Here is a 56,540-nt window from a genome sequence, read left to right on the forward strand (position 1 = left end):
TGCCTTGCAGGACGATTAGTCCGAATTCTGCAATTAGGCCGCGGATCTGATTCGCCTGTGCTGTGCATGCCCTGACCATACCCTGTCGAGCTCTGTGTAATGGCAGTACTGCCTGCTGCTCTACATGTTTGATCAGTACGAAACGCATTGTCGGACGGGTTACCGCTTCGCAAGTCGCTTCGGCGTCGGCTGCATCATGCTTGTTGGTCTTGACGTACGGTTTGACGAACTACGGTGCAATGAGCTTTACCGTCTGGCCTTGGCTCTGCAGCTTGCGTGCCCAATAATGGGCGCTGCCTCATGCTTTCATGCCCATGAGGCATGGCGCCAAATTGGTGAAGAAAGCCGTTATCTCGATGCGCTTGACCTGTTCTTGAGCGCAGCTTTACCATGCGCATCAACCCCGTGAACCTGAAACACATTTTTGGCTAGATCGATGCCGTAATTTTCATGGTGGACGCCTCCCTCGCTTCAAGTGGTTTGTTGACACTCCCACTTTGGCACAACTGATGCCGTTACAGGTGGGGGCGTCTATCCCATTGAAAGCGGACCTACACGTTCAGATTCCGGGGCTAATATGGCGGCCGTGTTCGCAGACAGATTGATGCCATCGCCAAAGCACTTCTATCCGAAGATCTGTAGATCAATGTGGATTGCCGCTAGGAGCCCACGTCTCAGACGCAGGCCGCTAATTCGCGCCTCCTCATCCCTTTCGTAGAATCGATCCCAGCTCAGCCGGCGTAGGATCTCGGCACGTATCGCGCGCTATCGCGTGGAGTCACGCGAACAGCGTGCCCGATGTCGTTGGGTCGCTGAGCGGACCTTTGGGAGGCTTGATCGTTTCCGGAGGCGGCACCGGTCATGAACAAAGAGGGCGAGCGGCTTTGCTAAGCGTACCAAGCCGCACAAAAGCAAACGGGCGCCGCAGCGCCCGTCCTCAATCCGTACCAGGCGCCGCTTACAGCACCACGGTCTGCGCCTGTCCTTCTTCGCGCGCGCGGATCTCGCCGATGCGGTACACGGTCTCGCCGGCCGCCTGCAGCTGCGCCATGGCGGCATCCGCGTTTTCCTTCGTCACGATCACGGTCATGCCGATGCCGCAGTTGAACACGCGGTGCATCTCTGCGTCCGCCACGCCGCCGTGCTGCTGCAGCCACCCGAACAGCGGCGGCATCTGCCACGATTTGGCATCCAGCACGGCGGTCAGGTTCTCGGCCAGCACGCGCGGGATGTTCTCGACCAGGCCGCCGCCGGTGATGTGCACCATGCCCTTCACTTCCATCGCCCCCATCAGGGCCAGCAGCGGCTTGACGTAGATGCGGGTCGGCGCCATCAGGACGTCGGCCAGCTTGCGGCCGTGGAAGTCGGCTTCCAGGTCCGGCTTGGCCACCGAGATGATCTTGCGCACCAGCGAGTAGCCGTTCGAGTGGATGCCCGACGAGGCCAGGCCCAGCACCACGTCACCCGGGACGATCTTGCTGCCGTCGATGATCTGCGATTTTTCCACCGCGCCGACGGCGAAGCCGGCCAGGTCGTATTCGCCGTCCGGGTACATGCCCGGCATCTCGGCGGTCTCGCCGCCCAGCAGGGCGCAGCCCGACTCTTCGCAGCCCTGGGCGATGCCCTTGACCACGGCGGTGGCGGTCGGCACGTCCAGCTTGCCGCATGCAAAATAGTCGAGGAAGAACAGCGGCTCGGCGCCCTGCACCAGGATGTCGTTCACGCTCATGGCCACCAGGTCGATGCCGACGGTGTCATGGCGATTCAGTTCGAAGGCGAGCTTGAGCTTGGTGCCGACGCCGTCGGTGCCGGAGACCAGCACCGGCTCCTTGTACTTCTTGCTGATCTCGAACAGACCGCCGAAGCCGCCGATGCCGCCCAGGACGCCTTCGCGCATGGTGCGCTTGGCGAAAGGCTTGATCGCTTCGACCAGGGCGTCGCCCGCGTCGATATCGACACCGGCGTCACGATAAGAGAGAGAAACATTAGATGGTTGGCTCATGGTATTTGGCAGCGAAGGCGGTAAAATAGAAGGCGACAGACCGTAGGCTTGGTCAATCCGCTATTTTAGCAAAACGTCCCTGTCCAAACCCGTTTCCACATTGCTTACTAAAATAACAATAACGGCATGCCCTTTTTCCTGACCCGCGAACAGAAACAATCCACGTTCTGGTTGGCGCTCTGGCTGGCGGCGGCGCTGCTCCTGTATACCCTCGGTCCCATCCTGTCGCCCTTCATCGCGGCCGCCATCCTCGCCTACATGCTCAATGGCGCCGTCGACCGCCTGGCGCGCGCGCGCCTGGGCCGGCGCCGGCTGCCGCGCGTGCTGGCCGTCTCGCTCGTGCTACTCGCCTTCTGCATCGCCGTGGTGGCCCTGTTCCTGACCGTAGTGCCGGTGCTGCGCGCCGAGATTCCCCTGCTGCAGGCCAAGATCCCCGCCTTCTTCACCTGGCTCGACAGCTATGTCGCGCCCTGGCTGGCTGGCCACGGCATCCACGTCAGGCTCGATAGCGCCGGCCTGCGCGACCTGCTGCAGCAGCAGGTCGCCGCCAGCGGCGACGACCTGTGGACCTCGGTACTGGCCAAGGTGCGGGTGGGCGGCAGCGCGGTGCTGGGCTGGATCGCCACCCTGACCCTGGTGCCGGTGGTGCTGTTCTACCTGCTGCTCGACTGGCACCAGCTGGTGGCGCGCATCGGCGGCGCCATCCCGCGCCGCTGGGCGCCGCAGGCAACCGGCATGGCGCTCGAGGCCGACGCCCTGCTGGCCCAGTACCTGCGCGGCCAGCTCCTGGTGATGATCGTGCTGGCCGTGTACTATTCGGCGGCGCTGGCCATCCTCGGGCTGGACGTGGCGCTGCCGGTCGGCGTGCTGACCGGCATACTCGGCTTCGTGCCCTACCTCGGCTTCGGCCTCGGCATGCTGCTGGCCCTGGTGGCGGCGGTGCTGCAGTTCCCCGGCTGGGTGGGCCTGGCCTGGGTGGTGGCGATCTACACCGCCGGCCAGCTGATCGAAAGCTTCATCCTCACGCCGCGCCTGGTGGGCGAGCGCATCGGCCTGCATCCGCTGGCCGTGATCTTCGCCCTGATGGCCTTCGGCGAACTGTTCGGCTTTGCCGGGGTGCTGCTGGCCCTGCCCGTGTCGGCGGTACTGATGGTGGGCTTCCGGCACATGCGTGCCCACTATTTGCGCAGCAGCTTTTATAATGCCTGACGCACATGAGCCTACTATGATGAGTCCGACGCCATGAAACAGCTGGTGCTCGATTTAGGCGCCGAGCCGGCGCACAGCCTCGACACCTTCCAGGTGGGCGAGAATGCCGAACTGGCGCACCTGATGCACCAGTTCGCGCAGCGTGCTTCGCGCGAGCATTTCGCCTACCTGTGGGGCGACAGCGGCGCCGGCAAGACCCACCTGCTGCAGGCGCTGGCGGCCAGCCCGGCCTCGCGCTACATCCCCTTCGACGCCCCGGCCGACCAGTTCGTGCACACCGAGGACGTGACCCTGTATCTGCTGGACGACTGCGACCGCCTCTCGCCCCAGCGCCAGATCGACGCGTTTGCCCTGTTCAACCAGATCCGCGAGCACGGCGCCTACATGGTCAGCACCGGCCCGGTGCCGCCGGCGGTGCTGGGGCTGCGCGAAGACCTGCGCACGCGCATGGGCTGGGGCCTGGTCTACCAGATCAAGGGCCTGTCGGACGACGAGAAGATCGCGGCGCTGACCCAGGCCGCGGAAGCGCGCGGTTTGACGCTGTCGGCCAGCGTGTTACCCTATTTGTTGTCTCACTTCAAACGCGACATGCGATCGCTGGCGACGATGCTGGACGCCCTCGACCAATATTCGCTCGAGACCCAGCGCCCCGTCACCCTGCCGCTGCTGCGTGATTTATTGCTGCAAGAAAACCAGCAGCCGGAAACCAAAGAATGAAAAACCTTGCGCTGTTCGACCTCGACCACACCCTGCTGCCGATCGATTCGGACTACGAATGGGGCGAGTTCCTGGTCCGCATTGGCGCGGTGGACGAAACCGCCTTCCGCCGCCGCAACGACGAATTCTTCGCCCAGTACCAGGCCGGCATCCTCGACCCGGCCGAATACCTCGAGTTCGCCCTCGGCACCCTGGCCAGTTTCCCGCGCACCGAGCTGGACGCCCTGCTCGCGCGCTACATGGCGGAAGTCATCGATCCGGTCATCAAGCCGCAGGCCCTGAAGCTGGTGCGCGAGCACCAGGAAGCCGGCGACCTGGTGGCGATCATCACCGCCACCAACCACTACATCACGGCGCCGATCGCGGCGCGCTTCGGCGTCGAGCACCACATCGGCGCCATGCCGGAATACGACGCCGCCGGGAAGCTGACCGGCAGGCTGGTCGGCACCCCGACCTCGGGCCCTGGCAAGATCACCCACATGCACGCCTGGCTCGAACGGCTCGGCACCCGCTTCGAGGACTTCGGGCGCTGCCACTTCTACAGCGACTCGCACAACGACCTGCCGCTGCTGTCGATCGTCAGCCACCCGGTCGCCACCAACCCGAGCGCCAAGCTCGCCGCCCACGCGCAGGCGCAGGGTTGGCCAACACTCCATCTCTTCAATGATTAAGAAATTCATCCGCAAGATCCTCGGCGTGAAAGACGACGGCCGCGACCCGAGCCAACCCGTCACGCTCGGCCCCGACGAACACAAGATCGACCCGCGCCTGGTGTCGCGCAATGCGATCACGGTCACGCAAACCCTGCAGGACGCCGGCTTCAAGGCCTTTGTCGTCGGCGGCGCCGTGCGCGACCTGCTGCTGGGGGTGAAGCCGAAGGACTTCGACATCGCCACCGACGCCACGCCCGAACAGGTGAAAAAGCTGTTCCGGCGCGCCTTCATCATCGGGCGCCGCTTCCAGATCGTGCACGTGATGTTCGGCCAGGACCTGCTGGAAGTGACCACCTTCCGCGGCAACGGCAGCGACAACGCGCCGAAGGACGAGCATGGCCGCGTCCTGCGCGACAACAATTTCGGCCCCCAGCACGAGGATGCGGCGCGGCGCGACTTCACCATCAACGCCATGTACTACGATCCGGCCACCCAGACCGTGCTGGACTACCACGGCGGCATCGAGGACATCCGCGCCAAGCTGCTGCGCATCATCGGCGTGCCGGAAGCGCGCTACCGCGAAGACCCGGTGCGCATGCTGCGCGTGGTGCGCTTCGCCGCGAAGCTCGGCTTCACCATCGAGCCGACCACGCGCGCCCCGATCCCCGTGATGGCCCCCTTGATCGACAACGTGCCGGCGGCGCGCGTGTTCGACGAGATGCTCAAGCTCCTGCTGTCCGGCCACGCGCTGGCCTGCCTGAAGGAGCTGCGTTCGGCCGGCCTGCACCACGGCCTGCTGCCGCTGCTGGATGTGGTGCTCGAACAGCCGATCGGCATGAAGTTCGTGACCCTGGCGCTGGAATCGACGGATGGCCGCGTGAAGGCCGGCAAGGGCGTCTCGCCCGGCTTCCTGTTCGCGTCCCTGCTGTGGCACCAGGTGCTGGAGAAGTGGAACGCCTACCGCGCCGCGGGCGAGGCGCCGATCCCGGCGCTGCATCTGGCGGCCGACGATGTGCTCGACACCCAGACCGAGAACCTGGCCCTGCAGCGCCGCATCGCCACCGACATGCGCGACATCTGGGCCATGCAGCCGCGCTTCGAGCGCCGCACCGGCAAGGCCCCCTTCAAGCTGCTCGAGCACCCGCGCTTCCGCGCCGGCTACGATTTCCTGCTGCTGCGCTGCGAATCGGGCGAGCTGCCGGTCGAGGTCGGCGAATGGTGGACCGCCTTCTACGCCGCCGAAGGCGGCGAGCGCGAAGCGCTGCTGGCGGCGGCGAACCAGCGTGATCGGGGTGAAGCTGGCCAGAAGCGCAAGCGTCCGCCGCGCCGCGGCCCGCGCCGTGGCAACGCGGGTGGCGGCGGCGATGGCGCGCAGCCACGGGCAGCGGGCGGCGGCGAGGAATGATCGCCTACGTCGGCATCGGCGCCAACCTGGGCGATGCCCAGGCCAACGTGCTCGATGCGCTGCGCCGCCTGGCCCTGCTGGACGGGACGGCGGTCATCGAAACCTCGGGCCTGTACCGCACCGCGCCGGTCGATTCGAGTGGCCCCGACTACATCAACGCGGTGGCCTGCATCGACACCAGCTTCGATCCCTTCGAACTGCTGGCCGCGCTGCAGGACATCGAAGCGGCGCACGGCCGCGAGCGGCCCTACCGCAACGCGCCGCGCACGCTCGACCTCGACCTGCTGCTATACGGCGACCAGCGGATCGCCACCGAGACCCTGACGGTGCCCCATCCGCGCATGCACGAACGCGGCTTCGTGCTGGCCCCGCTGGCCGAGCTGGCGCCGCATCTCGTCATTCCCGGGGTCGGCCCGGTCCACGATTACCTGCCGCTGGTGGCCAGCCAGGCGGTCGACAAGATCGGATAGCCCATGCAGCTTCCTGTCTGGTTCCAGACCGCCGGCCTGCTGGTGCTGTCGAACATCTTCATGAGCTTCGCGTGGTACGGCCACCTGAAGAACCTGAACAACCGCGCCTGGTACGTTGCCGCCCTGGTCAGCTGGGGCATCGCGCTGTTCGAATACCTGTTGCAGGGCCGCGGCATGCCGCGGCGCAGAACCGCATCGGCCATACCCAGTTCAGCCTGGCGCAGCTGAAGATCATGCAGGAAGCGATCACCCTCTCCGTGTTCGTACCCTTCGCCATGCTCTACATGAACGAGCCGTTCAAGCTCGACTACGTGTGGGCGGCGCTGTGCCTGGTGGGCGCGGTGTACTTCATCTTCCGGTCCTGAGCCTGCAGGTTTGCTGCCGGCGCATTACACTACGCGTTTCCGAACGACCGTCTTAAAGGATTTCCATGAGCGCTTACCTGCAGGGCCAGGATCCGGCTGCCAACGATGCCCCGAAACCCGTCCGCAAGGCCGTGACCGCGCCCTCGCTGCTGGCCATGCGCGCCGCCGGCGACAAGATCGCCATGCTGACCGCCTACGACGCCAGCTTCGCCTCGCTGATGGACCGCTGCGGCGTGGACGTGCTCCTGATCGGCGATTCGCTGGGCATGGTCTGCGCCGGCCACGACTCGACGCTGCCGGTGACGGTGCTTGATGTGGCCTACCACACGGCGTCGGTGGCGCGCGGCACCAGGCTGGCCCTGGTGCTGGCCGACATGCCCTTCGGCAGCTACACCACGCCGGTCGAAGCCTACAACAATGCCGTGACCCTGATGCGCGCCGGCGCGGAGATGGTCAAGATCGAAGGCGGCGCCTGGCTGGCCGAGACCGTGCGCTTCCTGGTCGAGCGCGGCATTCCCGTGTGCGCCCATATCGGCCTGACCCCGCAGTTCGTGCATGCCTTCGGCGGCTTCAAGGTGCAGGGCAAGACCGACGCCGCGGCCGAGCAGCTGAAGGCCGACGGCCTGGCGCTGCAGGCGGCCGGGGCCTCGCTGGTGGTGCTGGAAGCGATTCCCGCGGCGCTGGGCAAGGAAGTCACGGAACTGCTGTCGATTCCGACCATCGGCATCGGCGCCGGCCCCGACTGCTCGGGCCAGGTGCTGGTGATGCACGACCTGCTGGGCGTCTTCCCCGGCCGCAAGGCACGCTTCGTGCGCAACTTCATGGATGGCCAGACCAGCATCGACGCGGCCGTGACAAGCTACGTGGCCGCGGTGAAGGACGGCAGCTTCCCGGCGCCGGAACACTGCTTCTGAGACGGACATGGACGGGTCTTCCGCGCATGCCCGTCTGTTCCTGGCCCTGTGGCCGGATCCCGCCGTGCGCCACCTGCTCACCGGGTGGCGGGACGCCTGGACCTGGCCGCGCGGCGCGTCTCCCGTGCATGCCGACAAGCTGCACCTGACCCTGCACTTCCTCGGCAGCCTGCCGCGCGCGCGCCTGCCCGCGCTGCTCGACGCCTTCGGCGTGCCGTTCACGCCCTTCCACCTGGCACTGGAACACGCCACCGTCTGGCACAACGGCATCGCCGTGCTCGAACCGGCGGCCACGCCGCCCGAACTGGCCGCCCTGCATGCGCGCCTGTCGGAAGCACTGCCGACCCTCGGCCTGCAGCCGGAAACGCGCCACTACCGGCCGCACGTGACGATGGCGCGCCGCGCCACCGGCGCCATCCCGCCGCCCGAGCATCCGCAGGTGGCGTGGGACGTGGGCGGCTACGCGCTGGTGGAGTCGCAGGATGGGGTGTATTCCGTGCTGCGCCGCTACGGCTGAGCTGACCGTGATGTGAACGCGTGGGCGGGGAACCCGCCCACCCTACATCTCGGCATGACGAAATTCCCCCCTTGGCACGCACCTTCCCCAGTGCACCGGCTGTGCATACGTTCCTGCTTTCCTTTCCCCCTCGGGAGGGGGCGGTATTCTCCCATCCCCCATGCCAGAATGTTTCTCATCGGGCGACTGCATGAGACAGTCGCTCCTGGATGAATCGAACGAATCTGGAGCACACCATGGCAAATACCGAAACCGCGATCCAACAACTGTACGTCGCCTACTACAACCGTCCCGCCGACCCGGCCGGCCTGGCGTTCTGGAAGGGCATCGTCGACGGCCAGGCCGGCGACCTGTCCGCCGTCTCCGCCGCCTTCGCCTCCTCGGCCGAATACGTCTCGGTCTACGGCGGCAAGGACAACCGCACCGTGGTCAACACCGTGTACCGCAACCTGTTCGGGCGCGACGGCGAACCTGCCGGCCTCGATTACTGGGCGAATGCGCTCGACAAGGGGCTGATCACGGTCGACGGCGTCGTCACCGCGATCGCCAGCGGCGCCCAGAACAACGACCTGGTCGCCTTCAACAACAAGGTCAAGTTCGCGATCAGCTTCACCGGCGCGCTCGACCTGCATCCCGAGCAGGCCGCCTACAACGGCAACGAGGCGCTGGCCTTCGCCAAGGGGCTGACTTCCGCCGTCACCACCGACGCCTCGCTGGCCACCGCCACCGCCAACATCCCGGCTTCCACCGTCGCCTTCGTCGCCGCCAGCAAGGCGCCGATCACCTTCACCCTGAGCGCGGGCGCCGACACCGGCGCCGCGTTCCAGGGCGGCGGCGGCAACGACATCTACAACGCGACCGCCGCCACCTTCTCGGCCGGCGACAAGATCCACGGCGGCGGCGGCGTCAACACCATGTTCGTGATCGACGACGGCAGCGCGCTGGCCACCGGCGCGCCGGCCCAGGCCACGCTGACCAATATCCAGCACCTCACCCTCAGCACCAAGGGCGGCGTGGGCAATGCCGCCGCCTACGACATGTCGGGCTTCGCGGGCCTGGAGCGGGTCGACATCCTCGCCGGCGGCGCCGTGAACGCGAAGGTGGCCGACACGGTGGACTTGAACATCCGCACGGGCGCCGGCGCCGTCACCACCAGCGGCGGCCGTTCGGTTGCGGTGTCGGGCAATACCGGCGCGGCCAACCTGAGCGGCAATGCGCTGGCCTCGGTCAGCCTGGCCAATACCAGCCAGGCCGCCAACATCGTCAATGGCACGGTGGACCACGACCTGGCCCTGCGCCTGCTCGAAGTGGGCAACGGCGCCACCGTCACGGACGCCAACGCCAGGACCATCAACCTGCAGGTACTGGCGGCGCAGAACGGCAGCGGCTCGCACATCAACCTGGCGGCCGCCCGCGCCACCAACCTGAACATCGAGAACATGGCCAGGTTCCAGCTGGACACCAGCACGCTGGCGACGGACGACAAGCTGGCCACCATGACCCTGAAGGGCGCGGGCAGCTTCGGCGCCGACCTCTCCGGCATCGCCTCGCTCAAGACCTTCGACGGTTCGCAGTCGAGCGGCACCAACACCCTGAGCGTGGCCAGCACCGCCAACCTGCTGGTCAAGGGCGGCTCGGGCACGGACCTGCTCACCATGAGCGGCAACCTGGCCGGCAGCGCCGTGGTGGACCTGGGCGCCGGCAACGACCGCTACGAATTCTCGCGCGCCGCGCTGAGCGGGTCGAAGGTGGACGGCGGCGCCGGCATCGATACCATCGTGATCAACGACGCCGCCCTGCTCGCGCCGACCAGCAACCTGGTGTACAACAACTTCGAGGTACTCGACTTCAGCAACGGCAAGGGGGTGTACGACCTCGACCGCGTCGGCAGCGTCACTACCCTGCACAGCAGTGCGCGCCTGCGCGAAACCGTCGAGTTCATCAACGGCCGCGCCGATTCGCGCATCGAGTTCGTCAGCCGCGATACCAATCTCGACCTGTACGGCAACGTCGCCGAGCAGCACGTCATCGGCCAGACCGTGAAGTTCACGATGAAGGATGCGTCGGGCGCCAACGACAAGCTGACCATCAGCATGACCGCCAACGACGCACGGGTCGACAACCGCACCAATGGCCTGGTGGAGGGCAACATCATCGAGACCAGCGGCATCGAGACCATCACCCTGCATTCGACCGCCAACAAGCTCGAACCGGACAACCCGGCCACCGGCACCAACGAGGCGCGCGTCGCGGCCGACTACGTCAACGGCTTTTCCTACCTGTACGCGCAGGGCAGCAAGACCATCGTGGTGACCGGCGACGCGAGCTTGCGCCTGATGACGGCCTACTCGGACACCCTGACCACCTTCGACGCCTCGGCCTCGACCGGCAACGTGGCCTTCAACGGCGCCACCCGCAAGGCCGGCGTCGCCGACACCGCCCTGAACTACCTCGGCAGCAAGGGCACCGACTACTACACGGCCACCAAGGGCGGCGTGGTCTTCCAGGGGAACGATGGCAAGGACACGGCGCTGCTGTACCGCTACGAGCAGGTCAAGGATGTCATCAAGTTCAACAAGGCCAGCGACTCGCAGCTGATCTGGGCCAACGGGAACAACAAGCAGGTCAATGCCTACGACACGATCTATGACTTCCAGACCGGCGTGGACAAGATCGACCTGTCGGCCCTGCACCTGGCGCGCGGCGCCAACCTGGACGGCTTCGCCACCATCAAGCTGGTGTCGAACACCGACCACATCCTGCAATCGACGCTGAAGGATGGCGTCGGCGTGTTCAACGACAACGGCACCATGCGCTCGATCGCCTTCGCGATGTACGGCGTGGACGATGGCTGGATGCTGGTCGACGTGAACGGCGACGGCGACTACACGAGCGACGTCGACATGATCTTCAGCATGTACGGCAACACCAGCATCCCGGTGATGAGCGACTTCATCTTCTGACCGGGCTTTCCCTGGCGGCCCCTCCACCGGCTGGAGGGGCCGTGTTCCTGCCCGCCAGCGCTTATTTCGGTCGGTGCATGGCGCACAGCTTGTTGCCGTCCGGGTCGCGCACATAGGCCAGGTACAGCTTGCCCAGGCTGCCTTCGCGCAGGCCGGGCGGGTCCTCGCAGCTGCTGCCGCCGTGGGCGATGGCGGCGTCGTGGAACTGGTGCACCTGTTCCGGCGAGCTGCACCTGAAGCCGATGGTGCCGCCGTTGGCGCAGCTGGCCGCGGCGCCGTCGATCGGTTCGGAGACGCAGAAATTGCCGCCTTCGTGGCGGTAGAACAGGCGCGCCTGCCCGGTCGGCGCCGTGTTTTCGAAGGGCGCGCCCACGCCCAGCGTTCCCAGCACCGCGTCATAAAAGGCTTTCGACCGTGCGATGTCGTTCGAACCAACCATCACGTGACTGAACATCCCTGGCTCCTTATTCATGGTGGATAGATCCTGCATGGCGTGCCGCCGGCCGGCGCAGATGACACAGCCCGCGCGTCGTCATGAATACAACAAGCGCGGCATCGCCAGCATAGGCGGACTCACCGGAAGTTGCTACACTTGCACAACCAAAGCAAGAGACTACCATGGACAAGTCCGCCTCCATCCTCGTCGTCGACGACTACCTCCTGATCCGCACCCATGTGCGCCAGGTACTGGCCGATCTCGGTTTCCTGAACGTGTACCAGGCCGATAACGGCAAGGCCGCGCAGGAACTCATGCGCAAGCAGCAGATCGACATCGTGATCGGCGACTGGGGCATGCCTGTGATGAGCGGGATCGACCTGCTCAAGTGGATGCGGACCGACCACCGCTACGCGAACACGCCCTTCATGATGCTGACCGCGGAAGCGAACCCGCAGTCGGTGCGCACCGCGCTGCAGGCCGGCGTGAACGCCTACATGATCAAGCCCTTCACGGTGCACAGCTTCGCCTGCAAGTTCATGGGCATGCTGGGGGCGCCGGCGGATGCCGCCCCGGCGCCGTCCGCGCGCGACGGTGCGCCTGCGCCTTCGGTGCCGGCGGCGCCCGCCGTGCTGCCGGAATCGAACGTGATCGGCCTGGATGCGCCGATCGGCGAGCGGGTGAAAAAATCCACGGTGCTGATCGTGGACGACATCCCGACCAACATCGAGGTGCTGGCCGGGGTGCTGAAGGACGAGTATGCGATCAAGGTGGCGACCAGCGGCAGGAAGGCGCTGGAAATCGCGGACGCCTTCCACCTCGACCTGATCCTGCTCGACATCATGATGCCGGTGATGGACGGCTTCGAGACCTGCCGCCTGCTCAAGGCCAACCCGAAGACGGCGCACATCCCGATCATCTTCCTGTCGGCGCGCGACGGCAGCGAGGACGTGGTGGCGGGCCTGCGCCTGGGCGCAGTGGACTACGTGTCCAAGCCCGCCGACCCGACCATCCTGAAGGCGCGCCTGTCGGCGCACCTGCTGCTGGCCACCGCCATGCAGGACATCAAGCGCCAGAACGAACTCCTGATCGAGAACGCGCGCCTGCGCGAAGACGTCGAGCGCATCACGCGCCACGACCTGAAAAGTCCGATCGCGGTCGCGCTGCACGGCAGCCAGGCGCTGCTCGCCAGCCAGCTCACCCCGTCCCAGCGCGAGCAGGCCGGCATGATCGAGACGGCCGCCGAGAATGCGCTCGAGATGGTCAACCGCAGCCTCGATGTCTACCGCATGGAACAGGGCAGCTACCAGCCCACGCTGCAGGTGTTCGACCTGGGCGACCTGCTGGGCAAGGTCTGCCGCCAGGCCCGCCACAGCGTCGACGGCGGCGACGTCACGGTGGCCTTCGACCAGCCGGAAGACCTGATGTGCCTGGGCGAGCCGCTGCTGTGCTATTCGCTGTTCAGCAATGTGCTGAAGAACGCGATCGAAGCCTCGCCCGAGGACGGCAAGGTGAGCGTGTGCATCGCGCCCGGCTATGGCGAACTGCACGTCACGGTCGACAATGCCGGCGAAGTGCCGCAGGCGGCACGCGAGCGCTTCTTCGAGAAATACGCGGCATCGAGCAAGGTCGGCGGCAACGGCCTGGGCACCTATTCGATCCGCCTGATGGCCGAGGTGCAGGGCGGCAGCGTGAACATGGAGACCGGTCACGGACGCACGCGCCTCACCGTCACCCTGCCCTGCCCGTGAGCCACCAGGCCCCATTCCCGCATTTCGGCGCATGAATCCCGCAATTCGCGACATGACCGGGGCGCCGCGCGCCGCCGGCGGCGATACTCGGCACATGCACACATTCTCTTCCAGGCTGATCCGCCCCCGCAGCATGTGGCTCTGCTACATGGCGGGCTGGCTGGTGTACGGGGTCTTCATTTCCTTTGCCGACCAGGTCGACCTGCTTGCGGCCGGCCGCTTCGACGGCCGGCGCTGGCTGCTGACCATCCTCAGCCTGCTGCCCTCCGCCATCCTGCTGGCCCTGGCCTGGCCCCTGACCGGCTTCTTCGAGCGCCGCGGTTACCGCGTCGCGACCATCATCGGCATCCACATCCCGACCGCCTTTGCGTTCTCGGTGCTGTCGCAGACGCCCTTCTGGATGAGCTTCCACAACAGCAAGCCGATGAGCTGGTACGTCTGGCCGCTGCTGTACCACGTGATGACCTACCTGCTCGGCGCCGGCATCTTCCACCTGATCCGCGCCAGCGAACGGGCGCACCGCCAGGCGCTGGCGATGAAGGAGGCGCAGAACCTCCTGGTCAGCTCGGAACTGAGCGCGCTGCGCAACAAGCTCAATCCGCACTTCCTGTTCAACACCCTGCACTCGATCATCGCGCTGACGCAGCGCAATCCGGCCGCCGCCGAAACCGCGCTGTTCCAGTTTTCCGACATGCTGCGCTACGTGCTCGACACCGAGCGCAGCGGCAGCGACCGCGTGACCCTCGATGCGGAACTGGATTTCGTGCGCGACTACCTGGAACTGGAGCAGCTGCGCCTGGGCGAGCGCCTGCACGTGGACTGGGATCTCGACCAGGACGCCGGCGACCATCCGCTACCGGCCCTGTCGCTGCAGCCGCTGGTCGAGAACAGCATCAAGCACGCCTTCAACCCGCACAGCCGTCCGGGCATCCTGCGGATCCGCACATGGCGCGACCCGGCAAACGGCGCGCTGACCATGACGGTGCGCGATACCGGCCCCGGCGCCGATCCGGCCGCGATCGCCGCTTCCTCCGGACTCGGCCTGCGCACCATCGAGCGGCGCCTGCGGCTGGACTATGGCAGCCGCGCCGCGCTGCGGGTCAACAGCGCGCCCGGCGCCGGCTTCAGCGTGTCGGTCACCATTCCCGCGGTCCGCGAAGAGAGCTACGCATAACATGAACATGAGCCTGAAAACCGCTTTCTTTGCCGAAGACGAACCGCTGGCGCGCGACCTGCTGCGTGACGCCATCTACGCCAATCCCGGACTGCGCCTGGTGGGCGAAGCGGCCAACGGCGCCGAAGCGCTGGAGCGGATCACGCGCCTGCGGCCCGAGGTGGTGTTCATGGACATCCAGATGCCCGAGATGAGCGGGCTGGAAGTGCTGCGCCGCCTCGACTACCTGCCGCAAATCGTGTTTACCACCGCCTACGACCAATACGCGGTGAAGGCTTTCGAACTGCATGCGGTGGACTACCTGCTCAAACCCTTCACCCAGGCGCGCTTCGCGGCGGCGGTGGCGCGCCTGCTCGACGGCCCGGTCCATGCCCGCGACACCCTCGACAGCGCGCTGGCGCAGGCGGCCGGCAGGAACGGGGCGCCGGCCCGGCTGGAACGCATCCTGGTGCGCGACCGCGGCCGCATCTTCCCGCTCGCGGCCGGCGAGATCGAATACATGAAGGCCGATTCCAAGTACACGGTGATCGCGGCGCGCGGCCAGACCTTCCTGGTGCGCATCGGCATCTCCGAACTCGAAGTCCAGCTCGACCCGGCGCGCTTCGTGCGCATCCACCGCTCGGCCCTGATCAACCTCGATTTCGTGGACTCGATGCGGGCCGACGAGCAGTCGCAGCTGCAGATCCACATGCGCGACGGGACGGTGCTGGGGGCGAACCGGGATGCGTCAAAGATCCTGCGGGACATGGCGATTTAGGTGATTTTTACTCTGAAGGACGAACAATGACGCTGGGCATGATGGTCGAAGTGATGATGTTGATCGCCGCACTCGGATTCGGCGCGCTTGCGATACGCCATTGGCGTGCGCAGGGAACGCCGGTCTTGCGCGGCCTCGGGCTGGCCTGGAACCGCCAGGCTGGGCGCGACCTCATGGCGGGTATCGCCATCGCCACCCTGGCGATGCTGGGGATTTTTGCGGTCGAAGCCGCCCTGGGGGCGACCACGGCGTCGGGACTCCGGCAGCAATCCCTGGGAGAACTCGGCAGCTGGTTGCTCGGCAAGGCCGCCGCCAGCGTTAAGGAAGAAATCATCATGCGTGGCCTGCTCCTGTCGGGCCTGGTGCTGGCGCTGCGTGGGCGGCGCTGGCTGGCCATCCTGCTCTCGGCCCTCGCTTTCGGCTGCATCCACCTGAGCAATCCGGGCGCAAACCCGCTGTCGGTACTCGGCAATACGCTCGGCGGCGTGGTGTATGGCGTGGCTTTCCTCTACGCCGGTAGCCTGTGGTTGCCGATCGCCCTCCACTTCGCCTGGAATTTCGTGCAGGGCCCCTTACTGGGCTTTCCCGTAAGCGGCATTGACGCGGGCGGCTTGCTACGGATCCATGACCTTGGTCCGGCCTGGCTTAGCGGTGGCGCTTACGGGCCGGAGGCCGGCCTGGTCGGTATCGCCTTCCGCTTTGTCATCATCGCAGTGGTCTTGCTGTGGCTGAAATCGGCATGGCGTCACCGGAGCCGGCCGTGGCGCCCGGCGGAAAACGTCGTCGAGTATGACGGGCCGGTACAGGCACCCCACCGTCCGAGCAATTAGCCGACCTGGATCCAGGTGGTCTTCAGCTCGGTGTACTTGTCGAAAGCGTGCAGTGACTTGTCGCGCCCGTTGCCCGACTGCTTGTAGCCCCCGAAGGGCACGGTGATGTCGTCATTGTCGTACTGGTTGACGTGCACGGTGCCGGCGCGCAGGGCGCGCGCGCTGCGGATCGCCTTGCTCATGTCCGCCGTCCACACCGCTGCCGCCAGGCCATAGGGCGTGGCATTCGCCTGGCGCACCGCTTCCTCGATGTCGGTGAACGACAGTACCGACAGCACCGGCCCGAAGATTTCCTCGCGCGCGATGCGCATGGCGGGCTCGACGCCGTCGAACAGGGTCGGCTCGATGTACAGGCCGCCGCTGTCCTGCCTGGCCGCGCGGCCGCCCGCGCGCAGGCGCGCACCGGCCGCCTTGCCGTCCTCGATATAGCCGAGCACCGTCTTCATCTGCACAGGGTCGACGATGGCGCCCATGACGGTTTCTTCGTCCAGCGGATCGCCCGGCGCGTAGCGCGGGACCAGCGCCAGCGCCTTTTCCAGGAACGCATCCTTGATCGACGCTTCGACGAACAGGCGCGAAGGCGCATTGCAGCTTTCGCCCTGGTTGAAGTAGATGGACCCGATCGCGCTTTCCACCGCCGCGTCCAGGTCAGGACAATCGGCGCAGACGATGTTGGCGGATTTGCCACCCAGCTCGGTCCATGCGCGTTTCAGGTTCGACTGCCCCGCCATCTGCATGATCTGCTTGCCGACCCGGGTCGAGCCGGTGAAGGCGATGCAGTCGACGTCCAGGTGCAGGCCGAGCGCGCTGTCAGCCTCGTTGCCATACCCGGGCAGGACGTTGAACACACCCGGCGGCACGCCCGCCTCCAGCGCCAGCTCGGCCAGGCGCAGGCAGCTCAGGGGCGCCTTCTCGGACGGCTTCAGGACCAGGCTGTTGCCGGCGGCTAATGCCGGGCCGATCTTCCAGGCCGCCATCAGCATCGGGTAGTTCCAGGGGATGACCGCCGCCACCACGCCGACCGGTTCGCGCGTGACCAGGGCCAGGCTATCCGCGCCGGTGGGGGCCACCTGGTCGTAGATCTTGTCGATCGCCTCGCCATACCAGCGGATGCAGTTCTGGGCCAGCTGCACGTCCACGCTCAGGCTGTAGCGGATGGGCTTGCCCATGTCGAGGGTTTCCAGCAGGGCCAGCTCGTCGCGGTGCGCCAGCATCAGGTCGGCGAAGCGGACCAGCACCCGCTTGCGCGCGCCTGGCGCCATGCCGGACCAGCGGCCGTCCTCGAAAGCCCTGCGGGCGCTTGCCACGGCGGCGTCGGCATCCTGGCCGTCGCCGCGCGCGACCTCGGCCAGCCGGCGGCCATCGATGGGAGAAAGACAATCGAAACGGGCGCCGGAACGCGCATCGACCCGGAATCCGTCGATGAACGCCCGGCCGTCGATGGCCAGTTTTGCGGCCCGTTCGTGCCATGATGGAGTCGACATACCGGTTTCCTTCCCTGTTGAGCAACACTCGATGCCAAATACTAGCAAAGTTGATCCTGGCACCGAATTCTGCATTTATAATCGCGGATTTTCCGTCTCACAATTTTCTCCCGCCGGAGCATCCACCGCATGAATACCACCCTGATCGTTTTCGTCGCGCTTTACCTGCTCGGCACGCTGGCTCTGGGGATGTGGGCGGGCACGCGGATCAAGAATACCGCCGACTTCGCCGTGGCCGGCCGCAGCCTGCCGCTCGTCATGGTGATCACCACCACCTTCGCCACCTGGTTCGGCGCCGAGACCGTGATGGGCGTGCCGGCCAAGTTCGTGCAGGGCGGCCTGAACGCCATCATCGAGGATCCGTTCGGGGCCGGCATGTGCCTCATTCTCGTCGGGCTGTTCTTCGCCTCGAAGCTTTATAAGCTCAATCTGCTCACCATCGGCGGCGACTACCGCCAGCGCTACGGCAAGGGCATCGAGATCTTCTGCTCGCTGGCGATCATCCTGAGCTACCTGGGCTGGGTGGCGGCGCAGATCACCGCGCTGGGCCTGGTGTTCACGGTGCTGACGGGCGGCGCGATGTCGCCGGCCATGGGCATGCTGGTCGGCACCCTGGCCGTGCTGATCTACGTGGTGGTGGGCGGCTTCCTGGCGGTGGCGATCACCGACTTCGTCCAGATGATCGTGCTGGTGGTCGGCATGAGCATCATCGCCGTGTTCGCGGCCGACCTGGCCGGCGGCGCCGACAAGGTACTCGCGATGGCCCAGCAGGCCGACCTGTGGCGCGTGCTGCCGGAGCCCAGCTTCACCGACATCGCCTTCTTCGTGGGCGCGGCCGTGACCATGATGTTCGGCTCGATTCCGCAGCAGGACGTGTTCCAGCGCGTGATGTCGGCCAAGGATGCCCCGACCGCGCGCACCGGCGCCGTGATCGGCGGCGCCAGCTACATCCTGTTCGCCTTCGTGCCGATGTTCATCGTCGCCGCGGCCGTGGTCGTGATGGGCAATTCGGCCATGGAGATCGCCCAGAACGACTACCAGCGCCTGCTGCCGACCTTCATCATGACCAAGATGCCGCTGGTGATGCAGATCCTGTTCTTCGGCGCCCTGCTGTCGGCGATCAAGAGCACCTCCTCGGCCACCCTGCTGGCGCCGTCGACCAGCTTCGTCGAGAACATCCTGCAGAACCTGAAGCCCGGCATGAACGACAGGCAGCGCCTGCTCGCGATGCGCATCACCATCGTGATCTTCGCGACCATGGTGCTCCTGTATGCGATCGCCATGGAAGGCACCTCGATCTACGAGCTGGTGTCGAGCGCCTACCAGGTGACGCTGGTGGGCGCCTTCGTGCCGCTGGTGATGGGCCTGTACTGGAAGCGCGCCACCACCCAGGGCGCGATCGTCTCGATCGCGGCGGGCATCGTGGTGTGGCTGCTGTTCTTCGAGGGCGTGACCACCTGGGGCGAGCACTTCCCGGGCCAGCTGGCCGGGCTGGTGGCGGCCTTCGCCGGCATGTTCGCCGGCTCGCTGGCCCCGCAGCTGTTCAGGAACGGCGGCGAGCCGACCAGGCACATCGCCGCGGGCGCCTGACGCGGCGCGCGCTTACGCCCGCGCAAGCCGCCGTCCGGCGGCCTCGGCTACGCTGCATGCCTCCACCCTACGCGAGGACATGCCATGGCACAGCCGGACCGAACCCCCGCCCCAGCGGACCGCATCGCCTTCGACGCTGCGATCCAGTCACTGGAAGCGCAGCTTGCCAACCTGGGCGCGCACCTGGGCATCGATGCCCACGCGCGGGCGGCCTATGCCCGCGAAATCCGGAAGATGGCCGATGGCCTGCGCAGCGAGGCGCTGGCCGGCAGGCTCACCTGGCAGGGGGCGGCTCAGGAAGCGCAGCAGACGCGCAACCTGATCATGGAAGTGGTACGCAGCCGCAGCACGCCAGTGGGGCGCTCGATGGCCCAGCAGCTCAAGTCGCAGGGGTATTCGCTGAATGAACTGGTCGCCAGCCAGACCCGGCGCCTGCACGGCCCGCACGCCACGTTTTCCACGCTGTCCGCGTCGCAGAAGAACACGATCTATGCGAATATCGTGGCGTCCGCCGGCAAGTCGAATCCGGCGGTGACGCGTGCGATGGCGCGCCTGTCATATGCGGGGCGCGGCCTGCTCCTGCTGTCGCTGGCCCTGTCCGCCTACAGCATCGCCACCTCCGCCGACAGGGTGGCCACCGCCACGCGGGAACTGGCCCTGACCGGCGCCGGCATCGGCGGCGGCATCGCGGGCGGGGCGCTGGCCGGACTCGCGTGCGGTCCCGGCGCGCCCGTGTGCGTCAGCGTGGGCGCCTTCGTGGGTGGCGCCCTGAGCGCCTTCGGCATCAGCCTTCTCTGACAACGATCCGCACGCCGTGCACCTGCTCGACGCCACCGATGTGTCCCTGCGCCTGGCCAGTCCGTGGTCGGAGCAGCGGCTCGCGCGCAGCGCCATCCTTGCCGACGGCCGCGACACCGGACAGATCGTGACCGGCGAGGTGCTGGAAGCGGCGCTCCAGTGGAAGGGCTGCTTCCTGCTGTTCGTCACCGATGCGATTCCCTTCGAGGACAGCCTGCGCATCTACCTGTTCGACGCCGGCTGGCGCCTGCTCGACTGCGCCAGGCTGGGCGCCATGTACAGCACCGGCCACTTCGCGGACCTGGTGCTGGCGCCGCCCGACAGCCTGCGCTTTTCCTTCATCGGCGGCATCGCCTGGGAACTGCAGCTGCTCGAGCACGACGCCCTGGCCCTGCCCTTCTGCGATCCGAAAGGGGTCGCGCGGCCCTTCGGGCTGCGCAGGCGTTTCCGGCTGCGCGGGCGCCCGCTGCCGCAAGCGTAGCGCGGGCCCGGCCCGGCTCAGGCCATCCAGCCGCGCGCTGTCACCTCGTCCAGGGTCAGGTCGAGGCAGGCGCGGATCCGCTCCGCCATCTCGTCGATCTGCGCGGTGGTGATCGATAGCGGCGGCGCCACGATCATGCGCTCGCCCACCGCGCGCATGATGATGCCGTTGTCGAACATGTGCTTCCGGCACAGCATGCCCACCGCCTGCTGCGGCGCGAACGGTGCGCCGTCGTGCACGCCGGCGCCCTTGCTGCGCACCAGGGTCAGCGCCGCCGCCAGGCCGCAGGTCTCGGCATGCCCCACCAGCGGATGCGTGGCCAGGGACGCGAAGCAGGCCTTCAGCCAGGGTCCCGTTTCCTGGGCCACCCGTTCCACCAGGCCTTCGGCGCGCAGGATGCGGATGTTCTCCAGCGCCGCCGCGCAGGCGGCCGGATGGCCGGAATAGGTGAAGCCGTGCTGAAACTCGCCGCCCTGCTCGGCCAGCAGCTGCGCCACGCGCGCCCCCACCAGCACCCCGCCCAGCGGGACATAGCCCGAGGTGACACCCTTGGCAAACGCGATCAGGTCCGGCTGGAAGCCCATCAGTTCGCAGCCGAACCAGCGCCCCAGGCGCCCGAAGCCGCAGATCACTTCGTCCGATACCAGCAAGACGCCGTACTTGTCGCAGATGCGCCGGATTTCGGGCCAGTAGGTGGCGGGCGGGATGATCACGCCGCCCGCGCCCTGCACCGGTTCGCCGATGAAGGCGGCCACCCGTTCCGGCCCCAGTTCCAGGATCTTGTCCTCGAGCCAGCCGGCTGCCGCCAGGCCGAAGGCGGCCTCGCTCATGCCGCGCCCGCCCTCGGCATAGCTGGGCTGGCCGATGTGGTGGATGCCGGGAATCGGCAAGCCGCCCTGCGCATGCATGCCGGCCATGCCGCCGAGCGAGGCCGCGGCCACGGTGGAGCCGTGGTAGCCGTTGCGGCGACCGATCAGGATGTCGCGCTGCGGCTGCCCGGCCAGCTGCCAGTAGCGGCGCACCATGCGCAGCACGGTGTCGTTCGCTTCCGAGCCGCTGCCGGTGAAGAACACGTGCTGGAAGGCGGCGCCCGGGGACAGTTCGGCCAGCAGCGCCGCCAGCCGCAAAGCCGGCACGTTGGTGGTGTTGAAGAAGCTGTTATAGAAGGGCAGCTGCAGCAGCTGCGCATGGACGGCATCGGCGATGCTGGCGCGGCCGTAGCCGGCGTTCACGCACCACAGGCCGGCCATGCCGTCGATGATCCGCCTGCCCTCCGAATCCCACAGGTAGATGCCGTCGCCGCGCACGATCACGCGCGCGCCGCGCGCACGCAGCGCGGCGTGGTCGGTGAACGGGTGCAGATAGTGCGCGCTGTCGAGCCGCTGCAGCTCGCGGGTGTCGAAGGTCTCGGGCTCTGCGGGTGTCTCCGGCGCGCCGGCGCGCAGCGAAGCAAGCGGGGTAGTGATGCTCATGATCGGCTCCCTTTCTCGCGTGGCCCGGAACGGGCGCGTTTCCTCAAACGTGCAGCAGCAGGTGCTCGCGCTCCCACGGGCTGATCACGCGCATGAACTCCTGGTGCTCGAGGTCCTTCACCGCGGAGTAGACGTCGATGAAGCGTTCGCCCAGCACGTCGCGCAGGCGGTCCTCGCGGCGCAGCAGCGTGATCGCTTCCGACAGGCCCTGCGGCAGCTCGACCGGCATGTCGTAGGCGCTGCCCTCCACCATCTGGCTCGGCTCCACCGCGTCCTGCATGCCGAGGTAGCCGCAGGCCAGGGTCACCGCCAGCGCCAGGTAGGGATTGGCGTCGGCACCGATCACGCGGTTCTCGACGCGCCGGTCCTGGGCGCCGGACACCGGTACCCGGAAGCCCACTGTGCGGTTGTCCATGCCCCACTGCAGGTTGATCGGCGCCGCCGTGTGGCGCACGATGCGGCGGTACGAGTTCACGTAGGGCGCGACGATCGCCATCGCAGACGGCATGTAGCGCTGCAGGCCGCCGATGTAATGGCGGAACGATGGCGCCGCGCTGCCGTCCGGGTTGCTGAAGATGTTGCGGCCGGTTTCCAGGTCGACCACGCTCTGGTGCACGTGCATCGCCGATCCCGGTTCGTTGGCCATCGGCTTGGCCATGAAGGTGGCGTACATCTCGTGCTTGAGCGCGGCCTCACGCAGGGTGCGCTTGAAGTAGAACACCTTGTCGGCCAGGCCGAGCGGGTCGCCGTGCAGGAAGTTGATCTCCATCTGGCCGGCGCCGATCTCGTGGATCAGGGTGTCGACATCGAGGCTCATCAGCTCGCAGTAGTCATAGATGTCCTCGAACAGCGGGTCGAACTCGTTGACGGCGTCGATGCTGTACACCTGGCGGCTGGTCTCGGCGCGGCCGCTGCGGCCGACCGGCGAGGACAGCGGCAGATTCGGATCGATGTTCTTGGCCGTGAGGTAGAACTCGAGCTCGGGCGCCACCACCGGCTTCCAGCCCTTCTTCGCATACAGGCCCAGCACGCGCCGCAGCACGCTGCGCGGGGCGAAGTCGACCAGCTGGCCATCGGCGAAATAGCAGTCGTGGATCACCTGCGCGGTGGGATCGACCGCCCATGGCACCATGGTGATGGTGGTCGGGTCGGCCTTCAGGATCATGTCGCGGTCGGTGGCGGCGATGGCGCGGTTGTAGGAATCGTCACGCTCCGGGGTGTTGCCGGTGACGGTCATGCCCAGCACCACTTCGGGGATGCGCATGCCGCGGTCTTCGGTGAACTTGATGCGGGGGAGGATCTTGCCCCGGGCCACGCCGGTCAGGTCGGGGACCAGGCATTCGATCTCGGTGACCCGTTTCGCGTTGAGCCACTCCTCCATGTCGGTGTAAGAAAAATTGTCGCGGATTGCCATGATTTGCCTCGTGTCTGGTTCGGAAGGAGGCGCAAGTCCGGCCTGGCCGGATGCGCCGCGCGCATGGGGCGGTTCAGCTATGGAACGGCGCCGGCCCGCGACGGCCTGGCGCTGGCGCCCAGGTGCGCGGCGAGCATGTTCATGCGGAACTCCGGGCCGGTGTGCCCTTGCGCGCCTGGTAGGCGCGGCAGGCGTCGCCGAAGGCGCCGAACATCTTCATCGAATACGGGTTGTGCTGGATGCGCCATTCCGGATGCCACTGCAGCGCCAGCGTGAAGCCGGGCGCGGTGGCGACCGAGAAGGCTTCGACCAGGCCGTCCTCCGCCACCGCTTCGACGCGCAGGCCGGGCGCGAGTTCGTTGACGCCCTGGCCGTGCAGCGAGTTCACGGGGATCTCGGACTGGCCCAGCATGCGTTCCAGGCAGCCGCCGGGCGTGATGCTGACATTGTGGGCGTCGCCGTACTGCTCGTCCAAGCCGAGTTCCGGGTTCTCGCGGTGGTCGAACTTGCCGGCCACCGTCTGCACCGCCTGGTGCAGGCTGCCGCCCAGGGCCACGTTCATCTCCTGGAAGCCGCGGCAGATCGCGATGATCGGAATGCCGCGCCGGACCGCCTCGCGGATCAGCGGCAGCGTGGTCTGGTCGCGCGCCGGGTCCTGCGGCAGCGTGGGGTCGAGCACTTCTTCCGAATAGTAGCTGGGATGGACGTTGGAGGCCGAGCCGGTCAGCATGATGCCGTCGCACAGGGCGAGCACCGTTTCCAGGTCGAGCGCGGCGCCAAGCGAAGGCAGGATCATCGGCGCGCATTCGGCACCGAGAACGACGGCGTCGACATACTTGTACTGGGCGGCGTGATACGGATGTTCGCCGAAATCACGGGTGCAGGCGGGAACGATGACGATGGGACGCATGGGCTCTACCTTGTCGTGGTGCGCGAAACCAGGGTGTGGCATGCCGGTCCGGGCGCGGATACTGTTCAGAACGGATGCGCCGGTGCGGCGTGGCGCAACGCAGAGGGTGCGCGTCCAGCCGCATGGCCCGAAACGCATTCCATAGCAAAAGCATAACGGCAACTGGAACGGCATGCCAACACGGTAGCCGGGCAGGCGTGAAAGATTATTTCATTATTGCCATTGTAATGAAATAATATTTCACCAATGGTGGGGCGGCCTCGTGTGCGCCGATGCGCACGGCTGGGAGGAAAATACGGCAAGCGGGCCGCCAGGCGAATGCTGGCGGCCGGCACGCGCTGGGGGGAGCTTAGTGCTTGAGTGTCTTGAGGGCCGCTTCCAGCACCGTATCGCGGCCGCGGCGCAGGTCCGCCACGGTGGGCGCCACGCGCACGGTCGGCTGGATGCCGTGGCCAACCCAGGCCCGGCCGTCCGGATGGGTGTCGGCCTTGGTGCAGATGCGCGCCATGCCGCCGCCCGGCAGGCTTACCAGCAGCGGCTGGCCGGTGCTGCCGCCGGTCGGCTCGCCCACGATCGGACCGCGCCGCATGTTCTCGTAGGCCACCATGAAGTCTTCCGCCGCCGAATAGGTGCCGCCCGAGGTCAGCACCGCCACCGGGCCGCGGAAGTGGCGTTTGCCATCCGGCTGCCAGCTGCCGGCGCGGCTTTCGAAGTCCGGCAGCGGGCGCTTCCAGGCGCGGTAGGTCGGCAGGTACTGGCGGGTCGACCACTTGCTGGTGGCGAAGGGCTCGCCGGTGAGCGTGGCCAGCACGCGGTAGCCTTCGTTCGAATTGCCGCCGCCGTTGTTGCGCAGGTCGATCACCAGCGCCCGGCCCGACGCCACCTGCTCGAAGGCGGCCAGGAAGGCGTCGGCGGCGCGGCTGTCGCCGAAGCTGTTCAGGGCGACGTAGGTGACATCCCCCGGCAGCTTGCGCAGCTCGAACGGTGCCCGGCTGCCGGTCGCCCTGGCATGGCTATCGCGGTCCACGCGGCGCACCGGCAGCACGAAGCGCTTGCCGTCGGCATTCCCGAAGCGCACCTGGGGCGCCTTGTCGCGCGGGCCCACCAGGAACTGGTAGCCGTACACGCGGCGCTCCAGGTCCTGCGGCGTGGAGGCGCTCACGTAAGGCTGGATGGCGCGTTCGGCATAGGCCCTGACCGGCTCGCCGTCGACTTCCAGGATCTCGCTGCCTGGCACGACGCCGGCGGCGGCCAGCGCCGGGTCGAACACCTCGCGTACCAGTACCCTTCCCTCGACCAGGTGGGTGGCCAGCAGCGGGCGCGCCATGGCATCGCCCAGCTCGGGCCCCGGATAGATGTTCGTATGCCCGTCCTGCAGCTTCGCGCACAGCGCCATCAGTACCTGGTAGTACTCGGCGGTGGAGGTGGTGGCGCGCACCTTGGGGATGGTTTCCAGGTACAGGCGGTCCCAGTCGAGCTCCTTGAGCTTGTCGACGTAGACGAAGTTGTACTTCACCTCGGACCAGAACTTGGACAGTCCGGCCAGCTTCTCGTCTTCGCTGATGTTGGCGCGGTAGGACGTGGCCAGCGCGGGCGAATCGAACAGGCGCGCATCGCGCGCCTCGCGCTCCTTCATCGCCGCCAGCAGCGGCTGCCAGCGCGGATCGCCCCGCAGCGGTGCCAGGTCGTCGTCGCGCGCGGTGTGCTGCGCGTTCACCCAGCCGGCCGCGAAGGCTTTCTGCAGCGTTCCCATCGCGCCCTGCGCATCGCCGGCCAGCGCCTGGGCGCAGGCCGCGTTGTACAGCAGGCCGCCGTTCGGCCTGTGCTGCGCCGCCTGCAGGTAGAGGGTGGCGGCTTCGGCGTAGCGCTGGGCGGCGAAGGCGGCGCGGCCGCGCTCCTCCAGTCCTCCCGCGTCCTGCGCCAGGGCTGCTCCGGACAAGGCCGCGAAGACTGCGGCCGCGATGATGCGACGTACCATGGATCCTCCTGATGAGCGAATGGCAGCGATTCTACCCATGGCCGGGGCGCGGCCCCCGAACATTGCGACGGGCTGCGCGATTGGCGGAACAGGCTGCGTGCGACGCTGGCAGGAACCGGAAATGGAAGCTAGCGCCATGCAGGAGGACAGGCGCCAGCGGCTACTTCTTGTACTCGTGATACTTGCGCGCGTCGCCGCGCACCTGCTCGGCCGGGTATTTTTCCCGGTTGAGCACCATCTTTTCCTGCACCGCGGCGAACAGGTCGACCTCCAGCTTGTCGGCCAGGCGCACGAGATAGACCAGCACGTCGGCCATCTCGTGGCGCACCTGGACCAGCTTGTCCGCGCCGAGTTCCTCGATGCGGCCGTGCTGCAGCCACTGGAAGTGTTCCAGCAGCTCGGCTGCTTCCACGCTCAGCGCGCAGGCGAGGTTCTTGGGCGTGTGGAACTGGTCCCAGTCGCGCTCATCCACGAAGGTGCGGACCAGCGCGCGCAGGCGGGCCAGGTCACTGGCCGCGGCGTTCGTCACGGACCTGGTCGCCGTCGAGGTAGCCGTTGAGCACGCGCTCCAGCTTGGGCGCGATCTCGTCGTAGCTGCTGACCGTGATCCCGAGGTCGCGCAGCAGGCCGTCGTGCACGCCATAGACCCAGCTGTGGATGGTCAGCGGCTGGCCGCGTTCCCAGGCATCGCGCACGATGGTGGTTTGCGCCACGTTGATCACCTGCTCGGCCACGTTCAGCTCGACCAGGCGGTTGACGGCGGCGCGTCCGGCCACGTTGCCGAGGTATTTGCCGTGCTTCTCGCGCACGTCGCGCACGTGGCCCAGCCAGTTGTCGGCCATGCCGACGCGGGTGCCGGTGAGCGCCGCGCCCACGCCCGAGCAGCCGTAGTGGCCGCACAGGATGATGTGCTTGACCTTCAGCACGTCGATCGCGAACTGCAGGACGCTCAGGCAGTTCAGGTCGGAGTGGGCGACCACGTTGGCGATGTTGCGGTGAACGAACAGCTCGCCCGGCAGCATGCCCAGCAGCTCGTTGGCCGGCACGCGGCTGTCCGAACAGCCGATCCACAGGTATTCCGGGGCCTGCTGTTCCGACAGCGCCTTGAAGAAGTTCGGGTCTTCGGCCACCATCGAAGCGGCCCATTTGCGGTTGCGTGCGAAGAGCTCTTCGGCGCTCACGCCCGTCGTCTTGTTATCCAATTTTTCTCCCTGATGCGTGCTGAATAGAGGAAGTATACCAGTAGGGTGGGCGGATTTCCGCCCACGCGGTGATCGTTGAAGTTGAATGAACGCACGGGCAGCAGCACCGTCGTTTGAACGCGTGGACGGGAAGACCCGCCCACCCTGCGAAAGCAAAAAAAAACCGCTGAAGGCATGTGCCATCAGCGGTTCTCCTGGTCCAGGCTCTTACTCGAAGAAATCCTTGACCTTGTCCATCCAGCCCTTGCTCTGCGGGCTGTGCTTGGCCCCGCCCTCGTTCGTCATGCGTTCGAACTCGCGCAGCAGGTCCTTCTGCTTGTCGGTCAGCTTGACCGGCGTCTCGACCACCACGTGGCAGAACAGGTCGCCCGTGTAGCCGGAGCGCACGCCCTTGATTCCCTTGCCCTTGAGGCGGAAGGTCTTGCCGGTCTGCGTCCCTTCGGGCACCGTGAACGAGACCTTGCCGGTGAGCGTGGGCACTTCGATCTCGCCGCCCAATGCCGCCTTGGCGAAGGAGATCGGCATCTCGCAGTGCAGGTCGTCGCCTTCGCGCTGGAATACCTGGTGCGGCTTGATGTGGATCTCCACGTACAGGTCGCCCGGTGGACCGCCGTTCGTGCCCGGCTCGCCGTTGCCGGTCGAGCGGATGCGCATGCCGTTGTCGATGCCGGCCGGGATCTTCACCTCCAGCGTCTTGTTGCGCTTGATGCGTCCGGCGCCACCGCAGGCCGCGCAGGGTTCCGGGATGATCTTGCCGCTGCCGTGGCACTTCGGGCAGGTCTGCTGGATGCTGAAGAAGCCCTGCTGCATGCGCACCTGGCCATGGCCGGCGCAGGTGGTGCAGGTGACCGGCTGGGTGCCCGGCTTGGCGCCGCTGCCATGGCAGGTGTCGCACTTGTCCCAGCTCGGCACGCGGATCGTGGTCTCGTAGCCGTGCGCCGCCTGCTCCAGGGTGATCTCGAGGTTGTAGCGCAGGTCGGCGCCGCGGTAGACCTGCGGGCCGCCGCCGCCGCGGCCGCGGCCGCCGCCGAAGATGTCGCCGAAGATGTCGCCGAAGGCATCGCCGAAGCCGCCCGCGCCCGCGCCGAAGCCGCCGCCGCCCATGTTCGGGTCCACGCCGGCGTGACCGTAGCGGTCATAGGCCTCGCGTTTTTCCGGATTGGTCAGCATCTCGTAGGCTTCCTTGACCTCCTTGAACTTCTCTTCCGCTTCCTTGTTGTCGGGGTTGCGGTCAGGATGGTATTTCATCGCAAGCTTGCGATAGGCCTTCTTGATGTCGTCTTCCGACGCGTTCTTGGCGACCCCGAGGATCTCGTAAAAATCACGCTTTGCCATTGGCGGCACCTTGCTTGTTGAACTTGTAAAACGGTGGTTGCAAAAAAACCGAGCCGGGGAACCTGATGGTCGCAGCGGCTCGGCGGTTCCCTGGCCGGGGACGGAGGGTCACCCCGCCCCCGCCAGCGATTACTTCGCGTCTTTCACTTCCTTGAAGTCGGCGTCGACCACGTCGTCCTGCTGCGGCTGCTGGCCGGCCGATTCGCCGCCCGCCTGGCCACCGGCCGCGCCGGCCTGCTGCGCCTGCATGTCGGCGTACATCTTCTCGCCCAGCTTCTGGGACGCGCTCGACAGGGCCGCGGTCTTGGCGTCGATATCCGCCTTGTCGCCGCTCTTGATCGCGCCTTCCAGGTCGGCGATCGCCGCTTCGATCTTTTCCTTCTCGCCGGCTTCCAGCTTGTCGCCGTATTCGGTCAGGGACTTCCTGGTCGAGTGCACCAGCGCGTCGCCCTGGTTACGGGCTTCGGCCAGTTCCTTGACCTTCTTGTCCTCTTCCGCGTTCAGCTCGGCATCCTTCACCATCTTCTGGATTTCTTCTTCCGACAGGCCCGAATTGGCCTTGATGGTGATCTTGTTTTCCTTGCCGGTGGCCTTGTCCTTCGCGCCCACGTGCAGGATGCCGTTGGCGTCGATGTCGAAGGTCACTTCGATCTGCGGGGTGCCGCGCGCTGCCGGCGGGATGCCTTCGAGATTGAACTCGCCCAGGCTCTTGTTGCCCGCTGCGATTTCACGCTCGCCCTGGTAGACCTTGATGGTCACGGCCGGCTGGTTGTCGTCGGCGGTCGAGAACACCTGCGAGAACTTGGTCGGGATCGTGGTGTTCTTGTGGATCATCTTGGTCATCACGCCACCCAGGGTTTCGATACCCAGCGACAGCGGGGTCACGTCCAGCAGCAGCAGGTCCTTGCGCTCGCCCGACAGGACCGAACCTTGAATCGCAGCGCCGACGGCGACGGCTTCGTCCGGGTTGACGTCCTTGCGCGGATCCTTGCCGAAGAACTCCTTGACCTTCTCCTGCACCTTCGGCATGCGGGTCATGCCGCCGACCAGGATGATGTCGTCGATGTCCGAGACCTTGACGCCGGCGTCCTTGATGGCGACGCGGCACGGCTCGATGGTCTTGGCGATCAGCTCTTCCACCAGGGCTTCCAGCTTGGCGCGGGTGATCTTCAGGTTCAGGTGGACCGGCGCGCCGTTCGCCATCGCGATGTAGGGCTCGTTGATCTCGGTCTGCTGCGAGGACGACAGCTCGATCTTGGCGCGCTCGGCCGAGGCCTTGATGCGCTGCAGGGCGATCGGGTCCTTCGACAGGTCGAGGCCGTTGATCTTCTTGAACTCGTCGATGATGTAGTCGATCACGCGCTGGTCGAAGTCTTCGCCGCCCAGGAAGGTGTCGCCGTTGGTCGACAGCACTTCGAACTGCTTTTCGCCGTCCACGTCCGCGATCTCGATGATCGACACGTCGAAGGTGCCGCCGCCGAGGTCGTACACGGCGATCTTGCGGTCGCCCTTGTCGGTCTTGTCCAGGCCGAATGCCAGCGCGGCCGCGGTCGGCTCGTTGATGATGCGCTTGACGTCCAGGCCCGCGATGCGGCCGGCGTCCTTGGTCGCCTGGCGCTGCGAGTCGTTGAAGTAGGCCGGCACGGTGATGACCGCTTCGGTGACTTCTTCGCCGAGGTAGTCTTCGGCGGTCTTCTTCATCTTGCGCAGGACTTCAGCCGAGATCTGTGGCGGCGCCAGCTTCTTGTCGCGCACGCCGACCCATGCGTCGCCGTTGTCGGCTTGCATGATCGAGTAAGGCATCAGCGAGATGTCCTTCTGGACTTCCTTCTCGGAGAACTTGCGGCCGATCAGGCGCTTGACCGCGAACAGGGTGTTCTTCGGGTTGGTGACGGCCTGGCGCTTGGCCGGCGCGCCGACGAGGATCTCGCCGTCTTCCTGGTACGCGATGATCGACGGCGTGGTGCGCGCGCCTTCCGCGTTCTCGATGACCTTAGGCTGGCCATTTTCCATGATGGCGACGCAGGAGTTGGTGGTTCCCAGGTCAATACCGATGATCTTGCCCATGTTGTTTTCCTTTTAAATGCTGTAGTTTCGGATGGATTCAATATTGGGAAAAACTGCGCGCTTTCAAGGGATGCCGCTGGGGCATTTGGCAGCGCAGCATCCAGCTCCTGCTTACTTCGGTGCTGCGGCCGTCACGATGGCCGGACGCAGCAGGCGGTCGGCGATCATGTAGCCCTTTTGCAGCACGGCGACCACGGTATTGGCTTCCTGCTCGGATGGCACCACGGCCACGGCCTGGTGCTTGTTCGGGTCCAGCTTCTCGCCCGCTTGCGGCATGACCTCGACCAGGCGGTTCTTTTCAAAAGCGGCCGTCAACTGCTTGAGCGTCATTTCCACGCCCTCACGGATGGCTTCGACGGTCTGGGTCTCGACTTTCAGCGCCATTTCCAGGCTGTCGCGCACCGGCACCATGGCCTCGGCGAAGCTTTCAATGGCAAATTTATGGGCCTTGGTCACGTCTTCCTGGGCGCGGCGGCGGATATTCTCCGCATCGGCTTTCGCGCGCATGAAAGCATCATGCATCTCGGCCAGCTTGGCTTCGGTAGCGCTCAGCTGGGCTTCCAGGTCCGACCCGGCCCCACCCGGGGGCACACCGGCCTGTCCGGCGCTGGCTTGCGCTGCCTCGGCGGCGGCGGTCGCGGCGGTCGCGGCATCGTCCTGCGGCGCGGCACCCTGTTGGGTCACCTCTTGGTTTTCTTGGTCTTGCATCGAAAAAACTCCTAGAATCAAGGACTTGGCTGAGTTGGTAAAGTGTCCTGCATGACACACAGGCCCCTACATGGGGCGATGTCCTACATTTTCAAGGGGCTTTACTGACAGTTTGCTAAAGTTTGAGAAATTATTTGTTACAAGATTTACGGATTTCCTCAATCATTTCCCGGCGAAAAGTCTTAATCTTCTTGTCAAGATTGCGGCGATGCCGCGCCTACCGGGAACCATCATGAGACTCCAACTGATCAGCGGCGCTGTCGTGCTTTACACCCTGGCGGTGCTTGCATGGCTATGCTATGTCGGGATCAGCGCTTCGCCGTGGCATGCCTGATCCCGCATCGAGGATCAGGCTGGACAGCCTGCCATTCTAACAGGCCGGTAGCATCGCTTCAGGCTCCCAGCTGGGCCGCGTGCTGGGCGCCCACCTGCGCGTCGCGCTTCTGGGCAGCGCGCTGGGCCGGCGTCAGGATGGTTGGCCAGCCGATCAGGTGCTGTTCGGCGATCTCGGCCAGGCCGGTGATCCACGCCGGCGCCTCGTTCAGGCAAGGGATGTAGTGGTATTCCTTGCCGCCGGCGGCTTCGAAATCCTGCCGCACTTCCATATTGATTTCTTCCAGGGTTTCCAGGCAGTCGCTGGTGAAGCCGGGGCAGATCATGTCGATGCGCGCCAGGCCCTGGCGTGCCAGGTCCTGCACGGTCTGGGCCGTATACGGCTGCAGCCACTCGGCCTTGCCGAAGCGCGACTGGAAGGTGACGATGTACTCGTCGGCGCCCATGCCCAGCGCCACCGCCAGCAGGCGCGCGGTCTTGTGGCATTCGCAGAAGTAGGGGTCGCCCAGCATCAGGGTGCGCTTCGGGGTGCCGTGGAAGCTCATCACCAGCTTGTCGCCGCGGCCGTTCGCTTCCCAATAGGCTTCGACCTGGATCCGCAGCGCCTCGATATAGGCTTCGTGGTCATGGTAGTGGCGCACCAGGCGCAGTTCGGGCACGTTGCGCACCCCCGCATAGTGGGCGAAGACGGCATCCCAGACCGAGGCGGTGGTGGTGCCCGAATATTGCGGATAGGCCGGCAGCACCACGATGCGCTGGCAGTGCTCGGCCTGCAGGCGCGCGAGCACGTCTCGCAGGGACGGCGAACCGTAGCGCATGGCCATCACCACCTTCACGCCCTCGTGGCCGCGTTCGGCCAGGGTCTTTTCCAGCAGCACCGCCTGCTTCTGCGTGTGCACCTTGAGCGGTGAACCTTCCCTGGTCCAGATCGTGCGGTACTTGGCGGCCGACTTGCCGGAGCGGAAAGGCAGGATGACCAGGTGCAGGATGCACCACCAGATGAAGGCCGGGACCTCGACCACGCGTGGATCGGAAAGGAACTGCTTCAGGTAGCGGCGCACGGCGCGCGAGGTCGGCTCATCGGGAGTGCCGAGGTTGACCAGCACGATGGCGCTGGAAGGCAGGATGCCGTGGGCGAAGGGCGGTTCTTTTCTGAAGGGCATGGGCTGGAGACGGAAAGGGGAACACCCTATTATATAAGTGGCGTCCCCCTCGCTGGCGTGAAACCGCGCGGGCTCAGGCGCCGCTCGGTTGCCGCTCAGGTGCTCGTATGCAGCCGCACGTCGATGTTGTTGCGGGTCGCGTTCGAGTACGGACAGACCACGTGCGCCTTCTCGACCAGGTCTTGCAGCTGGGCCGGGTCCATGCCGGGGCCCTTGACGGTGAGGTCGACCTCGACGCCGAAGCCGGTCGGGATCGGGCCGATGCCGACTTCGCCGGTCACGGTCAACTCTTGCGGCAGGCTGACTTTTTCCTTGGCCGCCACGAACTTCAGGGCGCCCAGGAAGCAGGCGGAATACCCGGCCGCGAACAGCTGCTCGGGATTGGTGCCGCTACCGCCGCCGCCGCCCAGCTCCTTCGGGGTGCTCAGCTTCAGGTCGAGCACATTGTCGGAACTCTTCGCGCTGCCTTCACGGCCGCCTTGCGAGGTGGCCTTGGCGCGGTACAGCACGTTGTCGATGCTCATTCGAAATCCTCCTGTGGTGATTGGGTGGATCCGCCAGCGCGGAACGTTGATCACTTTGCCACAGAATGGATAATCCGGCAGGACCGCAGGGAGGACGTCACGACGCCAGCAACTCCCGCGCATGCTTGCGCGTGGTTTCGGTGATCTCGATGCCACCCAGCATGCGCGCCACCTCTTCCACCCGGGCCCGGGTATCGAGCACGTCGATGCGCGAGACAGTGCGGCCCTCGCCCGTCGTCCCCTTGGCCACCTGGAAGTGCTGGTTGGCCTGGCTCGCCACCTGCGGCAGGTGGGTCACGCACAGCACCTGCCGCTGCTGGCCGAGGCGCTTGAGCAGGCGTCCCACGACTTCCGCCACGCCGCCGCCGATGCCGGTATCGACCTCGTCGAAGATCAGGGTCGGCGTGGCGGTGGCGTTGGCGGTGATCACGGCGATCGCCAGCGAGATGCGCGCCAGTTCGCCGCCGGACGCCACCTTGGCCAGCGGGCGCGGCGCCACCCCCAGGTGGCCGGCCACCAGGAACTCGACCTGCTCCAGGCCATGCGCGCCCGGCTCGCCTTCGTTCAGGGCCACCACGAAGCTGCCGCCGCTCATGCTCAGGTCCTGCATGGCGCTGGTGACGCCCTTGCCCAGCTCCACGGCCGCCTCCGCGCGCCGCTGCGACAGGCGCCGCGCCACTTCCAGGTAGGCGCCTTTCGCCTTCTCTTCCTGCTTGCGCAAGCCCTCGATGTCGCTGGCGTCGGCCAGCTGGCGCAGCTTGGCGGACAGGGCCGCGTGCTCCTCGTGCAGCTGTTCCGGCGTGGTGCGGTACTTGCGCGCGGCGCCGTGCAGCGCTTCCATGCGCGCATCCACCTCGCGCAGGCGGTCCGGGTCGAGTTCGACCTTGTCGATGTAGTTGTTGAGCGCGTACACCGCTTCCTGCAGCTGGATGCGGGCCGGCTCCATGCAGTCGAGCACGGCCTGCAGCTGGCTGTCCACGTCCACCAGCTTGCCCAGCCGGGCGTTGAGCGAGGACAGCTGCGACAGGATCGGGTGGTCGGCTTCGGAAATCGCCTGCAGCGCTTCCTGCGCGCCTTCGAGCAGGCTGGCCGCGTGCGACAGGCGGCTGTGTTCGTTGCTGATCTCGGCCCACTCGCCCGGCTTCGGCGCCAGCTTGTCGAGCTCGCCCACCTGCCACTCCAGGCGCTCGCGCTCGAGCAGCACATTGCGCGCGTCGTTCTCGAATTCCTCGCGCTGGCGCACCAGCGCGCGCCAGGCCTTGTAGGCGGCGGCGGTGCCCAGCACCTCCTGGCTCGCTTCCGGGTCGCGCAGGGCGATCTGGTTGTCCAGCAGGGCGCGCTGGGCATCGCTTTTCAGCAGCGACTGGTGCGCGTGCTGGCCATGGATGTCGACCAGCATCTCGCCCAGTTCGCGCAGCTGGGCCGCGGTGGCGCTGATGCCGTTGATCCAGGCCTTGGAGCGGCCTGCGTTGTCGATCACGCGGCGCATCAGGGCCACCCCTTCGTCGTAGGGGAATTCGTGGAAACCCAGCCAAGAGGCCGCCGAGGTCGTCAGCGCGAACTCGGCGCTGATGTCGGCCTTGGCCGCGCCCTCGCGCACCATGCTCGCGTCGCCGCGTCCGCCCAGCGCCAGCTGCAGCGCATCGATCAGGATCGACTTGCCGGCGCCGGTCTCGCCGGTGAATACCGTGAAGCCGTGCGCGAACTCGAGTTCGATGGCGTCGACAATGACGAAGTCACGAATGGTAAGTGTGCGCAGCATGAAAGGTCGGGTCTCCTGTTTTTTGCTTGTCGGCGGTGGACGGCAGCTTAGGTGAGCTTGCCTTCGTTGGTCGGGTATTCGTTCCAGTGCAGCTTTTCGCGCAGCGTATGGTAATAGCTCCAGCCCTGCGGATGCAGGAAGGTGACCGTGTGCGGCGAGCGCGAGATGACGATGCGGTCGCCCAGCTGCAGGCTGGTAAAGGTCTGCATGTCGAAGTTGACGCTGATGTCGCGCCCGGCCACCAGTTCCACCACGATCTCGCTCGACTCCGGCACCACGATCGGCCGGTTCGACAGCGCGTGCGGCGCGATCGGTACCAGCACGATGCCCCGCACGCGCGGATGCAGCAGCGGGCCGCCGGCCGACAGCGCATAGGCGGTGGAGCCGGTCGGCGTGGACACGATCAGGCCGTCGGCGCGCTGGTTGTACATGAACTCGCCGTCCACGGTGAGCTTCAGTTCGACCATGCCGGCGCCGGTGCCGCGCGCCACCACCACGTCGTTGAAGGCGACGCTGCAGAAGATTTCCGCGCCGTCGCGCACCACGCGCGCCTCAAGCAGGGTGCGCTCCTCGGCGCGCGCCTGGCCCTGCAGGATCTCGTGCAAAGCCGGCACCATGCGCTCGAGCGGAATGTCGGTAATGAAGCCGAGGCGGCCAGAGTTGATGCCGATCAGCGGGATCTCGTACCGGGCCAGCTGGCGCGCGATGCCGAGCATGGTGCCGTCGCCGCCCATCACCACCGCGTAGCTGCCCTGCTCGCCGATCTCGGCCACCGACATGGCTTCGATGCCGTCGATGCCCAGGGTGTCCAGGTAGGCCGCGGTATCGGCCTCGAACACCACGCGGTAGCCGGCGCCGGACAGGAACTGGGTGAGGCGGCGCGCCGGTTCTTCGATGCCGGGCGTGTTCTGCCTTACCACGAGCGCGATGATTTTTTGCTTTTCGGGCGACACTGACATGGTCCAGGAGCAGTTGGATGGGAGTACGAGATTAACCGATTATCCCCGCGCCTGCTATACGAGAGGCAGGGCGCAGGGCACGGCGGAACCCGGCAGGCAGGCATCGATGCACTGTACAAATAAACAGTATACCGGGCGCCTGCCGGAATCGGCAAGATGGCGGCGCGCAGAGCCGTTCAGAGCAGCAGGCCGATGGCCACCGCCAGCGTCACCGCGAGCGTCAGGGTCAGTACGTGCAGGAACATCAGCACGATCCAGCGCAGCGCCGTCATGAAGCGGCCGCCGCCATATACACGCCGCATCGCGGTCGGCAGGTAGAACAGCAGCCAGCCCACCAGCACCAGGCGCACGACGTTCCAGCCGTCGGCCAGCATGACCAGGCTCAGCATCATGAAGGCGAAGGCATTGCTGTGCAGGGCGAACAGGAAGTGCTCGCCGTAGCGCCGCCCCGAGCCGAGGTAGAGCAGTTTCAGGTAGAGCGCGAACACCGGCATCATCAGGAAGATCGCGTACGGGGTGTAGCTGAAGAAGACCCGCTTGGCGGTGTCCTTGCGCTCCTTTTCGCTCAGGGCGAAGAAGCGGCCGGCGCCTTCTTCCAGCCGCGGGCTGAGCTGCCCCAGCATGCGCTTGCCCTTGTCCTGGAACTCCTTGAAGTCCGCCGAATCCTCTGTCGTGGCGGGCGGTTGGACACCGGCCGGCGCATTCAGCGCCGGCGGCGTGTCACCGCGGCTGCCGATGTTGATCTCCTGTACCCCGCCCATCTTGAACAACGCGAAGAAGATGATGCTGAAGCTCAGGTACAGGCGCAGCGGCTCGATGTAGCGCACGCGCCGGCCTTCGACGTATTCGCGGGTCAGCAGGCCCGGCTTGAACAGCAGCAGCTTGAGCGAGTGCCACAGCTTGCCCTCGATCGCCACGTAGTGCGCGACGAACTCGTGCAGGAACTCGCGTGCGCTCGGCACGTGCAGGTGGGTCGCCTGGCCGCACTGGTGGCAGAAGTTGCCGGAAACGGCCGTGCCGCAGTTCTTGCAGGCGCTGTGATGACGGGTGTCGAGGGCTTGGGTGGTCACGGGGCTGGTCCGGCAAAATCGTCCAAGCCACCATGTTAACGGGTTAGTTGCAAAAATGCATCTGACTTCCCTGGAAAGTTTTTCCCCACCGTTCCAATTGCGCGACTGCTTCGTCCGGCCACGGTTAGGATGCACTCAACGGAAATGCAAGGAGGCCGAGATGGTGACCGAAACCAAGGACCGCTTCGTCAACACGAAGCAACCGATCGAGAACGACGGCGTGAAACGCCAGCCGCACGAGCGCGACGAAAGCCCGGACGGCCAGGACCAGGCGCCGCGCGGCGTCATGAAGCAGGCCGCCGAAGACATGGCACAGGGCCTGCAGAACACCGACTGCTATGGGACCAATGGCCAGGGACTGGAACAGGCCGTCGACCCGGCGCCCGATGCCACCGGCCAGGCCAATCCCCAGCCCGACCGCCACCGTTCGATGGCGCGCCACGACTCGGTCGATTCGGAACCGGGCAAGAACCGATAAAGGACAGATACGATGACGATCAAGCGCAATGGCAGTGCCGTCTGGAGCGGCGGCCTGAAGGACGGCAAGGGCGCCGTCTCCACCGGCAGCGGCGTGCTGCAGAATGCCCAGTACGGCTTCAACACCCGCTTCGAGGACGGGCCGGGCACCAATCCGGAAGAACTGATCGGCGCGGCCCACGCCGGCTGCTTCACCATGGCCCTGTCCGGCCAGCTGGGCCAGGCCGGCATGACGGCGCAGGAACTGCGCACCACCGCCACTGTCTCGATGGAAAAGGTGGAGGGCGGCTTTTCGATTACTGCCGTGCACCTCGACCTGGTGGCGAAGATCCCCGGCGCCAGCCAGGAAGCCTTTGACAAGGCGGCCAACACGGCCAAGGAAAACTGCCCGGTGTCGAAGCTGCTGAACGCGACCATCACGATGACTTCGCGTTTGGAAAACTAAGGGTTTGGTAGGGTGGGCGGATTCTCTGCCCACGCGTTCAAGCAGCGTATTCACAGGCGCGCCACATCCAGCGATGCTCTGCAGGATCAGCCGCCAGCGCATAAAATGGCCGCTTCCCGAATCCCCAGAAGGACACTCCATGCGCATCCTCCATACCATGCTCCGCGTCGGCGACCTGCAGCGCTCCATCGACTTCTATACCACCGTGCTCGGCATGAAACTGCTGCGCACCAGCGACAATCCCGAGTACAAGTACACGCTCGCCTTCCTTGGCTACGGCAGCAACCCGGAGCACGCCGAACTGGAACTCACCTACAACTATGGCGTCGACAGCTACGACATGGGCACGGCCTACGGCCATATCGCCATCTCGGCCGAAGACATCTACGCCACCTGCGAGGGCGTGCGCGCCGCGGGCGGCAACATCACGCGCGAGCCAGGTCCGGTCAAGGGCGGCAGTACCGTGATCGCCTTCATCACCGATCCGGACGGCTACAAGGTCGAACTCATCGAACGCAAGGACAACGCCTCGGGCGCCGGCCTGAGCAGCTAAGCCTCTGCCCGGCACGCTCTGCCGGGCTGGCGTCGTCGTTCATGGTGGATGGGCGGGTTTCCCACCCACCCGACGAAAATCAAGCCAAGGGATCGATCACGAAGGCCGGCATGCGCTCCTTGTTCTGCGCGCATGCGAGGAACTTGTCGGCGGTGGCCAAGGCCTCGTTGATGGTCACGTCCATGTCCAGGTAGCGGTAGGTGCCGAGGCGGCCCACGAAGGTCACGTTCGGCTCCTCGCGCGCCACGGTCACGTAGCGTTCGAGTTGCTGCTTGTCGCGCGCCTGGCGGATCGGGTAGTACGGGATGTCCTTCTCTTCGCACTGGCGGCTGTATTCCTTGTACATCAGGGTCTTCTCGTGCTGCTCCCACGGCGAGAAGTGCTTGTGCTCGGTGATGCGGGTATAGGGCTGGCTGTCGTCGCAGTAGTTGATGACGGCATTGCCCTGGTAGTCGCCGGTGTCGCGGAACACCTCGAAATCCAGCGTGCGGTATGGCAGGCGGCCCTCGGCATGCTTGAACCAGGCGTCGATCGGGCCGCTATAGAACACGTGCGCGTAGTCGCCCTTGGTGGCCGGATCGAAGGTGGTGTTCAGGTGCAGGGTGATGCCCGGCACGTCGAGGATCTTCTCGACCAGCGCGGTATAGCCGTCTTCCGGCATGCCCTGGTATTTATGGGCAAAGTAATTGTCGTCGTAGTTGAAGCGCACTGGCAGGCGCTTGAGGATGCTGGCCGGCAGTTCGGTCGGCTGCATGCCCCACTGCTTGACGGTATAGGTCTTGAAGAAGGCTTCGTACAGCTCGCGGCCGACGAAGCGCAGCGCCTGGTCTTCGAAGGTTACCGGGTTCTCGATCGACTTGTCGCCCAGCGAAGCGAGGAAGGCCTGGGCCTCGGCCGGACGGAAGGTCTTGCCGAAGAACTGGTTGATGGTGAGCAGGTTGATCGGCAGCGTGTAGACGGCGCCGTTGGTGATCGCCTTGACCCGGTTCACATAGGGCATGAAGCGGCTGTAGCGGTTCACGTATTCCCAGACGCGCTCGATATCGGTATGGAAAATGTGTGGTCCGTAGATATGCACCATGACGCCGGTCTCGGCATCGCGTTCCGAGTGGCAGTTGCCCGCGATATGGGGGCGCGATTCGAAGATCTCGACGGTGTAGCCTGCCTGGGCGAGCTGGTTGGCAATGACAGCCCCGGAAAAACCGGCGCCGACAATCGCGATGTTCTTTTGCATGTTTGTTTTTCCTTAGGGATGAGTTTTCTGGCGGCGGCCCGGGATGCCGCATCATGGTGGGACGGATGCTTCCGCCCAGCCAGGAAAGACACATTAACCTTGTCAGTTTATCAGCTTTGTAAAAAACACCGCCCGCGTACGACTTATCGTGCGTCAACTATTTTGTCTTGCAATCAATCACTTGACGCGCCGAAAAAACAAAAGCCCGGACCAAGCAAGGTCCGGGCTTTTTAACAGTTTCGCGCAGGACGAGCCTGCTTGGTGATGTTTATTTTTGCAGCAGATTGTTCACTGCGGCCAGGTCTTCTTCGCGCAACGAGCCGGCCGCCGCCTTCAGGCGCAGGCCGTTCAGGATGGTGTCGTAGCGCGCGCGCGACAGGTCGGTGCGGGTCGAGTACAGCTGGCGCTGGGCATTGAGCACGTCGATGTTGATGCGCACGCCCACCTGGTAGCCCAGCTTGTTCGATTCCAGTGCCGACTGGCTCGACACCTCGGCCGCTTCCAGCGCCTTGACCTGGGCCATGCCGCTGTTCACGCCGAGATAGGCCTGGCGCGCCTGCAGCGCGGCCTGGCGGCGCGTCGCTTCCAGGTCGTTGCGCGCCTTGTCTTCCAGGGCGATGGTTTCGCGCACGCGGCTGGTCACGCCGAAGCCGCTGAAGATCGGCACCGAGAACTGCACGCCGATGGCATTGTTCTTGTTCACGGCGGACAGGCCGGAAATCCGGCCGTTGGTATCGATGCGCGAGGTGTTGGCGACCAGGTCGAGCGTCGGGTAATGGCCGGCCCGGGTCTTGGAAATGTCGCGCTTGGCGATCTCGACCTGCAGCTGCGACACGGCCACGCCATAGTTCTGGTTCTCGGCCGCCGAGACCCAGGGGTCGACGTTGGCCGGCGACGGCGCGTTCAGGGTGATGCCGGATTTCAGCGGCGCCAGGCCGGCCGGCTCGGTGCCGATGATGGCACGCAGCGCGTTGCGCTTGTTGTCCAGGTCGTTCACCGCGGCAAATTCCTGGGCGATCACCAGGTCGTAGGCTGCCTGTGCCTCGTGGGTGTCGGTGATGGTCTGGGTACCGACCTCGAAGTTGCGCTTGGCCGAAGCCAGCTGCTCGGTCACCGCGGTCTTCTGGGCGCGGGTCGACTCCAGCTTGTCCTGGGCCGCCAGCACGTCGAAATAGGCCTGCGCCACGCGCGTGATCAGGTCTTGCTGGGCCTGGGCAAACTGGGCTTCGGAAATCGACTGCTGCAGCTTGCTCTGCTGGTAGGTTTCCCAGCGGTCCCAGCGGAACAGCGGCTGGGTCAGGCCGATGGTGTACTCGGTGGTGCGCAGGTTGGAAGCCGTGCCCAGCACGCGGGTCTGGACGCCGGTTTGCTGGTTGGTGACCAGCTCGCCCTCGTTCCAGGGCGAGCCGTCACGGTCGTTCTTGATGCTGCTGCCGGTGATGCCGACGGTCGGGAGAAGGCCCGCGCGCCCCTGGACGATCCGTTCCCGGCCGGCGGCGGCCGACGCGCGCGCGCTGGCGAAGGTCGCGTCGTTGGCCAGCGCCTGCTGGTATACCTGGATCAGATCGGCCGCGCTGGCATTGAGCGAAACGAAAGCACTGGCAAGCAGCACGGCAAGAAGGGGTTTCTGCATCACATTCTCCACAGGAGTCATCAAAAGTTAAGGTCAGGTCGATCTTGCGCAGCTCAGTATTTCGGCATCGAAGGATCGACCTGTACGGCCCAGGCGTGTATCCCGCCCGTCAAATTCGTTACGTTGTCAAATCCGTTACGTTCCAGGAAGCTCGCGACCTGCATGCTGCGCGCCCCATGGTGGCAGATGCACACGATCTCGCGGTCATCCGGCAGTTCCCCGGCGCGGATCGGCACCAGGTGCATCGGGATCTGGATCGAGCCCGCGATATGGCAGGTGGCGAACTCCCAGTTCTCGCGTACGTCCAGCAGCAGCGGCTGCTCGGCTTGCCCGGCTTGCGCCTGGGCCAGCCGGTCCGCCAGTTCCGGTGCGGTCAAATGCTGCATCGCGTCCTCAGAACTGGAAGCGCGAGGGTGCCTGGGCGCCGGTCAGCAGCTTGACATTGGTCTCGAACAGCTTGACCGTGTCGTATCCCGTTTCCGAGCTGCGGGTAATGATGTTGAAGCTCATCGCCGGCGCCTCGCCCAGGATCACGCCGATGCGGCCGCCCACCTTGACCTGCTCCAGCAGGGCTTGCGGCAGCACCGGCATGCCGCCCGAGACCACGATCACGTCGTAGGGCGCGCCTTTGTTCCAACCGGCGGCGCCGTTGCCTTCCTCGACCGTCACGTTGGTGACGCCGGCACGCGCCAGGTTGTCGCGCGCCAGCTTGGCCGCTTCCGGCTGGATCTCGACGGTGGTCACGTGACGCGCCTTGTGCGCCAGCAGCGCCGCCATGTAGCCCGAACCGGTGCCGATCTCGAGGACGTTCTCATGCTTCTTGATCGCCAGCTCCTGCATGATGCGTGCTTCGACCTTCGGGTTGAACATCGCTTCGCCGCCCGGCAGCGGGATCTCGACGTCCGCGAACGCCAGGTTCTGGTAGGCGGCCGGCACGAAGGCTTCGCGCTTGACGACGTGCAGCAGGTCCAGCACGTCCTGGTCGAGCACATTCCACGGGCGAATCTGCTGTTCGATCATGTTGAAGCGGGCTTGTTCGATATTCATTTGCGTTCTCAGTGGAAAAATAAATAATCCGATATTTTATCGTTGAACAGCCCCAGGACGCACATCTTAGCGATGGCTTGCCTGAGGACAGGGGAAATTGCGACAGTCTGCAGTTTGAAGGGGTTGAACGCCGAAAAAAGGGCGCGTTGGCGCAAACGACAACTCAGCTGGCGCGGGGAAGCAGGCCGTGCAGGGTGACATCGAGCAGGGATTCGAGGAAGGCCTGGGGCTGCAGTTCGTCGGATGCGCAGGGCGCCACCGCCGAATGCTTCCATGCATTGAGCATCATCATGGGTGCGATCAGCACCTGGGTCATCTGCACGGTGTCGAAAGACCGGAACTCGCCGCGCCGGATGCCGCGCTCGAGAATGCTGGAAATCATGCGCCGGGTACGGCTCATGACTTCTTCACGGTAGAAGCGCGCCAGCTCGGGGAAGTTCACCGCTTCGGCCAGCATCAGCTTGCCGATGCCGGAAGCCTTGCTCTGGCCGATCTGGCGCGACCAGTTCATCACCACGCTGCGCAGCAGCTCGGCGCTATGGCCTTCGAACTCGGCCACGGACAGCTCGGCCTTGCCCAGGAAAGGCAGGATGCTTTCGCGCACGACGGCCTTGAACAGCTCTTCCTTGTTCGTATAGTAGAGATACAGGGTGCCCTTGGACACGCCGGCTCGGCGCGCGACGTCTTCCAGGCGGGTAGCGGCGAAACCACGCTCGACGAACAGGTCAATGGCGGCAGCAAGGAGCTCGTGGGGACGGGCATCCTTCCGGCGTTCCCAACGCGGCTTGCTGTCGAGTGGACATTGCATGTTTCTGCCTAGTAACCAACTGAACAGCCTGCGAATATAGTCGGCACCGGCAGGGGAGTCAAGCAATCAATGCAATATGAAACTATCAATGTAAACAAGTATTTACGCCATTTTTGAAGCCTATCCACGCCCATAGATACGGCCGGCGGCGCGCGAGCCGTACAGGGCGCCGTCGGGATTGCGCGCCGGTTCGTCCTGCTGCTGGCGCGGCGCCTGGAATACCGCCAGCCGGTCCGCCAGCGCCGGGGCGACCCGCTCCACCATGATGTCGAGCCCGGCCATGAGACCGACCCGCACGGTGCGCGCCGGCACCACCGCCGCCTGCAGGATGGCGGCCGCCACCTGGTGCGGATCGACCTGGGGCGAAGGCAGCTTCGGCTCGCAATCCATGTAGTTGCGCGCGTGCTGGGGCAGCGGCGTATCGGCCGCGGTGGGCTCGACCAGGGTAATCGAGACCGGTGCGCCCTCCATGTGTTCGACCTCGATGCGCAGCGCGTCCGTAAACCCCTTCACGGCATGCTTGCTGGCCGAGTACATGCCCTGCAGCGGGATCGCCACCTCGGAGGCCTCGCTGCCGAGGTTGACCAGGGCGCCGCCCTGGCGCTTCAGGTGCGGCAGCGCGACCAGGGAACCATGCACCATGCCCCAGAAATTGATGTCGAACAGGCGCCGGCTGTCTTCCTCGGACACCTGGTCGAGGCGTCCGTAGATGGTGGCGCCGGCATTGTTGATCCAGGTATCGATGCGGCCGAAGCGCTCCAGCGCCACCTGGGCGATGCGCTCGACGTCGGCACGCACGGCGACGTCGGCCACGACGGCGACGGCCTCGACGCCATTCTCCACCAGGCCCTGCACCACGGCCTCGAGCACGTCGCCCCCGCGCGCGGCCAGCACCAGTTTCGCGCCCCGCTTCCCGGCTTCCTGGGCGGTGGCCAGGCCGATGCCGCTGGAGGCGCCGGTAATCACCAGGACCTGGCGGTCCAGGGGCTTGAGGGGACTGGACATGGGGCCTCCTGCTCATGGGTGTGCGATGGATGCAACGTAGCAGGAAATCGGCGGGCGACGCGCCCGCTACGGGCGGGGGAGCGGTATACTTCCGGCCTGCCTTTTTCGAGCTACCCACCCACCATGCAGTGCAGAGACAACTGCGGCGCCTGCTGCACCGCGCCTTCGATCACCAGTCCGATCCCGGGCATGCCGGATGGCAAGCCGGCCGGCGTGCCCTGCGTGCAGCTGGACCAGGACCAGCGCTGCCGCATCTTCGGCCGGCCGGAACGCCCGGCCTTCTGCGGCGGCCTGCAGCCCTCGGCGGAGATGTGCGGGTCCAGCCGCGTGCAGGCGATCCACTGGCTCGATGCGCTCGAGCGCGCGACCGCGCCTTAAGGTGGCGAATCGGGTGGCGAATCGGGCTTGACCAGGCCGAGGCGCTTTTTCTTTTTCTTGATGACGCTGGCCTGCTCGATCGCCGGTTTGATGGCCGGCGGCGGCGCGACGGGCAAAGGAAAGCCGAGGAAGGCCATCACGAAAAAGATCGGCAGCAGCACATAGAACAGCGGCCGTCTCCAGTTGAGTTTCTCTTTGAGCATGCGCGCCAGATGGTGCTGTCATTACGCAAAGCAAGACCCTACCTTTACCCGCACAGGGTAATCTCGCGACCAGGCTCCCGCGCAGTGCTACGCCACGGAACGCTGGCCGCGCGCCTGCTGCACACGCTGGAACAGTGAACCCAGGGTCAGGCCCTCGTGCCAGATCTCGTCCAGCCGCAGGCCGTACTTGTCGCGCAGGGCCCTGGCCAGGCGCTCCAGTTCCTGGGCGTCCGGCAGCCAGCGCGTCGGGTTGGCGGCGCGGTAGAGGCCCAGCACTTCGTCGTCCGGACGCAGGCGCAAGGGCTCGTTTTCGCGGAAGGACAAGGCCGACACGAACACGGACAGGAAATCGCGGATGTCCTTGCGCGAGGCGGCAGGGAAAGTGCTGCGCCAGACCCGGCCCTGCCAGGGACGGTAGTGCAAGCTGTTGGGCAGTTGCCAACCATGAAATGCTGCCCAGGCAAGCGCAGCAAGGATGAGGACAACGAAAATACTCATGCGTCCGAGTGTAGCACGCGTTGGCGCTGGCGGCGCACGACAGAATGTTGAGCTAAGCGGCAGGAACTAACCCTACGGCAACGCGAGCGCGGTACAATCATGGACCGGACACGGCTGGTGCAAAGCCGCCTGTTGTGATCGTGTTAAGCTTCGCCCCCGCCGTACTTCCACAGCCACCCCCGTAAACATCCGCACCCAGCTGACGTATTCAATGGACATTCTTCTCGCCATCAAGGCGATCATCATGGGCCTGGTCGAAGGCTTCACCGAGTTCCTCCCGATTTCCTCCACCGGCCACCTGATCCTGGCGGGCAGCCTGCTGAATTTTACTGGCGAGAAGGTCAAGGTGTTCGAGATCGCGATCCAGGCCGGCGCCATGCTGGCCGTGATCTGGGAATACCGCGCACGCATTGCGCGCGTGCTCGCCGGCCTCGGTTCGGACCCGAACCAGCGCCGCTTCGCGATCAATATCGTGATCGCCTTCCTGCCGGCCGCCCTGCTCGGTTTCCTGTTCAGCGGGCTGATCAAGGCTGAACTGTTCGCACCGGTCCCGGTGGCCACCGCCTTCATCGTCGGCGGCCTGGTCATCCTGTGGGTCGAGCGACGCCACACGGGCGATGGACACACCGCGCGCGTGGACAGCGTGGACGACATGCGCTTCTCGGACGCGCTGAAGGTCGGCCTGGCCCAGGCCTTCGCCCTGATTCCCGGCACCAGCCGCTCCGGCGCGACGATCATCGGCGGCATGCTGTTCGGCCTGTCGCGCAAGGCGGCCACCGAGTTCTCCTTCTTCCTGGCGATCCCGACCCTGCTTGGCGCCACCGTGTATTCGGTACTGAAGGAGCGCCACCTGCTGTCGATGGCCGACCTGCCGATGTTCGGCCTGGGCGGGCTGGCGGCCTTCGCCTCGGCCTTCCTGTGCGTACGCTGGCTGCTGCGCTACATCAGCACGCACGACTTCACGATCTTTGCCTGGTACCGTATCGTATTCGGTATCCTGGTCCTCGTGACCGCGCACTTCGACCTGGTCGTGTGGGCGGAATAATCAGCAAGTAAAGCATGACTACCGATTCCGGCGCCGATACCGGCGCGCGCGCCCTCCACGTCCTCCAGACCGTCTTCGGCTATCCGGCATTCCGCGGACAGCAGGGCGAAATCGTCGAGCACGTGGCCAATGGCGGCGACGCGCTCGTCCTGATGCCCACCGGCGGTGGCAAGTCGCTGTGCTACCAGATCCCGGCGCTCCTGCGCGACGGGGTGGGCGTGGTGATCTCGCCGCTGATCGCCCTGATGCAGGACCAGGTCGATGCGCTGGAAGAAGTCGGCGTGCGCGCCGCATTCCTGAATTCCACCCAGACCTTCGAGGAAAGCCTGCGCATCGAGCGCCTGGTGCGCAGCGGCGAGATCGACCTGGTCTACGTGGCGCCCGAGCGCCTGATGACCCAGCGCTGCCTGGAGCTGTTCGACGCCGCGCCGATCGCGCTGTTCGCGATCGACGAGGCGCACTGCGTCTCGCAATGGGGCCACGACTTCCGCCCCGAATACATCCGCCTGTCGGTGCTGCACGAGCGCTATCCGAACGTGCCGCGCATCGCGCTGACCGCCACCGCCGACCAGCAGACCCGGGCCGAGATCGCGCACCGCCTGCAGCTGGTTGACGCGCGCCAGTTCGTCTCGTCCTTCGACCGCCCGAACATCCGCTACTCCATCGTCGAGAAGACCAACGCCCGCAAGCAGCTGATCGATTTCATCGGCAGCGAGCATGCCCAGGATTCCGGCATCGTCTACTGCCTGTCGCGTAAAAAGGTCGAGGAGACCGCCGACTTCCTGTGCGAGCACGGCATTCGCGCCCTGCCCTACCATGCGGGCATGGAACACAGCGTGCGCGCGGCCAACCAGTCGCGCTTCCTGCGTGAAGACAATATCGTGATGGTCGCCACCATCGCCTTCGGCATGGGCATCGACAAGCCGGACGTGCGCTACGTCTGCCACCTGGACCTGCCGAAGAGCATCGAAGGCTACTACCAGGAGACCGGCCGCGCCGGCCGCGATGGCGCCCCCGCCAGCGCCTGGATGGCCTATGGATTGCAGGACGTGGTGCTGCAGCGCCGGATGATCGACGAATCCGAGGCCGACGAGACCTTCAAGCGCGTGCTGTCGATGAAGCTCGACGCCATGCTCGGCCTGTGCGAGACCTTGAGCTGCCGGCGCATGCGCCTGCTCGACTACTTCGGCGAGCGCTCCGGCCCCTGCGGCAACTGCGACACCTGCCTGATCCCGCCGGTCAGCTTCGACGGCACGGTGCCGATGCAAAAGCTGTTGTCGACGGTCTACCGGGTCGACCAGCGCTTCGCCGCCGGCCATGTGATCGACGTGCTGCGCGGCGCGCAAACGGAACGCATCAGCCAGTGGCACCACGACAAGCTCACCGTCTACGGCGTCGGCGCCGACCGCTCCGAGCAGGAATGGCGCGCCATCGTGCGCCAGGCCATCGCGCTCGGCTTCGTCACGGTGGACCACGATGCCTTCAGCTCCCTGAAGCTGACCGACGCGGCGCGTCCGGTGCTCAAGGGCGAGCAGAGGGTGCAGCTGCGCCAGTACCAGAAACCGGTCAAGGCCAAGCGGCCGTCGTCCTCACGCAGCAGCGGTTACGAGGAGCTGGAACTGTCGCGCTCCGAGCAGGCCATCTTCGACCGCCTGCGCTCCTGGCGCATGGGCACCGCGCGCGAGCACGGGGTGCCGGCCTATGTGGTGTTCCAGGATGCGACGCTGCGCGAGATCGCCAAGGTCAAGCCGGGCTCGCTCGACGCGCTGCGCGGCGTGTCGGGCGTGGGCGAGAAGAAGCTGGTGTCATATGGCGACGAGATCGTCGCCATCATCAACGAGATGATGTAGGTCCCGCGCCGGGACCTGTTATTTTTTGGTGAACACCAGGTCCCACACCCCGTGCCCCAGCTTCAGGCCACGGTTTTCGAACTTGGTCAGCGGACGGTAGGCCGGCTGCGGCGCATAGCCTTCGGCCGTGTTCTGCAGCAGCGGCTCCTTGCCCAGCACCTCCAGCATCTGCACCGCGTAGTCTTCCCAATCGGTGGCGCAATGCAGATAGCCGCCCGGCGCCAGCTTGTCGCACAGGAGTTTCACGAACGGACCCTGGATCAGGCGCCGCTTGTTGTGGCGCGCCTTGTGCCACGGGTCCGGGAAGAACACGTGCACGCCGGCCAGCGCGCCGTCGGGAATCATGTGGTTCAGCACCTCGACCACGTCGTGCTGGATCAGGCGCAGGTTCTCGATGCCCTGCTCCCCGATCTGCTTGAGCAGGCTGCCCACGCCGGGGGTATGGACTTCAACGCCAATGAAATTTTTTTCCGGCATCAGGCGGGCGATGTGCGCCGTGGTGTCGCCCATGCCGAAGCCGATTTCCAGGATGGTCGGCGCCTGGCGGCCAAAGGCCTGTTCCAGGTCCAGGCTCTCCCGCTTGTACTCGACCAGGTACCTGGGACCGAGTTCCTCCAACGCGCGCGCCTGGGCGGTCGACAGCCGGCCGGCCCGCGTGACGAAACTGCGGATGCGGTGTTCGGTCGGATCGTACAGCATGGGCCGCGCCGGGCCATTGGTGGGCTTTTCAGAAGACATGGAGAACCGTAAGAGACAGTGGTGAGGAAAAAACGGCTGTCATTATAGCCCAGGCGCCGGCACTGCCCGGGCCCGTGCGGGGCTGGAAGGGAGAATCGCGGATAATCATGCTGTTTATTTGTCCAGCCCGGAGCTCCTTCCATGCACGCCGTGAAACACCCGATCGCCACCGACGAGAACGTCGCTACCGCCCACCTGACGTCCTTCCATTACGGCAGCCCCGGGACCGGCAAGAAAATCTATATCCAGGCCGCCGTCCATGCCGACGAAGTGCCCGCCATGCTGGTGGCGCATGTGCTGCGCCAGGAACTGGAACGCCTGGACGCCGAGGGCCGCATCCATGGCGAGATCATCCTGGTGCCGGCGGCCAATCCGATCGGCCTGTCGCAGGTGATCCATGGCACGCCCTTCGGGCGCTACGACCTGGCGACCGGGATCAACTTCAACCGACTGTACCGGCATGTCGCCGATGCACTCAAGCAGTCGCTCGAAGGCAGGCTGGGCAGCGACATCGACGCCAACGTCGCCCTGATCCGCGCGGCGGCGCGGGAACAGGTCGCGCTGTGGGAGCCCGAGAGCAATGTCGAGACCCTCAAGAAGACCCTGCTGTCGATGGCCGTCGATGCCGACATCGTGCTCGACCTGCACTGCGATAACGAAGCCCTGCTGCACATGTATACCGGCACGCCGCTGGTGGAAACCGTGGCGCCGCTGACGGCCCTGCTGGGCGCCCGCGTGCTGCTGGTGGCCAAGGCGTCCGGGGGCGAGGCCTTCGATGAAGCCTGCAGCCGCCTGTGGTGGGACCTGGCCGACCATTTCGAAGGCACGGCGATCCCACCGGCCTGCGCCGCCGTCACGGTCGAACTGCGCGGCGAGAACGACGTGCGCTACGACTACGCGCGCCTGGACGCCGCCGCTTTGCTGCAATACCTGGGCCACGCCGGGGTGCTCGACATCCCTTTGCTGCCGCTGCCGGAAACCCCGTGCCGCGCGACGCCGCTGAATGCGGTCGAACCGCTGGCGGCGCCGCATGCCGGGGTACTGGTATTCCACAAGAAGCTGGGCGACATGGTCGAGGCGGGCGAGCCGGTGGCGGATATCGTCAATCCTGTCAGCGGCCAGGTGACAACACTGGTGGCCGGACATGCCGGGCTGCTGTTTGCGAGCACGGCGCATCGGCACCTGCTACGTGGAATGCATGTCTGCAAGATTGCGGGGACTGAATCGTTTCGCTCGGGCGACCTGCTGAGTGCCTGAAATATGACATTTATACAATTTGGTTAAAATTCCTGTCGAGATTATTTACACATTTAGTGATATTATTACAATAATTTCCCTAAGTCATTGATATAATTAAATATTTTCTTGCTGGCATGAGACTTGCTCATAGGTACGCAGTTATTCCTGACAACCTACTGAGACCACCCATGAAACTCTTGCCAAAACTCCTTGCTTCCGCCCTGTTCGCCACCTTTGCCAGCTCCGCCAGCGCAATCGTGGTCACGACGACCAACAATGGCGCCACCCTGGCCAACGCAATCGCCGGCAGCGGCATCGTGCTGTCGAACATCCAGTACAGCGGCGCCTCCGCCAATGCAGCCGGTACCTTCACCGGCGGCGGCGACATCGGCTTTGACAAGGGGGTCCTCCTGACGACTGGTAACGTCAACTGTGCGGTTGGCCCGAACAGCACGACCAACTGCAGTGGCCCGGGCAGCGAAACCTCGCTGAAATTCGACTTCACCAGCAACAATGGCAACGTGTTCTTCCGCTACGTGTTTGGTTCGGAAGAGTACAACGAGTACGTGGGCAGCAACTTCAACGACCTGTTCGAGATGCGCGTCAACGGCGTCAACATCGCCCAGCTCCCGAACAACGGTGGCGTGGTGTCGATCAACAACGTGAACAGCAACAAGAACTCGGGGTACTACCGCAATAACAATGCCGGCACCTACTCCAGCGGTTACGACGGCCTGACCACGGTCCTGGTTGCCCAGCTCGCCGGCCTGACGGGCACCAATACTTTTGAGTTCATCATCCGCGACACGGCCGACGAGACCTATGACTCGGGCGTGTTCATCGAAGCCGGTACCTTCTCCGACACCGCGCCGCCGCCGACCGACGTGCCGGAACCGGGCAGCCTGGCCCTGGTGGCACTGGGCCTTGCCGGCCTGGGCCGCATGCGCCGCAAGGCAAAGTAAACACCTCATCCGCGCCGGCACGGTCAATCCGGTTGGGCGCGGTTCCTCACGGACGGCCGGTCCAGGCGCCAACGCGCCTGCCGGTGCCAGCCCGGTCGCGCGATGTGTTGTGTCAAAACGTCGTGCTACGATGACGTGCCAGCTTTTAGTTGCTATTCATTTGTTTCTTGATAACCTATTAGTCCATTTGATTGCTGCAAAGAGGACCAAATGTCGGATCGCCCTGTGGTCAAGATTCCGTATCTGGATGGGTGGCGCGGCCTGGCGATCATCGCCGTCCTCGTGTGCCATTTCGGGCCACGTCCAGCGGTAGGCTGGATCGGCGAGTACGGCGTACAGATGTTCTTCGTCCTGTCGGGCTACCTGATGGGCCAGCTATTGTTCGTGAAGAAAGTCGGGCTCCCCGAGTTCTTTTTCCGGCGCGCCTCGCGCATTCTTCCGGCCCTGCTTCTGTTCATCGCGTGCATGTATCTGTATGCGCGATATCTTCAGCCTCAGCGGTATGAGGTTCCGATGGATGAACTGCTCGCGACGGTCTTCTTCCTTCGTACCTATCTGCCCAGCGACCTCAGTATCTGGGCCGGCAATTGGCCGATTGGTAATCTGTGGTCCTTGAATGTCGAAGAGCATAGCTACGTTGTCCTGGCATTGCTGGCGCTTATTGCTAGAAAGACCGGCCGCGATCGTACGGCGAGCATGCTGCTGATCGCCTGCGTCCTTGCCAGTATCGCGTTCAGTTTTTATTATTACAGTGATCCGCCGTCGGGCGCTTCGCGCTGGGCCCTTCGCAGCGAGTGCGCCGCGCTTGGCCTCCTGACTTCGGCACTGCTGTGCCAGATGCGTCAGTTTTATGAACCACGCGTCCCGCGGCATGTGTGGGCAGGCGCAGTCATCACGCTGATCATCTTGAGCGCGTTCCTGACTTCCGCCTATCGCATCAAGGGCGGCAACATCGTCTTCGCGCCCATTTTCCTGGCCATCGCACTGAACTACCTGCATTGCCTGCCCGAGCTGCTCAAAACCCTCCTGTCGAATCCAGCGCTGGTCTGGTTCGGCAAGTGCTCCTTCTCGCTCTATCTATGGCAACAGCCTTTTTATACGGCGGTGCAGAAAGCGGGACTGCCAACCATGCTTGGTCTGGCGGGGGCGATCGCGCTGGCCTGCCTGTCCTTCTACATGGTGGAGAATCCGCTTCGTATCCGGCTCAATGCATACTGGACAAACCGTCAGCGGCGGCGTGCAAGCGCCGAAGTGTCGCCGGCGATCGAGCCTACCTGAGGCAGCTACTTGAGCGTTTTCCGGTACAGGCGCCGGAGTCGAACCGCGTTGCACGATTGGCCCCTCGGCCAGCATTTCCGGATCGACTCGAGCAGATTGCCCTGCCGACCAGGTAAGCTTGTCAGCATGCGTTGCAACTGGTCCATGTGGTATTCAGGAGCGATTTCAATTCAATACGCCTCCAGCGTGCTACTGTGCTTGAATGCGCATCCGAACCGACAGCTTGACCGCCCTCCATATCGACTTGGCCATCAACCTTGCTGAGTCACATGGCATTGCTGCCAGTGCCACAAAACTGTTCCGCCTGGGAGTGCCGATTCATGCAGCCCGCCGGATACTCCTTCGGCTGGGCCAGCGGCGACGCGACTACGGAGATCAAAGGAACTTCGGTAATCTCCAATTGCCAGAGCACGCTAAAAGTAAAGCTTAAGCGGCAAACGCAGCTTCTGTCTTGGCGTGATTACCCTCGGGGAGCATGTTGGGCCAGTCGTGATTGGAGGTCCGCAGCCAGTTGGAAAAGCAGTGCGCTTGTCCGATGGAGCGGGTGAAGGGAATCGAACCCTCGTCGTAAGCTTGGGAAGCTTCTGCTCTACCATTGAGCTACACCCGCGTTGCCTGCATTCTACGCGCGTTTGACGCGCTTTGACAAATTTCCAAGACTGCGCGGCATCCGGTGCAAGCGCATCCGAACCGCCCCGTAGCATGCCTGCACCTACTCCGGCTGCGCTACCGTATAGCCTTTGGCCGCCAGTGCTGCCATCAGCCCCTTCGGATCAAGCAGGTCCTTCATCGGCAGCACCGCGAAGGTCGACGCATTGCGGGCCAGCGCGGCTTCGGCATTGGCCAGCCACATGGCCCGGTGCTTTTCTTCCGCGCCCTGGAAGGCGGGATGCTCGCGCAGGACGGCGCTGTTGCGGATGGCATTGCTGCAGCTTTCCTGCTCGCTGAAATCGAGCCGGCGGATCACCTCGATGTCGCCCGTGGCCCAGGCATGGGCGCGCACGCGCATCGCCTCGATGTCGGTCTCGAGCTGCTTTAGGGTGTACGAAAAACAGGCCACGTCCTCCAGCGGGGACTTCTTGAATTCCTGGACCAGCTGGCGCGGATTGTCCACCTTCAGCTGGTAGAGCGTGGGCGTTACCTTGAGTTTTTTCTGCGCGACCATCTTCTCGACCTGCTTGCGCACGTCGTTACCGGTCATCAGGCCGGCCTGCTTCATCGCCGCGCCGAACAGTTCATAGGCCACGAACAGCGGACGGTCCTTCTCCTTGTTCTTCGGCAGGTATTTTTCCTTGAGCGGCAGCCAGCGCGCATAGACCTCGGGCGGAAGCACATCGCGCAGGGTGGCGTCGTTCGGATTGCGGTTGACGCCGATCAGGCTGGGCAGCGCCAGCGCCGTCTGGAAGTAGGACATTTCCAGCTTGCTGGAGGGCGGCGGCAGGTATTCCTGCGAACGCCCGATGACCGCCTCGACTTCGTGCGAGCGCCACGCCATCCTGGTCGGTAGCGGCGAGTAGGTGCCGAAGATCCACAGCACGTGCTCCCCCTTCGACACCTTCCACATGCCGGGTCCGGGCTTCTGGGCCACGACCAGGATCTGTTCCGGGACAGCCTCGGCGGTCTCGGCGGAAGCGCTCACCGGCGGCGGCGTGTCGCCAGCGTTGGTCGACTGCGCCCAGGACGGCGCAGCCAGCAGGGAAAGGCACAGCACAGCAAGGGCGCGGCGGTTCAGCATGAGGACTTTCATAAGTTAAAGTTCCTCAAGGCTAGTCGTGGAAGATGAGCCAATGCTTAAAACGCATCAGCGGCCGGGAAGTTCATGCGGGAAGCATGAAACTCCCCGCGCCGGCTGGGCTCAGGTGGCGATATAGCCGTCGATCACCTCGCGGAAGCCCTTCTTGTAGGCGACCTGCAGGATATCGACGTCGTAGCGCCAGTTGGCTTCGACGATCAGCGGACCATCCGTGGTGATGGCTACGTCCCAGCCCACCGTATGCAGGCCGCCGATCGTGCCGTGTGCCTTGCGTACCAGGGCGATCACTTCGTCCCAGTGCGGCATCCGCACATCGAGAATGCGCGCCTTCGACGCCGGATGATGCGGCACGTCGACCATGCGCGGCCAGCGGCGTGAGCGCGAGCCGATCGCCGTGATCAGGCGGCCGCTTTCCACGTCGATGGCCGACACCAGGTTGCCGCTCTCCCCGTGCGAGAAATTGTCGACCTCGGAGTCGCCGACCACGATGCGCAGGCAGGCCGCCGCGACATCGATCGCATCGCCCTTGCGGAAGGTGACGACCCGGATGGTGGACAGGCCGCGGGCATGGGTGATGTCGCGGATCGCCTGGTGGTTCATCAGGCAGGGCTGGACGATCAGGGCGCTGGTGCGCTGCAGGATCTCGGCGCAGTAGCTGAAGAAATCCTCGTAGGTGCCATGGCGGCCGCTCCAGTGCAGGCCGTCCGCATCCACGCACAACGAGAAATTGCCCTTGCCGTGGGAGCCATCGCTTGGCTTCAGGAAGTAACGCCCCGGCACGAACAGTCTGGCCATCGCCGCAGGCGAGTACACATGGGGGATGGCGGTGCCGGCGCGTTCGCCCGGCGTCACCAGGGCCAGGATGGGCGCGGTCGCCACGCCGTGCGCGCGACAGTGGTCATGGAACAGCACCTTGTCGTCGGCCAGCTTGCGCGCTTCCAGCGTGGTGATCCTGGCGTAGCGGGTCTTGAGCGGCTCGTTGACGAGGTATTTGTCCCAGGTCGCGCGCGGGACATCGGCCAGGCTGTAGAGCGAAAAATTCTTGGCGCCGATGCCCCATTTGGTCCTCGCGTGCAGCGGTCCCCACAGCAGGTGCAGGTCGGCGGGTTTCTTGATCGACGATACCGCGTACAGCTGGGCACGCGTATATTCCGAAAGGACATTGATCACACGAGAAAGTTTCACGCTAAGGATCCTCCAGCTCGATTCAAGGAAAACAGCAAGGCCAGCTGATGCCGGCATTGGTGATGCCTGATTCGCATCATAACCCAGCAAGACCGTGCTTGATGTTTTCTAGCTCATACCGAATCCGGGCTGGATCCGCACCTACGCCACTTCCTGCGCGTCCAGCCGCGCTTTCATGCTGCGTGCAGGGCGAGACGCGCCGGGGCGGGGGCGGCCAGGCGCGCGGCCGGCTGCGCGTCACCATGGTCGATCCTGAATGCGCCCACCAGCGCCACCAGCGTGGCGGCCTGTTGCTGCAGGCTTTCCGCCGCGGCAGCCGCTTCCTCGACCAGGGCCGCGTTCTGCTGGGTCACGCCGTCCATCTGCACGATGGCCTGGTTGACCTGGCCGATGCCGGTGCTCTGCTCCGCGCTGGCGGCGCTGATCTCGGCGACGATGTCGCTGACGCGGCGCACGCTGGACACCACTTCCCCCATCGTCTTGCCGGCCTCCTCGACCAGCGTGGCGCCCATGCTGACCTTGTCCACCGAGTCGCCGATCAGGCCTTTGATTTCCTTCGCCGCGGCGGCGCTGCGCTGCGCCAGGTTGCGCACCTCGGTCGCGACGACTGCGAAACCGCGGCCCTGCTCGCCAGCGCGCGCCGCTTCGACGGCGGCGTTGAGCGCGAGGATGTTGGTCTGGAAGGCGATGCCGTCGATCACACCGATGATGTCGACCACTTTCTTCGAGGAGTCGCTAATCGAGGCCATGGTGTCGACCACCTTGGCCACGACTTCGCCGCCGCGGGTGGCGATGC

General features: G+C 65.4%; 53 protein-coding genes, 1 tRNA gene and 2 pseudogenes (1 of these 56 running past the window's edge). 25 read left to right on the plus strand and 31 right to left on the minus strand.

Translation table 11 applies throughout. From position 1 onward, the window contains the following. Positions 1-438, minus strand: a pseudogene (locus LCI23_RS15955) (transposase); the annotation flags it as partial. Positions 439-958: 520 nt separating this feature from the next. Beyond that, complete coding sequence (gene purM / locus LCI23_RS15960; protein WP_224947437.1) at positions 959-2,002, minus strand: phosphoribosylformylglycinamidine cyclo-ligase; 1,044 nt, start codon at positions 2,000-2,002, stop codon at positions 959-961. A gap of 126 nt (positions 2,003-2,128) precedes the next feature. Between purM and LCI23_RS15965 the strand changes: the two genes are divergently transcribed. The 9 genes and pseudogenes from LCI23_RS15965 to LCI23_RS16005 all read left to right on the plus strand — a co-directional run bounded on the left by LCI23_RS15965 (position 2,129) and on the right by LCI23_RS16005 (position 11,215). Next, positions 2,129-3,211: an AI-2E family transporter gene (locus LCI23_RS15965; RefSeq protein ID WP_224947438.1), complete on the plus strand. Its 1,083-nt coding sequence runs from the start codon at positions 2,129-2,131 to the stop codon at positions 3,209-3,211. A gap of 33 nt (positions 3,212-3,244) precedes the next feature. Continuing rightward, positions 3,245-3,928 carry a DnaA regulatory inactivator Hda gene (gene hda / locus LCI23_RS15970; RefSeq protein WP_224947439.1) on the plus strand — a complete coding sequence of 228 codons (684 nt, stop codon included), beginning with the start codon at positions 3,245-3,247 and terminating at the stop codon, positions 3,926-3,928. Further along, on the plus strand, positions 3,925-4,599 hold the full coding sequence (locus tag LCI23_RS15975; protein ID WP_224947440.1) for an HAD family phosphatase: 675 nt from the start codon (positions 3,925-3,927) through the stop codon (positions 4,597-4,599). The genes hda and LCI23_RS15975 overlap by 4 nt, the downstream gene beginning before the upstream one ends. Next, complete coding sequence (gene pcnB, locus LCI23_RS15980; protein ID WP_224947441.1) at positions 4,592-5,986, plus strand: polynucleotide adenylyltransferase PcnB; 1,395 nt, start codon at positions 4,592-4,594, stop codon at positions 5,984-5,986. The genes LCI23_RS15975 and pcnB overlap by 8 nt, the downstream gene beginning before the upstream one ends. Continuing rightward, positions 5,983-6,456 (plus strand): 2-amino-4-hydroxy-6-hydroxymethyldihydropteridine diphosphokinase, encoded by a 474-nt coding sequence (gene folK, locus LCI23_RS15985; protein WP_224947442.1) that lies wholly within the window; start codon positions 5,983-5,985, stop codon positions 6,454-6,456. The genes pcnB and folK overlap by 4 nt, the downstream gene beginning before the upstream one ends. Before the next feature lie 3 nt (positions 6,457-6,459). After that, a pseudogene (locus LCI23_RS15990) lies at positions 6,460-6,821 on the plus strand (DMT family protein). A 65-nt stretch (positions 6,822-6,886) separates the two neighbouring features. Beyond that, positions 6,887-7,735 (plus strand): 3-methyl-2-oxobutanoate hydroxymethyltransferase, encoded by an 849-nt coding sequence (gene panB / locus LCI23_RS15995; RefSeq protein ID WP_224947443.1) that lies wholly within the window; start codon positions 6,887-6,889, stop codon positions 7,733-7,735. Positions 7,736-7,742: 7 nt separating this feature from the next. Next, positions 7,743-8,252: an RNA 2',3'-cyclic phosphodiesterase gene (gene thpR / locus LCI23_RS16000; RefSeq protein WP_224947444.1), complete on the plus strand. Its 510-nt coding sequence runs from the start codon at positions 7,743-7,745 to the stop codon at positions 8,250-8,252. A gap of 236 nt (positions 8,253-8,488) precedes the next feature. After that, positions 8,489-11,215 carry a DUF4214 domain-containing protein gene (locus LCI23_RS16005; RefSeq protein ID WP_224947445.1) on the plus strand — a complete coding sequence of 909 codons (2,727 nt, stop codon included), beginning with the start codon at positions 8,489-8,491 and terminating at the stop codon, positions 11,213-11,215. 61 nt (positions 11,216-11,276) lie between these two features. Here the strand turns inward: LCI23_RS16005 and LCI23_RS16010 are convergent, their stop codons facing one another. Then, positions 11,277-11,669: a VOC family protein gene (locus LCI23_RS16010; protein ID WP_224947446.1), complete on the minus strand. Its 393-nt coding sequence runs from the start codon at positions 11,667-11,669 to the stop codon at positions 11,277-11,279. A 164-nt stretch (positions 11,670-11,833) separates the two neighbouring features. Between LCI23_RS16010 and LCI23_RS16015 the strand changes: the two genes are divergently transcribed. The 4 genes from LCI23_RS16015 (at position 11,834) to LCI23_RS16030 (ending at position 16,163) form a co-directional block, all read left to right on the plus strand. Next, on the plus strand, positions 11,834-13,402 hold the full coding sequence (locus tag LCI23_RS16015; RefSeq protein WP_224947447.1) for a response regulator: 1,569 nt from the start codon (positions 11,834-11,836) through the stop codon (positions 13,400-13,402). 94 nt (positions 13,403-13,496) lie between these two features. Then, the gene (locus tag LCI23_RS16020) at positions 13,497-14,576 is read left to right on the plus strand and encodes a sensor histidine kinase (RefSeq protein ID WP_224947448.1); all 1,080 of its coding nucleotides are present in this window, start codon (positions 13,497-13,499) and stop codon (positions 14,574-14,576) included. A 7-nt stretch (positions 14,577-14,583) separates the two neighbouring features. Next, complete coding sequence (locus LCI23_RS16025) at positions 14,584-15,333, plus strand: LytTR family DNA-binding domain-containing protein (RefSeq protein WP_224947449.1); 750 nt, start codon at positions 14,584-14,586, stop codon at positions 15,331-15,333. A 26-nt stretch (positions 15,334-15,359) separates the two neighbouring features. Further along, a complete protein-coding gene (locus LCI23_RS16030; protein WP_224947450.1) occupies positions 15,360-16,163 on the plus strand; it encodes a CPBP family intramembrane glutamic endopeptidase in 804 nt (267 codons plus the stop codon). Here LCI23_RS16030 and LCI23_RS16035 read toward each other — a convergent pair. Further along, complete coding sequence (locus LCI23_RS16035; RefSeq protein ID WP_224947451.1) at positions 16,160-17,647, minus strand: aldehyde dehydrogenase; 1,488 nt, start codon at positions 17,645-17,647, stop codon at positions 16,160-16,162. The two genes, LCI23_RS16030 and LCI23_RS16035, sit on opposite strands and share 4 nt — an antisense overlap. 129 nt (positions 17,648-17,776) lie before the next feature. Between LCI23_RS16035 and LCI23_RS16040 the strand changes: the two genes are divergently transcribed. From LCI23_RS16040 to LCI23_RS16050, 3 genes are all read left to right on the plus strand, one after another. Continuing rightward, positions 17,777-19,237 carry a sodium:solute symporter family protein gene (locus tag LCI23_RS16040; RefSeq protein ID WP_224947452.1) on the plus strand — a complete coding sequence of 487 codons (1,461 nt, stop codon included), beginning with the start codon at positions 17,777-17,779 and terminating at the stop codon, positions 19,235-19,237. A gap of 84 nt (positions 19,238-19,321) precedes the next feature. After that, positions 19,322-20,035 (plus strand): hypothetical protein, encoded by a 714-nt coding sequence (locus LCI23_RS16045; protein WP_224947453.1) that lies wholly within the window; start codon positions 19,322-19,324, stop codon positions 20,033-20,035. A gap of 16 nt (positions 20,036-20,051) precedes the next feature. Beyond that, positions 20,052-20,516: a hypothetical protein gene (locus LCI23_RS16050; RefSeq protein ID WP_224947454.1), complete on the plus strand. Its 465-nt coding sequence runs from the start codon at positions 20,052-20,054 to the stop codon at positions 20,514-20,516. A gap of 17 nt (positions 20,517-20,533) precedes the next feature. On the opposite strand, the gene LCI23_RS16055 is transcribed toward LCI23_RS16050, so the two are convergent. From LCI23_RS16055 to LCI23_RS16120, 14 genes are all read right to left on the minus strand, one after another. Next, the gene (locus LCI23_RS16055) at positions 20,534-21,988 is read right to left on the minus strand and encodes an aspartate aminotransferase family protein (RefSeq protein WP_224947455.1); all 1,455 of its coding nucleotides are present in this window, start codon (positions 21,986-21,988) and stop codon (positions 20,534-20,536) included. Between the two features lie 43 nt (positions 21,989-22,031). Next, a complete protein-coding gene (locus LCI23_RS16060) occupies positions 22,032-23,402 on the minus strand; it encodes a glutamine synthetase family protein (protein WP_224947456.1) in 1,371 nt (456 codons plus the stop codon). A 139-nt stretch (positions 23,403-23,541) separates the two neighbouring features. Then, entirely contained in the window at positions 23,542-24,312 is a 771-nt protein-coding gene (locus LCI23_RS16065; RefSeq protein WP_224947457.1) for a gamma-glutamyl-gamma-aminobutyrate hydrolase family protein, read from the minus strand. A 349-nt stretch (positions 24,313-24,661) separates the two neighbouring features. Continuing rightward, positions 24,662-26,290, minus strand: coding sequence for a S41 family peptidase (locus tag LCI23_RS16070; protein WP_224947458.1), 1,629 nt, complete (start codon positions 26,288-26,290; stop codon positions 24,662-24,664). A gap of 160 nt (positions 26,291-26,450) precedes the next feature. Then, a complete protein-coding gene (locus tag LCI23_RS16075) occupies positions 26,451-26,819 on the minus strand; it encodes a nucleotide pyrophosphohydrolase (protein ID WP_224947459.1) in 369 nt (122 codons plus the stop codon). After that, positions 26,797-27,492 carry a carbonate dehydratase gene (gene can, locus LCI23_RS16080; protein WP_224947460.1) on the minus strand — a complete coding sequence of 232 codons (696 nt, stop codon included), beginning with the start codon at positions 27,490-27,492 and terminating at the stop codon, positions 26,797-26,799. Before can ends, LCI23_RS16075 begins: the two co-directional genes overlap by 23 nt. Positions 27,493-27,699: 207 nt before the next feature. Continuing rightward, positions 27,700-28,827 (minus strand): molecular chaperone DnaJ, encoded by a 1,128-nt coding sequence (gene dnaJ, locus LCI23_RS16085; protein ID WP_224947461.1) that lies wholly within the window; start codon positions 28,825-28,827, stop codon positions 27,700-27,702. A gap of 129 nt (positions 28,828-28,956) precedes the next feature. Then, complete coding sequence (gene dnaK, locus LCI23_RS16090; RefSeq protein ID WP_224947462.1) at positions 28,957-30,894, minus strand: molecular chaperone DnaK; 1,938 nt, start codon at positions 30,892-30,894, stop codon at positions 28,957-28,959. Positions 30,895-31,005: 111 nt separating this feature from the next. Beyond that, entirely contained in the window at positions 31,006-31,602 is a 597-nt protein-coding gene (grpE, locus tag LCI23_RS16095) for a nucleotide exchange factor GrpE (RefSeq protein WP_224947463.1), read from the minus strand. Between the two features lie 392 nt (positions 31,603-31,994). Continuing rightward, positions 31,995-33,098 carry a ferrochelatase gene (gene hemH / locus LCI23_RS16100; protein ID WP_224947464.1) on the minus strand — a complete coding sequence of 368 codons (1,104 nt, stop codon included), beginning with the start codon at positions 33,096-33,098 and terminating at the stop codon, positions 31,995-31,997. Between the two features lie 95 nt (positions 33,099-33,193). Next, entirely contained in the window at positions 33,194-33,622 is a 429-nt protein-coding gene (locus LCI23_RS16105; protein WP_224947465.1) for an organic hydroperoxide resistance protein, read from the minus strand. Positions 33,623-33,719: 97 nt separating this feature from the next. Beyond that, positions 33,720-35,384 carry a DNA repair protein RecN gene (gene recN, locus LCI23_RS16110; protein ID WP_224947466.1) on the minus strand — a complete coding sequence of 555 codons (1,665 nt, stop codon included), beginning with the start codon at positions 35,382-35,384 and terminating at the stop codon, positions 33,720-33,722. Positions 35,385-35,431: 47 nt separating this feature from the next. Then, positions 35,432-36,343 carry an NAD kinase gene (locus LCI23_RS16115; RefSeq protein ID WP_224947467.1) on the minus strand — a complete coding sequence of 304 codons (912 nt, stop codon included), beginning with the start codon at positions 36,341-36,343 and terminating at the stop codon, positions 35,432-35,434. A 176-nt stretch (positions 36,344-36,519) separates the two neighbouring features. Then, positions 36,520-37,413: a DUF3667 domain-containing protein gene (locus LCI23_RS16120; protein WP_224947468.1), complete on the minus strand. Its 894-nt coding sequence runs from the start codon at positions 37,411-37,413 to the stop codon at positions 36,520-36,522. A gap of 160 nt (positions 37,414-37,573) precedes the next feature. On the opposite strand from LCI23_RS16120, the gene LCI23_RS16125 reads away from it, so the two are divergent. From LCI23_RS16125 to gloA, 3 genes are all read left to right on the plus strand, one after another. Beyond that, positions 37,574-37,891, plus strand: coding sequence for a hypothetical protein (locus LCI23_RS16125; protein ID WP_224947469.1), 318 nt, complete (start codon positions 37,574-37,576; stop codon positions 37,889-37,891). A 12-nt stretch (positions 37,892-37,903) separates the two neighbouring features. After that, a complete protein-coding gene (locus LCI23_RS16130) occupies positions 37,904-38,335 on the plus strand; it encodes an OsmC family protein (protein WP_224947470.1) in 432 nt (143 codons plus the stop codon). 139 nt (positions 38,336-38,474) lie between these two features. Then, entirely contained in the window at positions 38,475-38,888 is a 414-nt protein-coding gene (gene gloA, locus LCI23_RS16135; RefSeq protein ID WP_224947471.1) for a lactoylglutathione lyase, read from the plus strand. A 79-nt stretch (positions 38,889-38,967) separates the two neighbouring features. Here gloA and glf read toward each other — a convergent pair whose 3' ends face one another. The 6 genes from glf to LCI23_RS16165 all read right to left on the minus strand — a co-directional run bounded on the left by glf (position 38,968) and on the right by LCI23_RS16165 (position 44,615). Further along, on the minus strand, positions 38,968-40,122 hold the full coding sequence (gene glf / locus LCI23_RS16140; protein ID WP_224947472.1) for a UDP-galactopyranose mutase: 1,155 nt from the start codon (positions 40,120-40,122) through the stop codon (positions 38,968-38,970). A 268-nt stretch (positions 40,123-40,390) separates the two neighbouring features. After that, on the minus strand, positions 40,391-41,755 hold the full coding sequence (locus LCI23_RS16145; RefSeq protein WP_224947473.1) for a TolC family outer membrane protein: 1,365 nt from the start codon (positions 41,753-41,755) through the stop codon (positions 40,391-40,393). Between the two features lie 53 nt (positions 41,756-41,808). Then, positions 41,809-42,141: a rhodanese-like domain-containing protein gene (locus tag LCI23_RS16150; RefSeq protein ID WP_224947474.1), complete on the minus strand. Its 333-nt coding sequence runs from the start codon at positions 42,139-42,141 to the stop codon at positions 41,809-41,811. A gap of 7 nt (positions 42,142-42,148) precedes the next feature. Beyond that, positions 42,149-42,802: a protein-L-isoaspartate O-methyltransferase gene (locus LCI23_RS16155; RefSeq protein WP_224947475.1), complete on the minus strand. Its 654-nt coding sequence runs from the start codon at positions 42,800-42,802 to the stop codon at positions 42,149-42,151. A gap of 163 nt (positions 42,803-42,965) precedes the next feature. Then, complete coding sequence (locus LCI23_RS16160; RefSeq protein ID WP_224947476.1) at positions 42,966-43,610, minus strand: TetR/AcrR family transcriptional regulator; 645 nt, start codon at positions 43,608-43,610, stop codon at positions 42,966-42,968. Positions 43,611-43,730: 120 nt separating this feature from the next. Then, entirely contained in the window at positions 43,731-44,615 is an 885-nt protein-coding gene (locus tag LCI23_RS16165; protein ID WP_224947477.1) for an SDR family oxidoreductase, read from the minus strand. A gap of 123 nt (positions 44,616-44,738) precedes the next feature. Here LCI23_RS16165 and LCI23_RS16170 point away from each other — a divergent pair, with 123 nt between their 5' ends. After that, complete coding sequence (locus LCI23_RS16170) at positions 44,739-44,993, plus strand: YkgJ family cysteine cluster protein (RefSeq protein ID WP_224947478.1); 255 nt, start codon at positions 44,739-44,741, stop codon at positions 44,991-44,993. Here LCI23_RS16170 and LCI23_RS16175 read toward each other — a convergent pair. Both LCI23_RS16175 and LCI23_RS16180 read right to left on the minus strand, forming a co-directional pair. Next, a complete protein-coding gene (locus LCI23_RS16175) occupies positions 44,990-45,196 on the minus strand; it encodes a hypothetical protein (protein ID WP_224947479.1) in 207 nt (68 codons plus the stop codon). The genes LCI23_RS16170 and LCI23_RS16175 overlap by 4 nt on opposite strands. A gap of 87 nt (positions 45,197-45,283) precedes the next feature. Next, positions 45,284-45,619 carry a hypothetical protein gene (locus tag LCI23_RS16180; RefSeq protein WP_224947480.1) on the minus strand — a complete coding sequence of 112 codons (336 nt, stop codon included), beginning with the start codon at positions 45,617-45,619 and terminating at the stop codon, positions 45,284-45,286. Between the two features lie 286 nt (positions 45,620-45,905). Between LCI23_RS16180 and LCI23_RS16185 the strand changes: the two genes are divergently transcribed. Together LCI23_RS16185 and recQ are read left to right on the plus strand one after the other, a co-directional pair. Further along, positions 45,906-46,739: an undecaprenyl-diphosphate phosphatase gene (locus tag LCI23_RS16185; RefSeq protein WP_224947481.1), complete on the plus strand. Its 834-nt coding sequence runs from the start codon at positions 45,906-45,908 to the stop codon at positions 46,737-46,739. Between the two features lie 14 nt (positions 46,740-46,753). After that, positions 46,754-48,589: a DNA helicase RecQ gene (gene recQ / locus LCI23_RS16190; RefSeq protein WP_224947482.1), complete on the plus strand. Its 1,836-nt coding sequence runs from the start codon at positions 46,754-46,756 to the stop codon at positions 48,587-48,589. A gap of 18 nt (positions 48,590-48,607) precedes the next feature. Here the strand turns inward: recQ and trmB are convergent, their stop codons facing one another. After that, complete coding sequence (trmB, locus tag LCI23_RS16195) at positions 48,608-49,288, minus strand: tRNA (guanosine(46)-N7)-methyltransferase TrmB (RefSeq protein WP_224947546.1); 681 nt, start codon at positions 49,286-49,288, stop codon at positions 48,608-48,610. A 180-nt stretch (positions 49,289-49,468) separates the two neighbouring features. Here trmB and LCI23_RS16200 point away from each other — a divergent pair, with 180 nt between their 5' ends. From LCI23_RS16200 to LCI23_RS16210, 3 genes are all read left to right on the plus strand, one after another. Continuing rightward, the gene (locus LCI23_RS16200) at positions 49,469-50,584 is read left to right on the plus strand and encodes a succinylglutamate desuccinylase/aspartoacylase family protein (RefSeq protein ID WP_224947483.1); all 1,116 of its coding nucleotides are present in this window, start codon (positions 49,469-49,471) and stop codon (positions 50,582-50,584) included. Between the two features lie 170 nt (positions 50,585-50,754). Next, positions 50,755-51,528, plus strand: coding sequence for a choice-of-anchor L family PEP-CTERM protein (locus LCI23_RS16205; RefSeq protein WP_224947484.1), 774 nt, complete (start codon positions 50,755-50,757; stop codon positions 51,526-51,528). Positions 51,529-51,738: 210 nt separating this feature from the next. Then, complete coding sequence (locus LCI23_RS16210) at positions 51,739-52,806, plus strand: acyltransferase (RefSeq protein WP_224947485.1); 1,068 nt, start codon at positions 51,739-51,741, stop codon at positions 52,804-52,806. A gap of 536 nt (positions 52,807-53,342) precedes the next feature. Here LCI23_RS16210 and LCI23_RS16215 read toward each other — a convergent pair. The 4 genes from LCI23_RS16215 to LCI23_RS16230 form a co-directional block, all read right to left on the minus strand. Continuing rightward, a tRNA-Gly gene (locus tag LCI23_RS16215) sits at positions 53,343-53,416 on the minus strand. A gap of 102 nt (positions 53,417-53,518) precedes the next feature. Further along, positions 53,519-54,553: a TraB/GumN family protein gene (locus tag LCI23_RS16220; RefSeq protein ID WP_224947486.1), complete on the minus strand. Its 1,035-nt coding sequence runs from the start codon at positions 54,551-54,553 to the stop codon at positions 53,519-53,521. Between the two features lie 108 nt (positions 54,554-54,661). Then, the gene (locus tag LCI23_RS16225) at positions 54,662-55,744 is read right to left on the minus strand and encodes a sugar-transfer associated ATP-grasp domain-containing protein (RefSeq protein ID WP_224947487.1); all 1,083 of its coding nucleotides are present in this window, start codon (positions 55,742-55,744) and stop codon (positions 54,662-54,664) included. Between the two features lie 173 nt (positions 55,745-55,917). Further along, positions 55,918-56,540, minus strand: partial view of a methyl-accepting chemotaxis protein gene (locus LCI23_RS16230; RefSeq protein WP_224947488.1) — the final stretch only. Its footprint extends 1,405 nt past the window's final position; the window shows 623 of its 2,028 coding nt (coding positions 1,406-2,028); the start codon falls outside the window, past its right edge; it ends in the stop codon at positions 55,918-55,920.

The sequence above is a fragment of the Massilia sp. MS-15 genome (assembly GCF_020176695.1).
GTDB classification, from domain to species: Bacteria; Pseudomonadota; Gammaproteobacteria; order Burkholderiales; family Burkholderiaceae_D; genus Telluria; species Telluria hydrophila.

Bases quoted from the DNA above. Each gene is read 5' to 3' on its own strand.
- purM (WP_224947437.1), bottom strand. From the start codon at position 2,002: ATGAGCCAACCATCTAATGTTTCTCTCTCTTATCGTGACGCCGGTGTC.
- LCI23_RS15965 (WP_224947438.1), top strand. From the start codon at position 2,129: ATGCCCTTTTTCCTGACCCGCGAACAGAAACAATCCACGTTCTGGTTG.
- hda (WP_224947439.1), top strand. From the start codon at position 3,245: ATGAAACAGCTGGTGCTCGATTTAGGCGCCGAGCCGGCGCACAGCCTC.
- LCI23_RS15975 (WP_224947440.1), top strand. From the start codon at position 3,925: ATGAAAAACCTTGCGCTGTTCGACCTCGACCACACCCTGCTGCCGATC.
- pcnB (WP_224947441.1), top strand. From the start codon at position 4,592: ATGATTAAGAAATTCATCCGCAAGATCCTCGGCGTGAAAGACGACGGC.
- folK (WP_224947442.1), top strand. From the start codon at position 5,983: ATGATCGCCTACGTCGGCATCGGCGCCAACCTGGGCGATGCCCAGGCC.
- panB (WP_224947443.1), top strand. From the start codon at position 6,887: ATGAGCGCTTACCTGCAGGGCCAGGATCCGGCTGCCAACGATGCCCCG.
- thpR (WP_224947444.1), top strand. From the start codon at position 7,743: ATGGACGGGTCTTCCGCGCATGCCCGTCTGTTCCTGGCCCTGTGGCCG.
- LCI23_RS16005 (WP_224947445.1), top strand. From the start codon at position 8,489: ATGGCAAATACCGAAACCGCGATCCAACAACTGTACGTCGCCTACTAC.
- LCI23_RS16010 (WP_224947446.1), bottom strand. From the start codon at position 11,669: ATGTTCAGTCACGTGATGGTTGGTTCGAACGACATCGCACGGTCGAAA.
- LCI23_RS16015 (WP_224947447.1), top strand. From the start codon at position 11,834: ATGGACAAGTCCGCCTCCATCCTCGTCGTCGACGACTACCTCCTGATC.
- LCI23_RS16020 (WP_224947448.1), top strand. From the start codon at position 13,497: ATGCACACATTCTCTTCCAGGCTGATCCGCCCCCGCAGCATGTGGCTC.
- LCI23_RS16025 (WP_224947449.1), top strand. From the start codon at position 14,584: ATGAGCCTGAAAACCGCTTTCTTTGCCGAAGACGAACCGCTGGCGCGC.
- LCI23_RS16030 (WP_224947450.1), top strand. From the start codon at position 15,360: ATGACGCTGGGCATGATGGTCGAAGTGATGATGTTGATCGCCGCACTC.
- LCI23_RS16035 (WP_224947451.1), bottom strand. From the start codon at position 17,647: ATGTCGACTCCATCATGGCACGAACGGGCCGCAAAACTGGCCATCGAC.
- LCI23_RS16040 (WP_224947452.1), top strand. From the start codon at position 17,777: ATGAATACCACCCTGATCGTTTTCGTCGCGCTTTACCTGCTCGGCACG.
- LCI23_RS16045 (WP_224947453.1), top strand. From the start codon at position 19,322: ATGGCACAGCCGGACCGAACCCCCGCCCCAGCGGACCGCATCGCCTTC.
- LCI23_RS16055 (WP_224947455.1), bottom strand. From the start codon at position 21,988: ATGAGCATCACTACCCCGCTTGCTTCGCTGCGCGCCGGCGCGCCGGAG.
- LCI23_RS16060 (WP_224947456.1), bottom strand. From the start codon at position 23,402: ATGGCAATCCGCGACAATTTTTCTTACACCGACATGGAGGAGTGGCTC.
- LCI23_RS16065 (WP_224947457.1), bottom strand. From the start codon at position 24,312: ATGCGTCCCATCGTCATCGTTCCCGCCTGCACCCGTGATTTCGGCGAA.
- LCI23_RS16070 (WP_224947458.1), bottom strand. From the start codon at position 26,290: ATGGTACGTCGCATCATCGCGGCCGCAGTCTTCGCGGCCTTGTCCGGA.
- dnaJ (WP_224947461.1), bottom strand. From the start codon at position 28,827: ATGGCAAAGCGTGATTTTTACGAGATCCTCGGGGTCGCCAAGAACGCG.
- dnaK (WP_224947462.1), bottom strand. From the start codon at position 30,894: ATGGGCAAGATCATCGGTATTGACCTGGGAACCACCAACTCCTGCGTC.
- grpE (WP_224947463.1), bottom strand. From the start codon at position 31,602: ATGCAAGACCAAGAAAACCAAGAGGTGACCCAACAGGGTGCCGCGCCG.
- hemH (WP_224947464.1), bottom strand. From the start codon at position 33,098: ATGCCCTTCAGAAAAGAACCGCCCTTCGCCCACGGCATCCTGCCTTCC.
- LCI23_RS16105 (WP_224947465.1), bottom strand. From the start codon at position 33,622: ATGAGCATCGACAACGTGCTGTACCGCGCCAAGGCCACCTCGCAAGGC.
- recN (WP_224947466.1), bottom strand. From the start codon at position 35,384: ATGCTGCGCACACTTACCATTCGTGACTTCGTCATTGTCGACGCCATC.
- LCI23_RS16115 (WP_224947467.1), bottom strand. From the start codon at position 36,343: ATGTCAGTGTCGCCCGAAAAGCAAAAAATCATCGCGCTCGTGGTAAGG.
- LCI23_RS16125 (WP_224947469.1), top strand. From the start codon at position 37,574: ATGGTGACCGAAACCAAGGACCGCTTCGTCAACACGAAGCAACCGATC.
- LCI23_RS16130 (WP_224947470.1), top strand. From the start codon at position 37,904: ATGACGATCAAGCGCAATGGCAGTGCCGTCTGGAGCGGCGGCCTGAAG.
- gloA (WP_224947471.1), top strand. From the start codon at position 38,475: ATGCGCATCCTCCATACCATGCTCCGCGTCGGCGACCTGCAGCGCTCC.
- glf (WP_224947472.1), bottom strand. From the start codon at position 40,122: ATGCAAAAGAACATCGCGATTGTCGGCGCCGGTTTTTCCGGGGCTGTC.
- LCI23_RS16145 (WP_224947473.1), bottom strand. From the start codon at position 41,755: ATGCAGAAACCCCTTCTTGCCGTGCTGCTTGCCAGTGCTTTCGTTTCG.
- LCI23_RS16150 (WP_224947474.1), bottom strand. From the start codon at position 42,141: ATGCAGCATTTGACCGCACCGGAACTGGCGGACCGGCTGGCCCAGGCG.
- LCI23_RS16155 (WP_224947475.1), bottom strand. From the start codon at position 42,802: ATGAATATCGAACAAGCCCGCTTCAACATGATCGAACAGCAGATTCGC.
- LCI23_RS16160 (WP_224947476.1), bottom strand. From the start codon at position 43,610: ATGCAATGTCCACTCGACAGCAAGCCGCGTTGGGAACGCCGGAAGGAT.
- LCI23_RS16165 (WP_224947477.1), bottom strand. From the start codon at position 44,615: ATGTCCAGTCCCCTCAAGCCCCTGGACCGCCAGGTCCTGGTGATTACC.
- LCI23_RS16170 (WP_224947478.1), top strand. From the start codon at position 44,739: ATGCAGTGCAGAGACAACTGCGGCGCCTGCTGCACCGCGCCTTCGATC.
- LCI23_RS16175 (WP_224947479.1), bottom strand. From the start codon at position 45,196: ATGCTCAAAGAGAAACTCAACTGGAGACGGCCGCTGTTCTATGTGCTG.
- LCI23_RS16185 (WP_224947481.1), top strand. From the start codon at position 45,906: ATGGACATTCTTCTCGCCATCAAGGCGATCATCATGGGCCTGGTCGAA.
- recQ (WP_224947482.1), top strand. From the start codon at position 46,754: ATGACTACCGATTCCGGCGCCGATACCGGCGCGCGCGCCCTCCACGTC.
- trmB (WP_224947546.1), bottom strand. From the start codon at position 49,288: ATGCTGTACGATCCGACCGAACACCGCATCCGCAGTTTCGTCACGCGG.
- LCI23_RS16200 (WP_224947483.1), top strand. From the start codon at position 49,469: ATGCACGCCGTGAAACACCCGATCGCCACCGACGAGAACGTCGCTACC.
- LCI23_RS16205 (WP_224947484.1), top strand. From the start codon at position 50,755: ATGAAACTCTTGCCAAAACTCCTTGCTTCCGCCCTGTTCGCCACCTTT.
- LCI23_RS16210 (WP_224947485.1), top strand. From the start codon at position 51,739: ATGTCGGATCGCCCTGTGGTCAAGATTCCGTATCTGGATGGGTGGCGC.
- LCI23_RS16220 (WP_224947486.1), bottom strand. From the start codon at position 54,553: ATGAAAGTCCTCATGCTGAACCGCCGCGCCCTTGCTGTGCTGTGCCTT.